Source organism: Treponema brennaborense DSM 12168 (genome assembly GCF_000212415.1).
GTDB classification, from domain to species: domain Bacteria; phylum Spirochaetota; class Spirochaetia; order Treponematales; family Treponemataceae; genus Treponema_F; species Treponema_F brennaborense.
On the sequence record NC_015500.1, the window covers coordinates 2,249,190 to 2,306,860 of the forward strand.

Annotated in this window: 43 protein-coding genes and 1 tRNA gene (2 of these 44 cut by a window edge); 14 read left to right on the top strand and 30 right to left on the bottom strand. The window is 55.3% G+C overall.

What is annotated here, in order from left to right; all coding sequences use genetic code 11:
• Together TREBR_RS09885 and TREBR_RS09890 are read right to left on the bottom strand one after the other, a co-directional pair.
• Positions 1–429 carry the beginning of a TRAP transporter substrate-binding protein gene (locus tag TREBR_RS09885; protein ID WP_013759036.1) on the bottom strand. 636 nt of this gene lie to the left of the window's left edge, so only the first 429 of its 1,065 coding nucleotides appear in the window; the start codon lies at positions 427–429; its stop codon lies off the left edge, out of view.
• 201 nt (positions 430–630) lie between these two features.
• Positions 631–1,584 (bottom strand): TRAP transporter TatT component family protein, encoded by a 954-nt coding sequence (locus tag TREBR_RS09890; protein WP_169310638.1) that lies wholly within the window; start codon positions 1,582–1,584, stop codon positions 631–633.
• A gap of 275 nt (positions 1,585–1,859) precedes the next feature.
• Here TREBR_RS09890 and TREBR_RS09895 point away from each other — a divergent pair, with 275 nt between their 5' ends.
• On the top strand, positions 1,860–3,032 hold the full coding sequence (locus tag TREBR_RS09895; protein WP_013759038.1) for a glycoside hydrolase family 130 protein: 1,173 nt from the start codon (positions 1,860–1,862) through the stop codon (positions 3,030–3,032).
• 53 nt (positions 3,033–3,085) lie between these two features.
• On the opposite strand, the gene TREBR_RS09900 is transcribed toward TREBR_RS09895, so the two are convergent.
• The 7 genes from TREBR_RS09900 to TREBR_RS09930 all read right to left on the bottom strand — a co-directional run bounded on the left by TREBR_RS09900 (position 3,086) and on the right by TREBR_RS09930 (position 12,176).
• Positions 3,086–4,342: an AGE family epimerase/isomerase gene (locus tag TREBR_RS09900; RefSeq protein ID WP_013759039.1), complete on the bottom strand. Its 1,257-nt coding sequence runs from the start codon at positions 4,340–4,342 to the stop codon at positions 3,086–3,088.
• Positions 4,343–4,362: 20 nt separating this feature from the next.
• Positions 4,363–5,355, bottom strand: a complete 993-nt coding sequence (locus TREBR_RS09905) for a glycoside hydrolase family 130 protein (protein ID WP_013759040.1) — start codon at positions 5,353–5,355, stop codon at positions 4,363–4,365.
• Between the two features lie 177 nt (positions 5,356–5,532).
• Positions 5,533–7,713: a cellulase family glycosylhydrolase gene (locus TREBR_RS13795; RefSeq protein ID WP_013759041.1), complete on the bottom strand. Its 2,181-nt coding sequence runs from the start codon at positions 7,711–7,713 to the stop codon at positions 5,533–5,535.
• Positions 7,714–7,853: 140 nt separating this feature from the next.
• On the bottom strand, positions 7,854–8,891 hold the full coding sequence (locus TREBR_RS09915; protein ID WP_013759042.1) for a glycoside hydrolase family 5 protein: 1,038 nt from the start codon (positions 8,889–8,891) through the stop codon (positions 7,854–7,856).
• Positions 8,892–8,936: 45 nt separating this feature from the next.
• A complete protein-coding gene (locus tag TREBR_RS09920; protein ID WP_013759043.1) occupies positions 8,937–9,833 on the bottom strand; it encodes a carbohydrate ABC transporter permease in 897 nt (298 codons plus the stop codon).
• Between the two features lie 2 nt (positions 9,834–9,835).
• Positions 9,836–10,711 (bottom strand): carbohydrate ABC transporter permease, encoded by an 876-nt coding sequence (locus tag TREBR_RS09925; protein WP_013759044.1) that lies wholly within the window; start codon positions 10,709–10,711, stop codon positions 9,836–9,838.
• Between the two features lie 139 nt (positions 10,712–10,850).
• On the bottom strand, positions 10,851–12,176 hold the full coding sequence (locus tag TREBR_RS09930) for an ABC transporter substrate-binding protein (RefSeq protein ID WP_013759045.1): 1,326 nt from the start codon (positions 12,174–12,176) through the stop codon (positions 10,851–10,853).
• A gap of 392 nt (positions 12,177–12,568) precedes the next feature.
• Between TREBR_RS09930 and TREBR_RS14555 the strand changes: the two genes are divergently transcribed.
• The 5 genes from TREBR_RS14555 to TREBR_RS09955 all read left to right on the top strand — a co-directional run bounded on the left by TREBR_RS14555 (position 12,569) and on the right by TREBR_RS09955 (position 17,656).
• On the top strand, positions 12,569–13,189 hold the full coding sequence (locus tag TREBR_RS14555; protein ID WP_013759046.1) for a hypothetical protein: 621 nt from the start codon (positions 12,569–12,571) through the stop codon (positions 13,187–13,189).
• Between the two features lie 23 nt (positions 13,190–13,212).
• Positions 13,213–14,715 (top strand): chitobiase/beta-hexosaminidase C-terminal domain-containing protein, encoded by a 1,503-nt coding sequence (locus TREBR_RS09940; RefSeq protein WP_215904820.1) that lies wholly within the window; start codon positions 13,213–13,215, stop codon positions 14,713–14,715.
• A gap of 80 nt (positions 14,716–14,795) precedes the next feature.
• Positions 14,796–16,217, top strand: a complete 1,422-nt coding sequence (locus TREBR_RS09945; RefSeq protein ID WP_013759048.1) for a hypothetical protein — start codon at positions 14,796–14,798, stop codon at positions 16,215–16,217.
• A 95-nt stretch (positions 16,218–16,312) separates the two neighbouring features.
• The gene (locus TREBR_RS09950) at positions 16,313–17,305 is read left to right on the top strand and encodes a LacI family DNA-binding transcriptional regulator (RefSeq protein WP_013759049.1); all 993 of its coding nucleotides are present in this window, start codon (positions 16,313–16,315) and stop codon (positions 17,303–17,305) included.
• 66 nt (positions 17,306–17,371) lie between these two features.
• Positions 17,372–17,656: a Dabb family protein gene (locus TREBR_RS09955; protein WP_013759050.1), complete on the top strand. Its 285-nt coding sequence runs from the start codon at positions 17,372–17,374 to the stop codon at positions 17,654–17,656.
• Between the two features lie 160 nt (positions 17,657–17,816).
• Here TREBR_RS09955 and gpmI read toward each other — a convergent pair whose 3' ends face one another.
• From gpmI to TREBR_RS09985, 6 genes are all read right to left on the bottom strand, one after another.
• Positions 17,817–19,481 carry a 2,3-bisphosphoglycerate-independent phosphoglycerate mutase gene (gene gpmI, locus TREBR_RS09960; protein ID WP_013759051.1) on the bottom strand — a complete coding sequence of 555 codons (1,665 nt, stop codon included), beginning with the start codon at positions 19,479–19,481 and terminating at the stop codon, positions 17,817–17,819.
• Positions 19,482–19,561: 80 nt separating this feature from the next.
• The gene (locus TREBR_RS09965; protein WP_013759052.1) at positions 19,562–20,269 is read right to left on the bottom strand and encodes a hypothetical protein; all 708 of its coding nucleotides are present in this window, start codon (positions 20,267–20,269) and stop codon (positions 19,562–19,564) included.
• Positions 20,266–20,817: a hypothetical protein gene (locus TREBR_RS09970; RefSeq protein WP_013759053.1), complete on the bottom strand. Its 552-nt coding sequence runs from the start codon at positions 20,815–20,817 to the stop codon at positions 20,266–20,268. Before TREBR_RS09970 ends, TREBR_RS09965 begins: the two co-directional genes overlap by 4 nt.
• 136 nt (positions 20,818–20,953) lie before the next feature.
• Positions 20,954–21,196 carry a TRL-like family protein gene (locus TREBR_RS09975; RefSeq protein WP_052296184.1) on the bottom strand — a complete coding sequence of 81 codons (243 nt, stop codon included), beginning with the start codon at positions 21,194–21,196 and terminating at the stop codon, positions 20,954–20,956.
• A 94-nt stretch (positions 21,197–21,290) separates the two neighbouring features.
• Positions 21,291–22,661: a cell envelope integrity protein CreD gene (gene creD, locus TREBR_RS09980; RefSeq protein ID WP_013759055.1), complete on the bottom strand. Its 1,371-nt coding sequence runs from the start codon at positions 22,659–22,661 to the stop codon at positions 21,291–21,293.
• An 84-nt stretch (positions 22,662–22,745) separates the two neighbouring features.
• Complete coding sequence (locus TREBR_RS09985) at positions 22,746–23,438, bottom strand: Bax inhibitor-1/YccA family protein (RefSeq protein WP_013759056.1); 693 nt, start codon at positions 23,436–23,438, stop codon at positions 22,746–22,748.
• 100 nt (positions 23,439–23,538) lie between these two features.
• Here TREBR_RS09985 and TREBR_RS09990 point away from each other — a divergent pair, with 100 nt between their 5' ends.
• Positions 23,539–26,463: a peptidase M16 family protein gene (locus TREBR_RS09990; protein ID WP_013759057.1), complete on the top strand. Its 2,925-nt coding sequence runs from the start codon at positions 23,539–23,541 to the stop codon at positions 26,461–26,463.
• Here TREBR_RS09990 and TREBR_RS13800 read toward each other — a convergent pair.
• From TREBR_RS13800 to lepB, 3 genes are read right to left on the bottom strand one after another with little or no spacing between them, the layout of a single operon-like run.
• Positions 26,442–28,325 (bottom strand): motility associated factor glycosyltransferase family protein, encoded by a 1,884-nt coding sequence (locus TREBR_RS13800; protein ID WP_013759058.1) that lies wholly within the window; start codon positions 28,323–28,325, stop codon positions 26,442–26,444. The two genes, TREBR_RS09990 and TREBR_RS13800, sit on opposite strands and share 22 nt — an antisense overlap.
• A complete protein-coding gene (locus TREBR_RS10000; protein ID WP_013759059.1) occupies positions 28,306–30,171 on the bottom strand; it encodes a penicillin-binding protein in 1,866 nt (621 codons plus the stop codon). The genes TREBR_RS13800 and TREBR_RS10000 overlap by 20 nt, the downstream gene beginning before the upstream one ends.
• Positions 30,168–30,677, bottom strand: coding sequence for a signal peptidase I (gene lepB, locus TREBR_RS10005; RefSeq protein ID WP_013759060.1), 510 nt, complete (start codon positions 30,675–30,677; stop codon positions 30,168–30,170). Before lepB ends, TREBR_RS10000 begins: the two co-directional genes overlap by 4 nt.
• Positions 30,678–30,724: 47 nt before the next feature.
• Between lepB and TREBR_RS10010 the strand changes: the two genes are divergently transcribed.
• From TREBR_RS10010 to TREBR_RS10020, 3 genes are read left to right on the top strand one after another with little or no spacing between them, the layout of a single operon-like run.
• The gene (locus TREBR_RS10010) at positions 30,725–31,927 is read left to right on the top strand and encodes a M23 family metallopeptidase (protein WP_013759061.1); all 1,203 of its coding nucleotides are present in this window, start codon (positions 30,725–30,727) and stop codon (positions 31,925–31,927) included.
• Positions 31,928–31,939: 12 nt separating this feature from the next.
• On the top strand, positions 31,940–32,185 hold the full coding sequence (locus TREBR_RS10015; protein WP_041610413.1) for a zinc ribbon domain-containing protein: 246 nt from the start codon (positions 31,940–31,942) through the stop codon (positions 32,183–32,185).
• Positions 32,182–34,431, top strand: a complete 2,250-nt coding sequence (locus TREBR_RS10020) for a polysaccharide deacetylase family protein (RefSeq protein ID WP_013759062.1) — start codon at positions 32,182–32,184, stop codon at positions 34,429–34,431. Before TREBR_RS10015 ends, TREBR_RS10020 begins: the two co-directional genes overlap by 4 nt.
• A 125-nt stretch (positions 34,432–34,556) precedes the next feature.
• On the opposite strand, the gene aroC is transcribed toward TREBR_RS10020, so the two are convergent.
• The 3 genes from aroC to TREBR_RS10035 form a co-directional block, all read right to left on the bottom strand.
• The gene (aroC, locus tag TREBR_RS10025; RefSeq protein ID WP_013759063.1) at positions 34,557–35,681 is read right to left on the bottom strand and encodes a chorismate synthase; all 1,125 of its coding nucleotides are present in this window, start codon (positions 35,679–35,681) and stop codon (positions 34,557–34,559) included.
• A gap of 26 nt (positions 35,682–35,707) precedes the next feature.
• Positions 35,708–37,606, bottom strand: a complete 1,899-nt coding sequence (locus tag TREBR_RS10030) for a phosphohexomutase domain-containing protein (protein ID WP_013759064.1) — start codon at positions 37,604–37,606, stop codon at positions 35,708–35,710.
• A 118-nt stretch (positions 37,607–37,724) separates the two neighbouring features.
• Positions 37,725–37,797, bottom strand: a tRNA-Val gene (locus TREBR_RS10035).
• A 102-nt stretch (positions 37,798–37,899) separates the two neighbouring features.
• On the opposite strand from TREBR_RS10035, the gene TREBR_RS10040 reads away from it, so the two are divergent.
• The 4 genes from TREBR_RS10040 to ispF are packed head-to-tail and all read left to right on the top strand — an operon-like array spanning position 37,900 to position 42,817.
• Positions 37,900–39,318: a TP0584 family protein gene (locus tag TREBR_RS10040; RefSeq protein WP_013759065.1), complete on the top strand. Its 1,419-nt coding sequence runs from the start codon at positions 37,900–37,902 to the stop codon at positions 39,316–39,318.
• Entirely contained in the window at positions 39,308–40,900 is a 1,593-nt protein-coding gene (locus TREBR_RS10045) for a peptide ABC transporter substrate-binding protein (RefSeq protein ID WP_013759066.1), read from the top strand. Before TREBR_RS10040 ends, TREBR_RS10045 begins: the two co-directional genes overlap by 11 nt.
• A gap of 59 nt (positions 40,901–40,959) precedes the next feature.
• Positions 40,960–41,595, top strand: a complete 636-nt coding sequence (locus TREBR_RS10050) for a CarD family transcriptional regulator (protein ID WP_041610414.1) — start codon at positions 40,960–40,962, stop codon at positions 41,593–41,595.
• A complete protein-coding gene (gene ispF, locus TREBR_RS10055; protein WP_013759068.1) occupies positions 41,579–42,817 on the top strand; it encodes a 2-C-methyl-D-erythritol 2,4-cyclodiphosphate synthase in 1,239 nt (412 codons plus the stop codon). Before TREBR_RS10050 ends, ispF begins: the two co-directional genes overlap by 17 nt.
• A gap of 78 nt (positions 42,818–42,895) precedes the next feature.
• Here ispF and TREBR_RS10060 read toward each other — a convergent pair whose 3' ends face one another.
• From TREBR_RS10060 to TREBR_RS10100, 9 genes are all read right to left on the bottom strand, one after another.
• Positions 42,896–46,747, bottom strand: a complete 3,852-nt coding sequence (locus TREBR_RS10060) for a SpiroCoCo family coiled-coil protein (RefSeq protein ID WP_013759069.1) — start codon at positions 46,745–46,747, stop codon at positions 42,896–42,898.
• A gap of 51 nt (positions 46,748–46,798) precedes the next feature.
• Positions 46,799–47,470: an HAD family hydrolase gene (locus TREBR_RS10065; RefSeq protein ID WP_013759070.1), complete on the bottom strand. Its 672-nt coding sequence runs from the start codon at positions 47,468–47,470 to the stop codon at positions 46,799–46,801.
• Positions 47,467–48,588 (bottom strand): hypothetical protein, encoded by a 1,122-nt coding sequence (locus TREBR_RS10070; protein ID WP_013759071.1) that lies wholly within the window; start codon positions 48,586–48,588, stop codon positions 47,467–47,469. Before TREBR_RS10070 ends, TREBR_RS10065 begins: the two co-directional genes overlap by 4 nt.
• 3 nt (positions 48,589–48,591) lie before the next feature.
• Positions 48,592–49,005 carry an ExbD/TolR family protein gene (locus TREBR_RS10075; protein ID WP_013759072.1) on the bottom strand — a complete coding sequence of 138 codons (414 nt, stop codon included), beginning with the start codon at positions 49,003–49,005 and terminating at the stop codon, positions 48,592–48,594.
• 1 nt (position 49,006) lies between these two features.
• Entirely contained in the window at positions 49,007–49,630 is a 624-nt protein-coding gene (locus TREBR_RS10080; RefSeq protein WP_013759073.1) for a MotA/TolQ/ExbB proton channel family protein, read from the bottom strand.
• Positions 49,631–49,647: 17 nt separating this feature from the next.
• Complete coding sequence (locus tag TREBR_RS10085) at positions 49,648–51,333, bottom strand: hypothetical protein (protein ID WP_013759074.1); 1,686 nt, start codon at positions 51,331–51,333, stop codon at positions 49,648–49,650.
• Between the two features lie 489 nt (positions 51,334–51,822).
• Complete coding sequence (locus TREBR_RS10090) at positions 51,823–54,963, bottom strand: tetratricopeptide repeat protein (RefSeq protein ID WP_013759075.1); 3,141 nt, start codon at positions 54,961–54,963, stop codon at positions 51,823–51,825.
• A gap of 52 nt (positions 54,964–55,015) precedes the next feature.
• A complete protein-coding gene (locus TREBR_RS10095; protein ID WP_013759076.1) occupies positions 55,016–56,395 on the bottom strand; it encodes a hypothetical protein in 1,380 nt (459 codons plus the stop codon).
• 75 nt (positions 56,396–56,470) lie between these two features.
• A protein-coding gene (locus TREBR_RS10100; RefSeq protein WP_013759077.1) for a 2-hydroxyacyl-CoA dehydratase crosses the window boundary here: on the bottom strand, positions 56,471–57,671 show its 3' portion. Its footprint extends 3,281 nt past the window's final position; 1,201 of the gene's 4,482 nt are visible here — the last part of the coding sequence; its start codon lies off the right edge, out of view — the gene reads right to left on this strand; the stop codon is at positions 56,471–56,473.

A 57,671-nucleotide genomic window follows, 5' to 3' on the forward strand; every position in this document is an offset into this window, starting at 1 on the left:
CTTTTCTATTCTGTCGGAAAACGTTTCCAGAATCAAATCGACTTCATCCTGACTGCGGAACAGGAACGGCATACACAGTGTGAGCATGTTCGATTCGGGAGCGAATTCGGAAAAACCGACTGAAGTAAAAACGGCGCCGTCGAGCGGACTGCGCTGACCGGGGCGGACGGCGCGCATCTTTTGAATAACGCCGCTTTCTCCGCCGAGCGCGCTCGTGCTGAAAAACTGCATGGTTACGGAACCGCCGCTGAGCTTCGACCATTTTTGAGCCAGCAATTTCTGTTCGGTATCCCACGGCGAACGGACGGGAGCGACCGACGCTATTTTAACCGTCGTATTTTGAGCGAAACACATCGCCGCGCAAACGAGGCACAGCAGCGCCGCCGCGTATTTTTTACAATTATTGCCGTTAACGTTCTTGCCATTCATAAAAACTCCCATAAAAAGTCAAGGAGGAACTGTCAATTTCCGGCTTGGCTTTTTACGCAGCTTCGCAGCAAAGTGAAAAGCTGCACTTGATAAGAAAGTTTGCAACGCAAACTTATAAAAGATAAAAATCGACGATATTGCAGACGGTTTTTATCTTACCTTCTCTCAAAAGCTGCCGCCTTCCGCAGGCGGCGCGCACGATTAATTCCAATCGATAAAATAGTCGTCGGTATGGTCCAACAGCCAGGCGGCTTTTTTCTGCGCGATAACGGTGGCGAGCCGCGACGAGGGCTGTTCGTCGGGATCGATGCGCAGCGCGGCGCGCAAAGCGTCTACGAAACCCGCCTTATCCTGCGCGGGAACGCAGAACGACACTGCGTACGTAATATACGGCCCGGGAACTTTGCCGCCGGACAGCCGCATACTCTCCTGCTGGCAAAACGCCGCCCGTTCGGGATCGCCGCCGAAGCCGGCGGGAGCCGCCGCATAATACGCGGCGAGCACGTCCCACAGCGCTCCGCCGTTATAAGATCCGTCGAGTTCCGCCGCCCGTTCGAGCAGCACGACGGCGGAACCGCTCGACGCGAGCAGTTCCGGATCGAGCGGATCCAGTGCGAACGCTCCCAGCCAGCCGGCGCACAGCCAATACACGGCGTTTACGTCCGATTTTTTGAGCCGCGCGGCGGCGGACGCGACGCGGTCGGCATCGGAACTGCGCACCGCAGCGGCAAAGCCCGCGTAAGCCGTGTCGAGCGCGTTCAGCACGTATTCCCTACCGCGCAGATAAAACAGCTTTGCCCGACCGAACTGCTCGGTCTGTTCGCCGAAACGGTCTATAGGCAGCATCTCGGCTTCAGCCTGTACGAAAGCGTTCGCGTACATCACGTACAACGAACCGGTCGTAACCGCAAGCCCTACGTGCCGGGGATTCTGAAAATGCAATACTTCGTACAGTTTGAGCGCCGTCGGAAAAAAATCGGCAACGAGCCGGACGTCCGTTTCTCCGGTCAGCGCGAGCAGCGCAGTATCGGAATCACCGCCGCCGGCCAGCATATCGGATACGGAATTCACCGCAATATTTTTGGTAAGCGAGCAGGAGAAAAAAAGTGCGGCGGAAGAAAAGACGGCGCAACATACTCTGAATAAGCTTCTCATATCGTTCAATAATAGTAAAAAGCGAAAACTTATGCAACCGGCACCGATTTTCAGAATCATCGGCCGTTCCGCGGCAAAAAGTGCCCGCCGTCAGTAATCGAAATTAAACGGCAGCCGACACCCGATCAGGTCTCCGCATATGTTTGTTTTATCGCTTGTTGACAGAATTACGGAGAATCGATACAGTGTAGTCGCTGAACCGCACAAGGAAACCGGTTTCTTATATGATTTTTTATAAAACCGTTATACCGAAAAGATACCAAGGAGCCAAAGAAATGATGCTGTCTTTTGAAGATCGGCTGCAGATGCTGCAAACCGAACACAACGCTATCGTTAAAAGGGAAAACGAACCCGTATATCCAGGAAACGGGATATTCGTAAGATACAAATATCCGATAATCACGGCCGATCACGTTCCGCTGAATTGGAAATACGACCTTGATCCCCGAACGAATCCGTACCTGATGGAACGGATGGGAATCAACGCAGCGTTCAATGCGGGTGCCGTTAAACTGAACGGAAAATACTGTTTGGTAGTGCGCGTCGAAGGAGCCGACCGCAAAAGTTTTTTTGCCGTTGCCGAAAGCGACGACGGTATCAACCGTTTTACGTTCCGGGAAAAGCCGATTCTCCTGCCGCAGACGACTGATCCGGACGTAAACGTGTACGATATGCGTTTGACTCGGCACGAAGACGGCTGGATTTACGGACTGTTCTGCTCGGAACGCAAAGATCCGTCCGTTCCCGCCTCCGACACGTCGAGCGCGACAGCCGCCGCCGGAATCGTACGAACGAAAGATCTGGAACATTGGGAACGGCTGGCAGATTTGAAAACCGCTTCGCTACAGCAGAGAAACGTCGTTCTGCACCCTGAATTCGTAAACGGTAAGTACCTTCTGTATACGCGGCCGCAAGACGGTTTTATTGAAACGGGAAGCGGCGGCGGCATTTGCGCGGGATTTACCGATTCTATGGAGAACGCGTGCGTTACCGATGAAAAAATCATCGACGGCAAGGTTTATCACACCATTAAAGAAGTGAAAAACGGCGCGGGAGCGGTACCTATAAAAACTCCGGCAGGCTGGCTGCACGTTGCACACGGCGTGCGCAACACGGCGGCAGGACTCAGATACGTCGTATACGCTTTTATGACCGCGCTCGACGATCCGGCGGAAGTCATTGCAAGTCCCGGCGGATATCTTATCGCTCCGCAAGGGGAAGAACGAGTCGGAGACGTGTCGAACGTCGTTTTTACGAACGGCGCCGTTGCGGACGACGACGGCAGACTGCTTATTTATTACGCTTCGTCGGACACCCGTATGCACGTAGCGGAGACCACGATAGAACGGATGGTCGATTACTGCAAAAACACTCCCGCCGACCCGCTCACATCGCACGGTTCGGTAGCGCAGCGTATCGCGCTTATCGACAAAAATCTGAAGTTATAAAAAGCGGACTCGTACGGAGCACGAAAGCGCCCCGTACGGTACGGGCGGAACGGTCAGTATCCCCGGCGTATCAGTTCGACGCACATGCGTCCGTTGTGATACGGACACTTCCACGGTTCGGTAATGCCGTGCCGGGACGCTTCACCGTCTTTGCTCACGCTCCAAAACCATTCGCTTCCGGGGCGCTTGTCCACGAGCGTATTTTCTATATATGAATAAATTTGCCGCGCAGCCGAAAGGAAGTTTTCGTCTCCCGATTTACCGTATTCGTTAACGAAACCGACGACGCTTTCGGCCTGTACCCACCAGATACGCTCCGTATCGACGTGAACGCCGAGATTTTTCCCGACCGAAGCGGCGTTCGCCGCAGCGGCTTCTCCGCGCGATTCGTTGTTCAAAGCCTGACCGTCGTACGCAATCGCCAAAATCTTTCGCGCAATGCGCGGCGTACACTCGGCAACGGCGCGAACGGCGGCGCGCACGTCGTCTGCAAACGGAGCGCAGGCGGCCGCGCTTCCCCGTTCGACATCACGCGTCAGCACTTCGGCAGCCCGATCCAAAAGCCACGCCGCTTCGATGTCGTGCCCGTACGAGTGGATGTCTGCGAGCGGCTTCATCCGTGCGTCGAAAAACGTTTCGAGCCGCTCGAATTCAGGGTTGAACACGCGCTCGCACACGATCCGCAGAATCCGCGTCAGTTTTTTGCCGACGAGCGGATGGGAATCGGCGGAGAACAATTCCGTATACGCTTCAAGCACGTGCAGCAGCGTGTTCATCGTTTTTTCAGCCGCAACGCCCTGATCGCAGATAGCGCTTTCTACCGGCGTTTTCCAGTCGGCGCCGAACGCTTCAAGATAGCCGTATTCGTCGGCGCAGTAGGTTTCGATGCACTCGAACAGCGAATAGGCACGGCGCAGCGCCTCGGCGTTGCCGGACGCACGATAGTACGAGGCGAGCGCGTATATGCAGAACGCTTGATTGTACGCGTTTTTCGTCGTATCGGCGGGAACACCGTCGTACGAGACCATCCAATAAACGCCGCCGCGCTCGGTGTCGAAGCATCTTTTTACGATGAACTCGTACGCGTGCCGGGCGTTCGCAAGATTTTCAGCACCGCCGATAGTTAAATAGACGTTGGAATAAAACCATAAAATGCGGCTGTGCAAAATGACGCCTTTATCGGCTTTTTTCTGCACGGCAAGATCGTACGTCTTGAATCCGTAAAATCCGCCGTATTCCGTATCTTTAAGCGCGTTCCAATACGGTAAAATCACCGTTTTCAAATGGTGCTCAGCATCGAATCGTTTCATCAAAACCGTCCTTCGGAATGTCAATTTTCCGTTATATCGTGAGTTTTTATATAGTCTATCGTATCTTGAACGGTTGTGAAAGCCAGACACGTATAGGTGTCGGCCGCCCCGTAATACAGCGCGACGCGTCCCGTAGGCGCGTCGGTCAGCGCCGCGACGGGAAAGACCACGTTCGGAACGAAACCGCGTTCTTCATACGGCGCTTCCGGCGTCAGCAGAAAATTACGGCAGCGATGCAGAACTTTCGACGGATCATGCAAATCCAGAATCGCCGCGCCGATCGAATACACGAAACCCGAACACGTGCCCGTTACCGCGTGATAAAACAGCAGCCAGCCTGCGTCCGTTTCGATAGGAGCGCAGCCGGCACCCGTTTTTACCGACTGCCACCAGTCGCCCGTGGGACCGAACACGTGTTTATGGTTTCCCCAATAGTACAGATCGGGACTTTCACTTAAAAAAACGTCGCCGAACGGTGTGTGTCCGCTGTCGCTCGGCCGGCTCAAAAGCAGATACCGGCCGTTCACTTTACGGGGAAACAGCACGCCGTTCCGGTTGAACGGCAGGAACGGATTATCGAACGATTTGAAATGTTTGAAATCCGTCGTTTCGGCAATACCGAGCGACGCGCCGTGAAAATCCGTGCACCAGATAACGTAATACGTATCGTCTATCCGTACCAGACGCGGATCGTAGGCGTACGCGGGGCTGACATCGTTGCCCGCACCGTCGCTTACGGCGATCGGTCCGGCCGAAAACTGCCAGTGCAGCGCGTCCCGGCTGAATCCGGTGTACAGGTACGGTATGCCGCTGCAAGTTTCCGCACGGAACACGCCGACAAAGCCGCCGTCTTTCCATACGGCGACCGCGCTGTTGAAAATGCGTGAAACGTTTTCCGTCGGGTTGCGGCCGATCACCGGATTCTGCGAATAACGCCACATCGGAAACCGGCAGCCGGCGGGTTTATCTTCCCACGGCATGTTTTCAATTGATTCTCCAATAACTGTAACCATTCCATAACTCCCTATAAAAAAGTCAATGAGGAAATGTCAATTTCCGATTTGACTTTTTACGCTGTTTCGTAACGCAGTGAGAAACAGCAGATAATCGCAGTTTGCAACGCAAACTGGTAAAGATAAAAACCGGCGCCATTTTAAGCCGGGTTTTATCTTACGCTTCCTATTATTTTTTCAGTCTTTTTTATACAAGTTGATATCATCGATATAAACGGGACCGTTGTACGACACGTAGCCCAGCGTGGGACATACGGTTGCCTGCGTGTACTGCGGATTATTGAAAAACTCGAACGTACACGTTTGCCGGTAATAACTTTTGCCGTCGTCGAGAATCACCGTTTCCAAATTCGCCAATTCGCAGTTCTGCGTTCCCAAACCGGTTTTGACCCAGCCGGGATCAAAGGCAACGTAATGCTGCGCGCCGGGTAATTTGTCTTCAGGTTTCGTTTTTCCCGACGGCGTTGAAGCGAGCGTTTTTTCCAGATAAACGGTGAACGAAATTTTTGCCGCCTCGGCAACTTCACTCATCAGCGGAAACTTGATTTTGAGTTCTTCCCATTCGTTCAGACCGGGGTACAAAGCGTCCGCGCGGAGCATACCGCCGTTCAGCGTACTGTGAGAAAGCGAGCGTAATTCGGCTTGATACCCTCCCAAAGACACCGCGTCGCAGATGGAGTCTTTAAAATCGAACGTCTTGAACAGCGAATACGTTACGTTGTTCGCGACGGTTATCGCAACGGCTTCCGTACGTATCTGCGTTCCGTCTTCGAGCGTAAAAACGGCTTGCAAATCCAACGTATCACCGTCGTCGAACGCCGTCGTGTCCAGTTTTATGCGCCAAAGTTGTCCGGCGTTATTGAACTGCATCGTGTTCGGCGCGCTCGCTAACTGACCGTTCACGAACAATTTGGCACTTTTCACGCGGCCGTACGTTCCCGCAAGACGGGCACGGATCGTAACCGTCCCTTTTGCTTCCTGTGCGCGCGCGGGATCAAGCAGATACGCACAGGGATCGTCGAGCAGCGCGGTCTGTTCCACCGATTCCGTACCGGCAAAACGGGCCGCCCATGCCGACAGCAGTTTTGAAACGGAAGATCCGTCGTTCAGAATGCGGAATCCGTCGTAATCGTCGTACAGTCCGTCTTCATCCGCCCCCGTTTCATACACGTTTGAAGCGGTCAGAATCCAGAACATGCTGCCTGCACCTGCGTTTTCATACACGGTACGATTCCACAGATCATACACGGCGAGCCGATTTTGCGTTCCGGCCTTTGAAACGCCGAATTCCTCAAGGACGGCCGGCTTACCGGCTTTTTTGCCCGAATCGATATGATCCTTGATGTACCGGGCGCCCCACCCCTCGGCTGCTTCCGGCGCGATTCCCCAACTTTCAGGATACAGATGGTACGTACCGTAATCGACGTTTTTGAGCGCAAGCAGTGCGTCGAAATCCGTACCTTCAAACCCGTTATACATATGGGTTCCTTCACCCATAAAGACGTCGGGATCAGTGCGAAGAAAGCCGCCTTCATCACCGACGGCGCACAGCTGAAACGGAGCGAGTTTTTTAACGTAAGCGCTCATCTCTTTTACCCAGGCGGTCAGTATTTTGCCGGTTTTATCCGGAGGATTACGAGGTTCGTTCATCAGTTCCCACGTCATGATAGTCGGATCTTCGTTGTACGGGATACCGGTGTACGAGTTCACGCGCGTCATCAGCCGTTCCGCGTATTCCTTATACGCAGCCTTGCAGCCGGCATCGGTATAGAAATCCGTCGCGTTTTCCAGATTGAACCACCGCTGCCAGGTGGACGCCTGCTGCAGGCCGCCGAAATCGGCCCAATAATTGTTAAGGACGACGACCAGTTTTATGCCGCGCTTTCCCGCTTCCGCAACGGCGTAGTCGAGCCGTTCAAAAACGTCGCGCGGATATCCGAATTCGTCGGGCTTTTTATCCGTTTTCCGGTATTTTTCGGGAATACCGTAAACGCCCGGTTTTCCGCCGCGGGCGGGTTCGTTCAATCCGAACGAATTATGATCGCGATTCGCTCCAATCTGAAAGCCCCAAACGCGCAGCACCGGCAATCCCATTTCGCACGCATCGTCGAGTACGTCGGTTATCATTTTATCGGGACTGTAATGCAAATAATAATTATTCGTGCCGACGAACCGGAACGGTTTGCCGCCGAGCATAAACGAACCGTCCTGTACGGTAACGAATCCTTTCTCCGCCGCTCCGGCAGCGGATACGGCCGAATTGCCGGCACAAGCGGCGAACAGCAGCAAAAAAATCGCACAGGTAAAAGCCGCGCAGGCAGACACCGCACGGCAATACGAACGAACAGGCTTTTTCATCATTCCTCCTAATTGTAAAAAACGACACCGGAACCGCTGCAGCACGCTACGCAGGTACGGCGAATCGGCGGCCGATTACCGCCGGTTTTCGCATCGCGCATACCGGACAAAACAGCGCATTGAAACGGGAACGCTTTGCGCTACGTGCGCATACCGGATATGAACAACTCGTACAAATCGCGGTCAACGGTAAAACCGCCTCTTTTTTCCCAACGCGTTCCGCCCCGCCCGTGGCCGCAGATGCCGAAATCGCCGTTGAAATTCCACAGCGCGTATCCCCAGCCGAGTTCACGGAAAACCGAAAACAGATCCGCAAACCAGGCGAGCGCCGCTTCGTTATCAGTCTTCGTATAGCAGCCGCACTCGCCCACGTGCACGCACGCACCGGCGTCGGCGAGCGTTTTCCACGGTGCGTAATGAGCGAGCAGCGTTTCACGGTTCCAGCACGTTCCGTTCCACTCCGTTCCCGGATATACCGGCGGCGTGCAGTCCGCCGTTTCTTCACACCACGGCGCGCGGTAATGAGTCAGCGCCATCGGCTGATAACCGCGAGTACTCAAAATCGCACCGGTATCCGCCAATTCGGGAATCGCCTCGTTACCGCCGTCGATACCGTTCAGCACAACCGGACGTAACGGCGACACCGCGCGCACGGCGGACATCGTCCGGCGCATCAGTTTTTCGTGAACGGCGCGCGTCATGCCGTACCGGCCGATCCGAGGCGGTTCGTTCAGCAGATCGAAACTGAGCTGCTCCGGCCCATACGGCGCGTAGCGGAGCGCAAGATCCGTCCAAAGCTGCACGAAGGCATCTTGAGCGACGCGGTCGCACCACAAATTGTGTTTTTCCGTTTCCGCGCCGTTTATGCAATAACCGGGCGCACGGTGCAGATTCAGCGAACAATGCAGCCCGCGCGAAACGACGGCCTTGACACAGTCGTCGAGCCGAACGAGCATAGATTCGTCCGGTTCGGCGTAACGGAAATCACGTATCCAAAAACGGTAATCTACCGGCAGCCGGATAAAATTACAGCCCATACCGCAGATAAAATCCAACTCGGTTTCCGCAACGCGAACATCGGCCGGACGAGGTGATTTCAAGCCGGCAAGGCTGTACATCCACAGCATGTTGAATCCGTACCGGAGCGCAGGCACGGCGGCGGCATCGATAGGTTTCATTCGTATTTCTCCCAATTTTTTTCCTGATTTCTTCTATAAATACGGTTACTGTTTGACGGAACCGCTGACCATACCGTTGTAGATCTGTTTTTGCAGAACGATAAAAATAATCAGCGTCGGCACGAGCGCGATAACGATTCCCGCGCAAATCAGTTCCCACTGCGATCCGAACGGCCCTTTGAATTTATACAGAACGGTTGAGATAACGGTCAGCGATTTTTTCGGCATGTACAGAAACGGCGTGTAAAAGTCGTTGTACAGCCCGATCGATTTTATGATCAGAACGGTCACGGTCGCCGGTTTCAGCAGCGGCATGATTATCTGAAAATACACGCGAAAATATCCGGCGCCGTCCAGAATCGCCGATTCATCCAGAGATTTTGAAATACTTTCCAAAAATTGCAGGTAAATGTAAATAGCCATAATATCCGTTCCCATGGCGAGGATAATCGGAGTTGCCATGGTATTGTACAAATGCAGCGCGTTTATGATCTGAAACCGCGCCACTTGCGCCGTCGTACCGGGAATCAGTACGATCCACAAAAACAAGTGCCTGATCAGTTCTTTTCCGCGAAAATCGAAGCGATGCAATACGTACGAAGCCATCGTTCCCGTCATAATCGATCCGGCGCTGGCAAGGACGATCATGACGAACGTATTCCAGAACGCCAGCCCCATGTTTCCCTTTTGCCACACGGTGATAAAATTGTCGAGCGCCCATCTTTGAGGCAACTCGAACGCGCCGGTTGAATTGAACTCGGCACCCGTTTTAAAAGCACCGAAAAAAACGACCAGAATCGGCAGAATGATTATCAGCGCGGTAAAAACAAGCAGCGTATACTTCAGGCAGGTGAATAAAGTTCCCATCACACCGGAATGCCGGAAAAAACGCCGAAACTCATTTTTCTGTTCCGAACGGGTTTTCTGCAACGCGTTATCCATAGTTAGTCCTCCAGTTTGAAAAATTTTTCCTGAATCGCCGTTACGACGAGAACGATACCCGTTAAAATCATGGCCATGGCCGACGCCAAACCGATTTTACTGTACTTGAACGCCGTATCGACCGTCCGAATAACGAACGTTTCGCTGCCGTTGCCGCCGCCGGTCATAATGTACGGTGTTTCAAACGCACTGAGCGAACCGGTGATGGACAAAATGACCATCAGTTTTACGATCGGAATAATCGTTTTCAAAATGATGTGCCGGAACACGTCCCACCAATTCGCGCCGTCCAATTCGGCGGCTTCGTATATCTCCGTGGGAATGGATTGAATCGCTCCCAGAAACATGATCATGTTGTAGCCCATGTACCGCCACACCGACGTGAACGCAACGGACCAGTTTACCAATTTAGGATCGCTCAACCACAGCGTATCGCCTTTAAAGCCCAAAAATCGCAGCAGCGTATTCAGCGTTCCCGTATCCCGATAGAAATACAGGAAAATGAGACCGATGGCTACGCCGTTTATCAAGTTCGGAAAGAAAAATATGCCTTTAAAAAACGATTTTCCTTTGCATTCAAACGAAAGAACCGTCGCAAAAAATAAGGCCGCCGCAATCTGCACGATAGACGCGGCAAGATAATACAAGCTGACCTTAAACACCCGATAATTTTCCGGACGGGTCAGCGCGTCGATATAATTTTGCAATCCGATATATTTTTTCTCCCCCATGCCGTCCCATCGCAGGAAGCTGTATTCGATCATGCTCAAAAACGGTAAATAGCCGAAAACGACTATAAGAGCGACCGGCACCAGCAGAAAAAGGAACGCGACCGTCTTTTGCTGTTTTTTATACGTCAAATCAGAAAATCGTTTCATTATCTTTTCTCCATATCTTTTCTCCATAAAAAAAAGGCGGCCGCTACCCGGCGTACTCCGCACTCCGAACGCAGCGGGCATTCGGAAGAAACGCTTCGCACGGCACACCTTCTTCAAATATCCGCCAAAACGGTACGTCTTACGGAGTTACGTTCAAAGTTTTACGCGCTTTTGCCCAGCGCGCGTTCCAATCGTTCATGATATCGTCGAACGTTTCTTTGGTAGTTCCCATGGCGGCGTCCACGATGCGGACTTTCTGCGGATCTTGCCACAAACCTATTTCGGATTCGGAATCCAATTTATCCAGCAGACCTTCTTCACCTTCATGCGCGGGAAGCTGAGTTTTGAAAACGACGCCGACTTCCTTGAAACTGTCCAGCACGGCCGGAAATTCGCTGCCTTTGAGCGCGGGAATGGCGACGTTATCTTTTGCGTACGACGACCGATTTGCAAACCACAAAGCCCACGCTTTTGCGGCGGCTTTGTTTTCACTGTATTTGTTCACACCGATAGCGTAATCCAACGAAGGTTCGGCATACACGACACCGTCGTGACTGACCGGGTACGGCATATAGCCGACGACGGCATCCGGATCGTAGCCGGACTTTGCCGCGATGTCGCGGAACTGACTGATAGCCCACGAGCCCAGATTCATCACGCCGATTTTGCCGTCTACGAAATCCTGCTTCGATTTTTCCCAATCGGACGTAAGCAGATCCTGTTCGCACAAACCGCGTTTTACCACTTCGTACATCACTTTGTATAATTCGTAATGCGGCATTCCCTTACTGAACGGAGCGTCCATATGGATCATTTTATTGCCCCAATCGGGATCGCCCGCATACGCAAGCCGGCCGCCCTCCCACTGCGTCAAAGTCCATTTCGACGGATAATTCATGAAAAACGGTATCGCCGCCGTGTTTTTCTTTATTTTGGCAAGACAAGCGTAAAATTCATCCGAAGTCGTGGGAAATTCGGTAATTCCGGCTTTTTTGAACACCTGCTTGTTATACAGCAAACCGCCGGCGTTCGCGTTGATCGGCACCCCGTACACGATACCGTCGAAATAATACTGCTGTGCGGATTCAAGAAAATCGTATTTCTGATTCAAATCCGCAAAACTGCCCATCGGTTCGTAAAATTTTCCGAGATCGCTGTTGAAAGGCGGTGCGGTTACCACCATCAGCACGTCGCCGTACGACTTCGTAGACATGCGGGTGCGAACCGTGCCGGCGTAATCGTGTACCGCTTCAAATTCAACGTGTACGTTCGGATATACGGCGGCGAACTGAGCCTTGTATTCTTCAAACTTGTCTTCCATATCTGTGCGGTGGTGCAAAACGATGATGTCGCCCGAAACCTCACCGGTAGCGGCGCCGACCGCGGACGACTCTTTCGAGCCGGTTGCATACAAGGTACCGAATACAGCGATACAAACTGCCAAAAGCGCAATCGATTTTTTCATGATATCCTCCTAATGAAAACGACGGAACGGAATACCGCCCGTTTGACACGGAAACCGGTTTCTTAAAACATAATTCATTATGCACGGGGAGAAAGCATCTGTCAAGCTTTTTTTCCATTCATCGGGTGATTTTCCGATCCGCTTTCCGCCGCATATAGATTCCGTTTCCGCAGCTGCCATACGATGCAATTATTATTTATTATATTACAATCACTTAAATAAATCATACATATAAAGAAACACAACGCATACCCGTTTGCAGTCGACGCTGAATGAATCGACAAAACACATACGTGCGAAAATAAATGATTTTTTTCTTGACAAACCGGAAAAACTGTGTTTTCCTTAACAAAAAGAAAACGGTTTCTTTTAAACATAACAGGAGGATTAACGTGAATCAAAAGTTACGGATTCTTTCCGCCGTATTGCTTTCAGCAGCGGCTGCGCTCACCGTGTTTTCATGCGCAGCGACGAAAGCGATCGCCGCCGATACCGGCGCGGAAGAATTATTGGAAGGTTTCAACGGAAGCACCGCGTGGAAAGCCGTAGGAAAAAACTGGGGAGACGGAGACTGTTCCACGTCGGCACTCGTTACGGATGAATGGCACACGGAAGGAACGGGAGCACTGAAAGGTTCGTTTGCAAAAACGGGGGAAACGGGCGGAGCGGCGACGTATTTTACGGAAGCGCCGGCCGTCGCCGATTTCAGTCCGTACGAATCGGTGCTGTTCGACGTATACAATCCGCTGGAAGTTCCCGTTCAGGTTTCGTTCGCCGTAACGACCGGCGGCGGTTGGGAATGGTATGAAAGCAACGTGTTCGAGGTTGCACCCGGTGAAGCACGCAATCTGCAAGCGGACTTCTATACCGGAACGCTCAAATGCGCGCTGACCGGCTGGCAGTTTACGGCGAATCTTGGCGACAGCGACGACGTACGCCGCGTCGCCGTCAAGTTCCAACTGCCCGCCGATACGGAAGGGTTTCTCTACATCGACAATATCCGCCTGAAATAACGGCGAAATCAAAGAGGTTTACCATGATGAAAAAAAGAATCGTACTCACCTGCGCGGCGTTTTTTGCCGCGGCAACAGTGGCGCTGACCGGCTGTCCGCAGTCGTCGGGCGGCGGAACCCCGGCGCAAAGCAGCGGCGGCACCTACGAAGACGGCGCAAAAGACGACGACGGCAACGTTACGTCCGATTTGAAAAGCGCCGAACTGAAAACGGACGACGCGGACAATCTTAAATACGTGTTCGACGGAGACTTCAAATACGAAGCAAAAGACGCTGCTTCCGACTGGAAAAACGTTACGGCCGACGTTCTGTCAGTAGCCGCGGCGGGAACCGACAAAGTACTGAAAATCGCCTACGACCTGACGGGAACGGGTGAAAAGAAACTGGACGTGTCGCTCATACTCGGCGGAAAAAACATCGCGAACTCAGTTTGGAAAACCAAACTCTACATTCCCGAATCGTACACGGCCGCCGGAGAAGCCGTCTATCCGGTCGTTCAATTGTTTGCAAAATACGGAACGGCCTGGGCCAGCACGACTGAAGTAAAACTGAACACCACAACGATCAGCAGCGGCTGGCACACGATTACCGTAGACATCGGAAACGCCGCAGTCAAAATCGACGACCGCGCGCTGAGTGCGGCGGATCTTTCAACGGGAGAAACCGCCGACGTCAGCACGTGGAAAGCAAATCTGAGCGCGGCGCAATCCGTCGGATTCCGCTTCTATGCGAACGGAATTTCCGCCGCAATGGAAGGACCGTTCTATATCGATTACGTGCATGTCACCGATATCGCCGCGGCAATCCCCGCCGCACCGTCAATCGCATACGACGCCGGTACCGGCACCGTAACCATAACCGGTGAAGCAGGCTGCACGTTCAGGTACACTACGGACGGTTCCGAACCCACGGTAAATTCGGCGGAATACACCGCACCGTTTGCCGCAGCGGCAAGTACGACCGTCAAAGCGATCGCCGTAAACGGTGCGGGCGCGGTGTCCGCAGCAGCGACGAAAATATGTTCGGCAAAAAAATATACCTTCGACGCGGAAACCGCCGAAGGCTTCACCGGCGGTGAAGACGGAACGATAGAAGCCGCGGCGTTCGAGTCGCAAAAGACGCTCAAACTCACCGTAAACGCCGGCGGCGCAAAAGTTACGGCATCCGCCGCGCCCGATTCCGCAGATATGACCGGAAAAAAACTTGAAGCGAGAATCTGGATTCCCGCCGCCCACGCAAAATCTCAGAACAACGCGGCAGATCCCGAGGTAAAAACCCCCGGCGTTAAACTCTATGCAAAATCGGGTGATTGGGCCTGGGGCGACAAATGGATCAATGAACTGCAATGGCTGTCCGACGACGGCGACGAATGGGTCACTGTCAGCGCGACGTTCACCGAGCTTACCGGTGCGGACGGCTGCGATATAACCGCCGTTAAAGAATTCGGCATATCGTACGAAGTAAACGGCAGCGCCGCGTGCGAACCGCTCTACGTCGACTGGATCGACATTATCGACGCGAACTGATACTCCGAGGCAGAGTATTGCCGGAGCCGGCGGCGCAAAATCCCGCCGGCTCGTTTTTTCAACGAAAACAGGAACACCACATGAATTACTCTTTCAAAAAGAAAATCGGAACGGTCGGCGCGGCGCTGCTCGTTTTGGGAACCGCGTCGTTCGCCCAGCAGACGATCGACGCCAAAACGACGGCAAATTTTGAAATGCGCGCGCATACGAGCGCGGGATACGACTTTGAAACGAATCGAAGCGGACTGGAAACGCAAATCGATCAAGTGCAAGTCTGGTTTGAAATTTTTCCGTACGACACGTACGGCGTTACGCCGCAAGCAAAAAAAGGCCTGAACGTCAGCATCCGGGCCGAAGGGCTTAAATATGCGTTCAAATGGTTCGACATGTACCGGAAACCGACCGACGACACCGCCGAATCGGTTTCCTCCGCAGGAAGATATTCCGAATCGAGAATGGATACGTTTGAATGCGAGCGCATCGTAGCAGAAGTCGGGTACCGGGATTTTTACCTGAGCATCGCGGATACGGACAATCCCGTCTGGTTTTCCAGCGCATCGCTGCAAAGCATTTTTGACGAGCTGGCAAAAAAATCCGGAGACGAAAACCTGCTCGGCATTCCGTTTACCGGCATCACGAAAGACAGCGTAAAATCGGCGGCGGCCAACTTCGACATTTCGGGTATCCTGAGCGCCGGCTACCGGACGGATTTGCTTTCCGCAGCGGTCAAGGCCGCCTCAAAAGGAACCTGGCTCGACAACGAACGCAACGCCTGGATATTCGGCGGTTCGATAACGGCGAAACCGTTAAAAGACCTTTCGGCGTCCGCCGATTTTTTAACGACCGTCAATTATACGTTCAAAGAAAGTACCCGCGAATACGTCGACGTTACGCAATTCGGCCTGAAATCGGATTACGCATTCCATCTGACGGACGAATACGTTATCAAACCGTACGCCGGCTTCGACGGAATGTACAAACAAAACGAATTCAGTTGGGAAGCGGGCGCGGGCTTTACGTTTTACTGGCGGGGTGCCGAATACGCGGTTCCTTACGACATATTGAACATATGGAATCTGAAAATTCCGGTCGGATTTTCCGCCGCGCTCAACGTAAACGACGCAAATCAAGTGAATCTTATCTGTTCCCTGTTTGAAGATTCCGCGCCGGGAGGCCTGATACCGAATTTAGGCGGATTCGCGGAATTTGAACTGAGAAACGCAGCCTCATCCGACGGCAAAGACGCGCGCGCGGGAATCGCCGTCCAAATCGAATACCGCGTTACAAAAAAAATCAGACCGTATCTGTTCGCCAAATACGTGCAAGGATACGGAAGCGGAAAACTGACGGGTACCGACGATCTGAACACGCGCGCGGGCGTACTGTTCGTCCCCGCACCTCGGTTCAGCGTCGACCTCAGGTACGAGCGCTCGGACAAAACCGGAAAAAATCCCGTATACGACGACGGCGCGATAACGGCCCGCTTCGCAATCAAATTATAAAAACAGCCGCGTTCCGTGCGGTTAAAACGGCAGCCGCACAGGACGCAAAATGCGGTATACAAACCGTGCCGGTTTTGGTAATATGATCAAAGAATATGAAACTTACGATAAACGAAATTGCCGAAATGGCGCAGGTTGCAAAAAGTACGGTCTCCAAAGCGCTGAACGGACAAAAAGGCGTCAGTGAAGAAAATCGGAAACGTATTTTGAACATCGTGCGCCAAGTAAATTTCCAACCGAATTCGGCCGCACGGGCGCTCGCACAAAATAAAACCGGAACGATCGGCTTCGTATTGCCGCACGAAGCGGCTTTTTCACTGTCGGGCGTTTATTGGGCCGGCATCGTAACCGCCGTAGCGGCGGAAGTTTCAAAACGCGGCTGCAATCTGATGGTAATCACGCCGTCGGAAGACGCCGAAAATCCGTTCGCATCGCTGGAATCGATCATCAGACGGCGCATCGTCGACGGTCTCATTATCGGAGCGGAACAGCTCGACACAAAAAGCATGATGTCAATCCTCATGGAAGACATTCCTTTCGTTTTTATCGGCCGGAACGCCGTGCTGCAGCATTACTGCGTAGACGTCAACAATACCGAAGGCGCAGCCGCCGTCGTGTCGCAGCTGATCAATCACGGATATAAACACATCGCGTGCATCACCGGCCCCGCCGACTACCTGTACACGCAAGACCGTATCACGGGATTCACCGACGCGATGAACGCGGCGAACCTCGACGGCACCAGAATAGTACACACGTCGTACCTTGAAGAAGACACCAGAAAAAACACGGCCAAACTGATGGAACGCTACCCCGACACGGATGCGCTTTTTATCACGGCGGGCGGAGAATTCGTGCTCACCATTCTTGAAACGCTGCGGTTGTCGGGCATCAGTCTCCGCGGCTTCGGCTTCGGCGTGTTCGACGACAGCCGTATCTTCGATTTTCTTGATTTTCCGATCATAACCGCAAAGCAGCCCATAAAACGGCTGGGCAGCACCGCGGCACAACTGTTGTTCGACCTGATAGAAGGAACTCCGCCGGCGCAAACGGTATGTTGGCTGCCGGTCGACATCGTTCTCAGATAACGCCGGAACACCGCGCGCGCCAAATCCGCATTTGCACGACCGACCGCCGTATGCTATACTGAGCGCATGACAACACACATCGTACTTTGGAAACTCGCCGATCCGGCGAAAAAAGCGGAACAGGCAGCCGAAATGAAAAGACGGCTTGAAAACTTGGTCGGCCAAGTGCCGGGACTCGTTTCGGCAAAAGTCGCGCAGGGCTTTAACGGCTACGACGTCGCGCTCGTCAGCACGCACGAAAGCCGCGAAGCGCTCGCACTGTATCAGGAGCATCCGGCACACGTTGCGGTAAAGCAATACGTGCATACAGTCGTTTCCGACCGCGCTTCGTGTGATTTCGACGCCGAATGAAAAAACCGGCGGCGTCCGTTATACGGTTCACTCACGGGAGTCGTCCGTATAGTTCGGAAACCGTCGGTTTAGACGCTGAAAGCTGAAAACCGGCGGTTTTCGGGTACGCGTTCGGCGCATCCGGAAACCGCCGGCTCATCACCGTAAAACGGCAAAAATACTAGAAATTGAGCAGAGACTTGTCGTAATCGGCCGGCGCTTCAAATCCGAGCAGATTCATGCACGTAGCTGCAAGCGAACTGATGCCCAACCCTTCATTTAAATCTTTGCGGTAATCGCCCTTGTATTCGGGATCGTAAATGATGCCGGGAACCGGGTTCAGCGAATGCGACGTTTTGGCTTTGGGCGAACCGTCTTCTTTGCGTGAAACGTCGCCGGTTTTCTTGTTGTGTTCGTACATATCGTCGCTGTTGCCGTGATCGGCGGTAAGCACCAGTACGCCGCCGGCCGCGTCGATAGCCTTTTTCAGGCGGCCGAGCTGCAGATCCATCGCTTCCATCGAGCACACGACCGCGTTAAACACGCCGGTGTGACCGACCATATCGCCGTTCGGATAATTGAGGCGGATAAAATCGTATTTGCCGCTGCCGATTGCCTGAATGACGCGGTCGGTAATTTCGGCACATTTCATCCACGGGCGCTGCTCGAACGGTACGACGTCGCTTCTGATTTCTTCGTAATCTTCAAGTTTTTCGTCAAACTTGCCCAGCTTGTTGCCGTTGAAAAAGTACGTAACGTGTCCGTATTTCTGCGTTTCGCTGATAGCCAGCGTTCTCACGCCCGACGCGCACAAATATTCGCCCATCGTGCGGTCGATTGCGGGCGGACTTACCAAATACTGCTTGGGAATATGCAAATCTCCGTCGTATTCCATCATGCCCGCATATTCCACGGCGGGAACGCGTTTGCGGTCGAAATGCTCGAACGCGGCGGAAGCGGGCGTTTCAAACGCAGCAGTCATTTCCAGCGCGCGGTCGCCGCGGAAGTTGAAATAGATAACGCTGTCGCCGTCTTCAATCGTTCCCACCGGTTTGCCGTCGGCTCCGGCAATCACGAATTCTTTCATATCCTGATCGATGATACCGGGAATTTCCTTCCGGTACGTTTCGATCGCTTCCTGTGCAGATTTAAAGGTACGGCCTTCACCCAAAACGTGCACGTTCCAGCCGCGGTCAACCATCGACCAGTCCGCATTGTAGCGGTCCATCGTAATGTACATACGGCCGCCGCCGGAAGCAATCCGGTAATCGGCGCCGGCTTTATTGCATTCGGCTAAAAACTGTTCAAACGGAAGCACGTAATCGAGCGCGCTCGTTTCGCCCACGTCGCGGCCGTCGAGCAGCGCGTGAATGCGGATCTTTTTAACGCCTTCCTTCTGAGCCTCGGTTATCATCGCTTTCAGGTGATCGATATGCGAATGCACGTTGCCGTCGGAAAACAATCCGATAAAATGCAGCGTGCTGTTTTTCGCCTTTACGTTCGCAACCAGTTTTTTCCAAGTATCGCCCTTAAACATGGCGCCGCTTGCAATCGAATTGGAAACGAGCTTCGCACCCTGAGAAAAAACGCGGCCGCAACCGATCGCGTTGTGACCGACTTCGCTGTTGCCCATATCGTCGTCGGAGGGGAGCCCGACTGCGGTACCGTGCGCTTTCAATTTCGTATGCGGCGACGCGTCCGTCAGCGTGTTCAGCCAATCCATCCGGGAAGCCTGAACGGCGTCCCCATCCTTGTATTTACCGTAACCCACACCGTCCATAATAACCAGAACGACCGGCCCTCTGCGGCCTTTCCATGCGGGATTCTTTTTCAATGCTTCTACCATACGAATAACTCCTGTTGCATTAAATATACTCGTTTACGCACAGAGTTTCAATATCGGTGATTCACGGGTACGCGCCGCGCTCAGTTGCCGATAAGCGGCTGCCCGTCCGATACCTGCCCGTCCGCCGCCCGCCGGAATTCGGTCTCCACCGGCTCCAGCTTCGTATCGGCACGCAAATACAGCGTATCACCGTCAACCCGCCATGAAACGGTTTGTACGGCGCTCCCCATCTGCGGATTCATCGCCACGTATTCGGCATAGGGCACCGACGTCCCGTCCGGCAGCTGAACCGAAACGCTCTCATATTGCAGCAGCCGTTCGGACGCGGCATACGAACCGGTAACCGCAACCGTCCGATCAAAAAAAGCGCGCAAATCCGTTTCCGGGATCGACGATTCGCCGGCCGACGATTCGTTATCTGCCGATTCGCCGGCCGTCGGTACAAAAGACACGAACTCCTGCCGCATTTCCGTGCGGAACGTCCGGTCGGGAAAAAACGACTGCACCGTGACCGCCTTAAAACGCGCGACTCCGGCAACACGGCCGCTCCCGTCGGACTGCGAACCGGCCTCATGCAGTTCGGTTTCCGCAATCAACGTCCGATTCCAATCGCCGTACAGCGCCACGCAATTCGCCGGATCATGCGCCACCGCCACGGCGGCTTTTTTCGCAGTGCACCCCGCCGTACACAAAACGGTGTAAAAAACGACGCACACGGCGGCACCCCAAAAGCCTACATCCCAAAAGGCACACCGCAGCGCCCGAATGCCCGAAAATTGTCTTATCATAACAGCAGCAACCTCAAACTGTCGAACCGCCGATTCAATTCCGGCGAATCAAGCGTAATCTCCGTTCCGTCTGAAAACGCCAACCGGATCTGTAAAAGCTGCCGGCTGTGCAGCAGCGCCGTAAAATCGTCTTTTCCGAGTTCCGACGTATACCTGACCACAACGGACGAGCTTCCTTTCAGACTTCTGAAAATAAGCGCCCGGTTCATCGTTTCATACGCCGCTTCGCCGGAAACGAACTGAACGGAAACCGTATCAGCCGCCGCGACGGCCGACTTCGGAACCGTCACCGAATAATTGACCACCGGATTTCCGGTCAAACTTCTGTCCACCGTCGGAACCGTCATATCCAACGAAACACCGGACACGGCGCAGCGCCGGCACGCCACGGAAAACGGCCGCGCAAAAAGCAGCTGAGATCCGTCCGGCCCCGGCGTCGTATACAGCGGATCAACGGTCGCACACGCCGCCGTTAAAAAAGAAAAAACGACCGCACAGATGAAAATAGCGGCGCTTCCCGCTCCGTATTTCACCGGTTTATTTCCCATACATCACCTGTAAACAAAAAAACCGGCCGAACGCGGCACGCCTTCGCGCACCCTCCGGCCGGCATTCCGGGCCGCCGCGCATAAAACGCGGCGATACGCGCTCAAATCATCCGAGCGCGGTTCCCGTTCGTCAAAATTATTCGCCGGTTACGATAGTCGTAACGTTTGCCCAGAAACCCAAGTACAGCGTTACTTTCTGATCAACAGTCGAAATCTTCGTAATTCCTGCATTCTGCGCGGCAGCTTTGATACTGCAATCCGCGCCTCCCATCGGAATCACCGTAAACAAAAATCCGCCGCTCGCTTCACCGACTTTGGAACCGACCGCGTTAGAAGTCGCAGCAACCGGCTGAACCGTCGTGCAACCCGCAAGAGCCATGAGCACTGCCAAAACGCACACTACAGTGATTTTTTTTGAGGAGGGGGAAAGCCTTCCCCCTGGCCCGCACTTCGTTGCGGGCACACCCCCTTCTCTAACGGAAAAGCTCCGGATTATCGGAAGAAGCGTACCAATCAACTTTATGGGTCAGAATCATCAGCAGCACTACGATGCAGAACAGCCCCAAACTGCCTATCAAAAGCGCGTAATCTTCAGTCTGCAGCGTTCCGAACAGGAACACGTACGAAACCAGCTGAACGCCGGCAAACAGCGCGCCCCATTTTACCTTTTTGAAAATCGACGCCGCGTAAAACAGCGTCAGCAGACACACGGCCGCCGAACTTATCCAATACGTCGACGCAAACGGCACGTGCTCGGAAACGGACAGCAGCAGCAGATAAAAAACGACGTCCGCCGTGCCGATCAGACAATACTGCACCGGATGAATCCTGACGCCGGTAAACAACTCGAAAATGAAAATCGTCAGAAACGGAATCAACAGAAACAGCACGGCGTATTTTACGCTCCGCATCGTTTTCTGATAATTGTCGACCGGCGTTACGAAACCCGCCCGGACGCTTTCCGCGGAAGAAACCGGATGCGGCGCGTCCGAAAGCCACCGTTCGGGAAACACCGTCGAAAGCCCGGCTATACGCCACTCGGCGGAAAATCCGCCGTCAGAAACATGCCGCTCGGTCGGCAGCCATCCGCCGGAAAAACCGGGCGTCGGCCAATCGGAAGTAACCGTAAACCGATTGTCCGCCGCCATCGGCACCGCACTCAAACTGCCGCCGCCTTGAACCGAAGCGTCGCACGTAAAAGCAAACCCGGAACGCGCCGCATCGTCCGGCAGCCGGTAAAACACCGTGTGAGAAAACGGCGAAACGCCTTCCGGCGCAATCAGCGCGGTTTCCAAATCCGTACCGTTCGCCGTAACAACCGGAAGAGAAGTCAGATTTTTCTTATTGGAAACGCCCAGCAGCAGCAGCGCCTGATCCCACAAAATATCCGATTCACTGACGTTCCGGTATCCGTACGCAGCCGGCGCGAACGATCCTTCGGACACGGCCGAACAGGAAAAAACGGGAACCTCAAAAATGCCGCGCGTCAGGTATTCGGGAGAAACGTCGGCACGCAGCGCCCACGATTCGGGAACGGCGATCATGTAGCGAATCTTTTCAGTGCGCTCGACCGAGCCGTCGGAAAGTTTTTTTTCAGTCGTTACCGTATACGGCAGCGCCGTAACGAATCCTTCAAGCACCGGTTCGCCGCCTTTCGGCAGCAGAATGGACTCGACCGCTTCGTTGCGATAATACTCCCGATCCCGAATCAGCGATTTTACCAAATTGAGCGGAATCAGGAACAGCAGCACTAAAAATAAAATGATAAACGGCTTTGCGCCCATTTTGGACGCCGCCTGCAGCAGTTTGCTTTTTCCGGCAGTATCAGCCGACTTCATATTCATACGAAACTCCCGTAAAAATAATTGCCGGAACCGGTTTGCTCCGAAACCGGTTCAAGACAAGACGGTTCCGCGGAAAGCAGACTGTCAGTTTTTACTTTTACCGAACAGACGCAGCAGCGCCAGAAAAACGTTTACGAAATCGAGATACAATTCCAGCGCGCCGATAATCGCGACTTTGGCGAACAGTTCGCTCTCGTCCGCTTGAGCGGAAATACGGTACAATTTCTGCGTATCGTACGCAGTCAGACCGGTAAACACGCCGACCGTTACCAAAGACAGAATCCAGTCCAGCCCGGATGAACGCGTGAACACATTGACGACGGACGCTATCAGAATACCGAACACGGCCATCATCAAATAGCGCCCGGCGGAACGCAAGTCGCTTTTCGTCACGCGGCCGTAGACGCTCATGCAGGCGAACATTCCGGCAGTTATCAGGAAGACCCGCACGATCGATGCGCCGGAATATACCAGCACAACGGATGAAAGCGTTATGCCGTTGAGCACCGAATAAGCTACGAACGCCGCAGCCGCCGCTCCCGCACTCATTTTACCGATACGGGCGGAAAGCCAGAACACCAACGCCAATTCGCCCAAAACCAAAATCGGGAAAACGAAGGCGTTGCCGAAAATGAAAGACAGCAGCACGGTATTCGTCGCCGTCACGTACGCACACGCCGCGCTGATAGCGAGCGCAAGCACCATCCAGCTGTACACGCCGGTCATAAATTTTTTCCGGGCCGATTCGTTCGTCCGGATTGTTACGGAATCATTCATAATATTACAGTAATATACATACGGTCTAAAGTCAAGCAAACACCCGGCAGGTCCAATTGCGGAGTTTACGCAGCACGCGACTTATAGTATACTGCCGGGTATGGGTACCCGTCTTGTAAAAACCGCCGCGCTGATTGCCGCTGCGGCAGCTGCGCTGTGGCCGGTTTCTGCCGGCGATACCGCTCCCGCACTGCGTGCGTCTTTTGAAACCGCCGTACGCGAAGTCCGATTGCAGAACGGACTGACGCTCTATACTATTGAAGATTCCGGCGACGCATTGGTACGCATCGAATACGCCGTGCGCGCCGGATACGCCGATCAGAGCGAACCGACGGCGGGATACGTTCCGTTATACGCGAGCCTTTTTGCAGAAGCAGGGAACGATTCACGCACGTACGCAGCGCAGATACGCTCCGCATGTACCCAAACGGCGGCGCGGTACGCCGTTACCGTAACACCGCCGCACGTCCGGCCGGCGCTGGAATATCTTGCGGAATGCGCCTTTGATCCCGTCTTTACGGACGAATCGATCGCACGCGCCGCGGCGGAACTTTCACGGCAACTGGCCGGCTTCGAGCGCAGTCCCGAAGGTTTTATCAGCACAATCGTAAACCGAACGGTTTTCAAAGGGCAGCCGTACCGCTACGCGGCGGGGATTCCCGCCGGCGTGTTTGACGGAAAAACGCCCGCTCAAATCCGTTCGGTATTGGACGATATTTCCCGAACACTGTACGCACCCGCGAACGGCGCGCTGTTCATTTCGGGCGCGATCACTGCCGAAGAAGCCGAACGACTCGCAGCCGAAACGTTCGGCCGGTACGGCGTTTTTCCGGCGGACGGTGCGCCCCGTTCTCCTGCGGAAGCCGAACGGCGCACCCGCGAACGGCGCGGAACACTGCCCCCGGCGGCAGCGTCTTCCCCGGCGGCAGCGTCTTCCCCAACGACGGGCGCCGGCGAAGACGCTCGGACGAAACGGTTCGTTCTCGTAGACGGCTCCTTTTCAAAAGACATACAGCAGATCGTCCTCCAGTACGCCGCCGATCCGGCCTCGCACGATGAGGCGTTCCGTGCCGCGCAGAAAGTACTCGCGGCGGAAGACTCCGATCTGATCCGGCGCCTTCTCTCCGACGGAACGCTGGGAATCGGTTCACCGGATTACGTAAGCATCGCTGCCGACAGCTCGTACGATACCAGCCGCCTGATCGTACAGGTGCTCGCCGGTCCGCACGAATCGCCGGCCAAACAGGCGCTCGCACTGGCGCGCTACGTACAGAACGCGTACGACAATCTGACCGCGGAACCGGAACGGCTCGCCGCCGCGTTCCGCGCAGTACGGACGGAAGACCGCGCGCAGTACGCAGACGCGGCAGCGTATCTGAGCGCGCTCGCCGAACGATTCGGTGCAGCCGCCGGTACCGGCTCCGAAGCGAATCAGCCGGAAGACGCGCAGAACGAACCGGGCGAACCGTTTATCTTCGTACTGGCGCATCCGTCCGTTTACGCAGCCTACAAAAAATCGTTCGCCGCGGAAGGATTCGCCGCCGTTTCGCGCGCCGACTTACGCAAACTTACCCGCACACCGCGAACGTCATCGCAAGATGCACCGCAGTCCGAGGCGCAAAACACTCCGGCCGACGCGCATCCTGAAATCACCGGCGAATCCGCAAACACCCCTGCGCGCAGATTTGCCGCGGCGCAGCGGGCGCAGACCGCCGAACTGACGCTCTCTAACGGCGTCCCGCTCATCGTAAAACGGGCGCCGAACAGCAGCCGGATTTCATTCGTTCTTGAAATTACCGGCGGAGAACTCGATTCCGGCGCGGCGTACGCGGGACTCGAATCGATACTGATCCAAGCCGTCGCCCGGAACATCACGGAAGCGGCGGCCGTCGCCGTTACGGACGGCGCCATCGCGCGGATGCCCGCCGTTTCCGCCGAAACCGGCCCTGAAACGAGTTACATTCGCATAACGTGCGATACCGCCGACTTCGAGCCGTGCCTTAAAGCGACGGCCGGCGCGCTCATATTCGGAGACATTCCGCCGGCTGCAGCCGACGAAGTGGTCTACGCGCAGGAATACCGTGCCCGCCGGGAAGCGGCCGACACGGCGGTGCAAATGCAAAACGCCGCGCTGCAGCTGATTTACGCGGACACCGCTTACGCAGCGCTGTTCCAAGCCGAATCCGACGGTACGGCGCGGATTCCGTACGCAACGATTGCCGCCGCTTATCCGCGACTGCTCGACGCGAGCCGCTACCGGCTTATCGCGGTGGGCGGAGAACCTGAGGGAACGGCGGGAATCGCCGATTTGTGCGAAACGTATTTCGGCGTATTTTCACCGTTTCCCGCCCGGACGCACGGCGAAACGATTACCGAAGCGGTCAGCAAAAAAGAAACGCCTCCCGCGGAACCGCAGTTTCCGCTCACGGAACGGTACGTCCGGCTGCGCAGAATATTTTCTACGGACAAATCTGCGGGAGAGGCCCCGCACGAACCGCCCGTACTCGTTCCGACCGCCGAATTCAACGATCCGGTGCAGTATTACGCACCCGCACCGAGCGGGCTTTTCGGGCAGACCGTGTACAACGCGCTCCTGTACGAACTGGAACGGCGGCTGAACGACGACGTTGCGGCGGGAAAGATTCCTGCGGAAAGCGTCCGCGTACACGCCGCGTCGCCCCGCGCTCCGTACGGTGCCATGCAGTTCACCGGAATTCCGCGCACGTTCGACATCGACGCGGCACTCTACGGCGCGGCGCGCGCACTCTACGACAGCCTGCAAACGCCGGAATCGGCGGACCGGATACGTAACGGGTGGATACGGAACGAATTGGCGCAAACGGGAACCAACGAAGGAACCGCGCGCCTCATTGCGGAAAGTCTGCTGAACACGGGAACATCCTGCGCGTACGCCGACGCGTACGTCGGCATCGAAAGCGCGGATCAAAATGATTTTGCGACCGTTATGGAACGCTGGCTGCTCACCGAACCGCCGGTAAGGCTCTATTCGGCAAGCAGACGCTGATAGCCGCGCACCGCTTCCCGTACCAGCCGGTATATGACGCGCGACTTTTCCAACGATTCGCGCATCGGTTCCGCCGGCAGAGCCGAATCCGCAAAAACGCGCTCAAGCCGCTCTTCCGTCGGAAACACGAGTGAGGCCGCTTCCGTGATTGAACTCGAAACGATTTTTTTATCCAGCTCGGAAAGAGATGCGGAAACGTCCGCATATCGCGCGGTAAATTCCGCTTCGCTGCGGCAGTCAAGCGCCGAACGGCACAGACGCTCGCCCGATTCGGCAAGCGCGTGCATATCGGCAAGATCAGCCTTCAATCCGCCGAGCGCCGCCGCAAAACGCGCGGCGCGTTCCGGCCGTTTTTTTTCAAACTCGGCCCGCGCCGCTTTCTCAGAGTCGAAAAACCGGCGGCGTTCGTCAGCCGCATCCCGGCGCGCCAGCAGCCGTTCAAGCGGAAACGCTTCTATTCCCGGTATGCGCAGGCTGTCCGGCGTAAGAGAATACGTTTTCAGTTCGGGATGCGCCGCCGCGCTGCTTTCAAACCACCAGGCGTACAGCGACATCCGGTTGTCCGTCAGCAGTTCGCCGCCTGCGTAACTCCGCGCGGTACGGGTTTCAGCCGCAAAAAGCGCGGCGGCAGCGGTACGCTCCGCCGGTTCCAATCTGTTTGAAACGGCATGAGCGCGCTCTTCAAACGTACTGCCGCGCGCGTGCGTTTTTTTATCGGGAAACCCCAAATCCAACCCTGCAATGAAAATCTCGCGGCAACCGCACGCCCGGGCAAAGTCCCAAGCGCTGGTTGCAACAGAACCGCCGGCGCCGAGTTTTCCTTTTTCGCCACAGCGCGCTTCAAAATAGGCGCCCACCGGATACATCGACGAACACAAAACCGTTTCACGGCAATCGAACCTGAACACGGACGGATACGCGGCCGACTCGGTGATCAATACGCCGTGCGGCGCGCGCAGCCGATCCAAATGGCGCGCGTTCCAATACTGCGGATCGACCAATACGATAAAATCGGGTTCCACGCCCGAACGCAGACACGCGCGGAGCGCCGTATCCACGCAGATAAGCAGACAGCGTTCTTTTATTTCGGCAAGATACGGCAGCACGCCGTCGAGCGAAGGCCCCGCCGCGAGCACGCAGGCGCTCAAGTTTGAAGCCGTTCCCTCGTACCGCCGGATACCGTCGAGTTCCGCCAGTTTCGGTAAATTCCTGCAACTGTTCCGCCGCCACAGTGAAGCGAACTTTTCGAGCGTCTTCGTATTGATCGCCCGTTTGCTGCGGTTGCGCGCGATCAGCGTGTCCAATCCGTCGAAATACCGTTTCCCCTCTTCCGACCCGGTCTTTCCTTTTATGAAAACGCACGAATCCGAACCGACCCGTTCAAGCAGCGCGATAACGCTCTGATGCGCGGCGGAGACGCACAGGGCGCAGTCGGAATGAGCGAACACCGCACGCCAATCGACGCACGAAAGCGCCGCGGCAAAACACCCCGCGTCCGGTTCCACCAGAATCAGTTTTGCCGACGGATACGATCGTGCCGCAGCAAGCGGCGCGTACCCGAGTCCGAATCCCAAAAACACGAACGCACCGACGCGCGGCGCTTCCTCTTTGAACGAAAGCGCCAGCTGCTCGGCCTCACGCCCCGGATCGTACGCGGAGTGAAGCCGTCCTTCGGAAGAAACGGCCGTCGGCTGCCCGTTCTTGGCCGGGCGCACGGTCCAGCCGCACGGATACGAAGCGGAACCGTCGGAAGCGGTTTTCACACCGTCGGCAGCCCGCCGCAATTCGTCCGCAATCAGCGCATATAATTGAGGAAAACGTTTTTCAAACAACGTACGGTTATTATTCCAGAAAGAATTCAATCGCCATATTCTCCGTTACGGCAGTTCCGGCGGGCGGATTCTGCCTGACTACGTATCCGTCGCCGACGATTCTCACCCGCAAGTCCGTCCGGTTCAGCAGCCCCGTCAAAAACCGTTTGGGAACGCCGCTAAAATCGGGCATAACCGAACCGATCTCGGCGTTTTTGCCGGCCGGAATGGAAACGAGCCCCGAATGTGCGAGCGTCGCCGCCCCTGCGCGCGACATCCCCAAATGGTCGATGATAACGTCCGCAGCTTCGGCAACGACGGGAGCCACGATGCGCCCGGCGTACGTTTCCCCCTGCGCTTTTGTAACGACCACGTATAAAATGATCTGCGGATTTTCCACCGGAAACACGGCGACGCAGTTTGAAAGGAAATCCGTGTCGCTGTAACCGCCGTTTTCAAGATCGGCCATTTGGGCGGTACCCGTTTTTACGCCGATGGAAATATCTCCCAGCGCGGCGCGGTAACCGGTACCGCTTTTCGCCGTCGACTGCATACAACTCAGCAGATAGGCGGCCGTTCCCGGTTTATAGATCCGCTCACCGTACTGCGGCACGTGAACGTATTCTTCCGCACCGCCGCGATCGGTAATGCGGGACACGACGGTCAGTTTGACCGGCACGCCGCCGTTCGCCAGCGCCGTCGCTCCTTCAACCATCTGCAACGCCGAAACGCTTATTTCCTGCCCGATGGAAATGGTCGGCTTCGAGCGCGCCGACCACAGCCGGTCGTTCGTCGTTTTTACCAAACCGGCCGTTTCGCCGGGCAGCTCAATGCCCGTTTTTGAACCGAAGCCGAGCTGCCGCAGCTTTGCAAGAAAAAATTCGGAATTGATTTTGTCGCTCATCTGGGCGAGCGCGTCGTTGCACGAAAACTGCAGCGCTTCACGAGCCGTTACCGAACCGTGATGCCCCAGACACGTGATGCTCACCCGTTCGCCGTTCGCCGATTTTACTTCATATTTGCCGTCGCAGTAAAACCGTTCGTCTTCGGAAATCACGCCCGCGTCGATAAACGTGGCGACGGAAAAAATCTTGAAAACCGAGCCGGGCTCGTACGCGACGACCGCCGGCCGATCCTGACGTTCCGACGCCGAAGCGAACCTGTATTCGTTCAAATTGACCGACGGTAAACTGATGTACGAAAGGATTTCGCCGGTTTCCGCTTCGGCGGCAATCATCATAACGCTTTCGGCCTGCGTCGACTCCATGGCGCGCCGCGCGATCTTTTCAAGTTTGTACTGCAAATTGGCGTCTATCGTCAGATACACGTTCCGTCCCGGCGCCAACGTACCCGAACCGGCTTCTTCACGAGGAGAAAGTACGTTCTGCATCGAATATTCGACTCCCGCAAGCCCTTCTCCGTCGTCACCCATAAAACCGATAAGCTGCGATGCGAGCGCGTTTTCGGGATACGCGCGGCCGGGAATCCGGTCGAATCGGAGTCCCGACAGTTTCCGCTCCTGAATGACCTTTTTTACCGCTTCGTATTCGTTTTCGTCCATACGCTTTTTCAGGTAAAACACTTTGGTCGCGGACTGCACGGCGTCCTGTATGTAATCGGCCGGCAAATTCAGCACAGGAGAGAGCACTTCGGCCGTTTTTTCCGCATCGGATACCGCGGACGGCGTTACCGAAAGATGATAAAAATTCGTCTGCACTGCAAGCGGTTTTCCGTTCCGATCCACGATCGAACCGCGCACCAGCTCCTGTGCGGGAGCCGCTGCCGGAGAAACAGGAGAAAACGCAAGTCGTCCGTAGCAAATCACTACGTACAATACGAATAACACTACGATAACGCCGCACACCCGCAGACGGTGGCGGGAAAAGATTTCATTCATCGGCAAATGACCTTACCTATTATATTGTGAACCGAGACGAACCCGTAATTCCGCGAATCGACGGACTGTGCGTAATTATCGCCGATCGCGAGAATCGTCCCGGAGGGAACCTCCGAGCTATGCTTGATCCGCTGATACTGTGCTTCCGTCAGCGGAATCGTTTTATCCGCAACGGTAAGACTATATCCCGAATCCGTCGAAAAATCCAGAGGTTCGCCGGACGTCGCAACGCATCTTTTGACGACCGCCTTATCGTTATAGAAATACAACACGACCTCGCCTTTGCGCGGCGTCCTCCACTGCGCAAGCAGTTCGTCGCCGAACGGTTTTACCAATCCGTACGCCAGCTTCGACACGACGATAACCGCCCCGTCAGGCACCGCAGGCTCCATCGACGTACCGGAAACGTTCAATATATCTACGACGAACAATTTCAGCACGATACCGGCGATAACGCCGCAGACAACGAACAATAACGGCGAACTGTTTTTTTTTGATTTTTTCATACGGGAATATTCTAATATGCCGTTCCGTTTATGTCGATAGTTACCATATGGAAATCATCAGTTACCTTGATAACCGGCAAGTCTCGCACCGCAGCCCGTCCCGCCCCTTCGGCAGTTTCAATCGGACGACTAAACAAACCGCGTACGGCTGCCGGCCGTTCTCACCGTCGTATGCGGAAACGGGAACAAGCTGTGATGCCGCCGTATTCGTCCGCATCGGCTGCACCGCCGCACGCACGCTGAAACGGATCAGCCGGTACGCCCGCCCGCTCCTGTTCATCGGAGCGCTGAGCGCGTGCGGCTTTGCCATCACGGCGGCGTTTTACGAACTGAACGCATACGTACAAAGTTTCGCCCGCCCGGTTCACCTCGCCTATTTGTCTCCGAACGAAATCGAAGTGCTCGACAACGCAATGGAACGGTTTGCGCTCGTCTCTTCGGATGAAATAGATACCGCGGGCAACCTGCTCAACGGAGGCAAGGCGATTTCAATCGCAGACATCAATCTGAGCCAGCCGGTAACGTACACTTCCTACACCGTTAAAAGCGGAGACACCATTTCGGGAATCACCCGTAAATTCGGACTCACCAATATTTCAACCCTGATAGCCGCCAACGATATCCACAACGTCAGGCTGCTCCGTTCCGGACAGAAACTGCGCATTCCGTCTATCGACGGTCTGATTTATACCGTCAAAGCGAATGAAACGATCGAAGGCGTTTCGCTGCGCAACAACATTGCCGTTGAAGATATTCTCGACGTCAACGATTTGTCGAGCGCGGCACTGCAAGTAGGTCAGCAGCTGTTCATTCCCGGAGCGCGGCTCGACACGACGACGCTCAAAAAAGCAATGGGAGAATTATTCATTTACCCGCTGAACGGAAACTGGCGGCTTACATCGAAATTCGGTTTCCGCCCCGATCCGTTTACCGGCGTCAAATCGACTCATACCGGAATCGATATGGCGATCGCACAGGGTACGCCCATAAAAGCCGCCATGAGCGGAAAAATTATCGCAGCCGGCTATACCAACGTGTACGGAAACTATGTTATAATAGATCATGAAAACGGATACCAAACGTTGTACGGTCATATGCAGAAGCCGTCGCCTCTCAAAAAAGGGCAGCGCGTCGGACAGGGAACCCAGATCGGTTTGGTAGGTAACACCGGATATTCGACCGGCGCGCATCTGCACTTCACCGTTTACAAAAACGGCAAGCTGATAGACCCGTTGACCGTACTCAAATAAACAGGAGTCGCCATGCAGTCAGTATGCGTATGCCATGGATGCGGACGCACGATCGATACGGAATTTTTATATTGTCCGTGGTGCGGCGCAGCACGTATCAGAAACGCCGAACCGGAAGCGCTCGAACCGGTGTTTACCCGCCTTGAACAACTGCAACAACGCGGACGCGTCAAAAAACTCAAGCAGCTTGACGATATTCTTGCGGAACTTGAAAAAGACCTGACGACGCTCGTCCTGAGCGTGGAGATGCATAAATGACGAAACGGATCCCGACGCGATGCGGTCTGCGGTACGCGACGCTTTTTCTGCTGTGCGCGGCTCTTTTTCCGCTGTATGCGGAAGTTACCTTTTCAGCTCCCGATCTGAACGTCCGCAACGACATCCTGTTCGCGGCAAAACACCGCGAACCGGGTGAAACATCGTACGGCAGTTTGTTTACGGCAAATCTCGCCGAACCGGATGCCGATCCCCGGCTGATCACGTGTTTTCCCGAACGACTTTCCGTTATTGAAAAAGGCGCCCTCCTGCGCATCAGAAACCGGTACGGTGTTTTCCACTATTCCGATGCCGGTCACTCGCTTTCCCGCGTCGCAGGATCCGGAACGGGAGAACCGGTGCCGTCAAAACCGGTGCAGCTCGACGCGGAATCCGTCAGCCCCGACGGCAAATGGATTTGTTCCGTAAAAAAGAGCGGTATCGCAACGGGAACGCTCACGCTGAAAACTGCGTCCGGCTACAGCGAAACGGAATTGGCGCAAAACGTCGAACTGAATTACGACGAGATTCCCGTGAGCTGGTCGCCCGACAGTTCGCTCCTTATATATGAAAAAAACGGCGCGTTGTATTTTACCGATCCCGCCGCCGCGTTCAAAACGAGCCAGATTCCCGAATATTTGCGCAGACTCGGAACGGGCACCGTGCATTCGATTGCCTGGGCTTCCGCAAAAAACCTCGTATACATATCGAACGATCTCGTCTATAAAATTCCCGTTTTCGAATTGTATACGCGTTCACTCTACGCCGATTTCGTCGGCACCGGAACCATCATCGGCAGACTGCCGGTTCCGTTTACCGGCCGCGACCGGTTCAGCGTCAGCGATAACTGCGGCGAACTGGTACTTATCAGAAACGGACGGGCCGTTTATTACGTCGCGCTGCCGCAATCGGCCGATTTTACGCACATATATTTTGCCCAGACGTTCACTCCCGCGGCGGGAGAATCGATTCAATATTCCGTGTTTTGGACGGCGGACAGGCAGCCCGTCGTCTGGTTTGAACACGACACGGCGGGGGAAAAAACGAGCCGGGCGTTCAAATTGATAAAAAATGAAACCGACACGCAGGCGGCGATGAGCGCGCTGCCTCTGCCTGAAAACGTCAGCGCTCCGCTCGTTTCGCCCGACGGAAAGCGGTTCGTCTGCGCTTCGGATCGGAACGCGTACGCGTACCTCGTTCACAATTGGGAACAAACCGGCACGCTGTCCGGCGAGCGGATCGTATCGTACGTGTGGGCCGACCCGACGACGCTGTTCGTCGGCGGTGAAGAATCCGTGCGAAAATGGAAAGTTGCCGGAGAAAACGGCAGAATCGCCGAAACGCTGTTTTTGTCGGCAGCCGAATCGTACGCGTGGAATCCCGAAACGAACGCACCGTCCGCGCAGATAGCGGCGGGCATCTTCGATTACGACGGTGATTCCGGCACGTGGAGCAAATCGGCACAGGAAACGTTGCCGCCCCAATCTGTCAAAAACGGCGTGTACCGCGTGTTTTTGGGAACAAGTCCGAACGCGGATTTTACGAACGCCGTGTACGTCCGGTCTTTGACCGGCCCCGCCGTTACCGCGATTCTGTACGCTCCGGCCGGCAAAAAAAACGCGCCCCGTCCCAAAGTAGCGCTCACGTTCGACGCGCTCGACAATGCCGACGGCCTGACGCCGATCCTGCAAGCACTTGCAAAATACGGATTACCGGCTACTTTTTTCATAAACGGTGAATTTCTTCGCCGGTATCCCGCTGAATCGAAACTGATCGCGCAAAAAGGACACGAATGCGCTTCCATGTTCCATTCGGCAGCCGATCTGACGGCGGCGGCGCATTTTATCGTAGACGAACCGTTCGTGCGGCGCGGACTTGCCCGCAGTGAAGACGAATTTTTCGCCTCAACGGGATACGAACTGGCGCTGCTGTGGCACGCGCCGTTTTATAAAGCGAACGACCTGATAATTCAGGCGGGAAACAAAGCCGGTTACAAGTACGTCGACCGCACTTTGGCACCGGCCGACGGCGTTACGCTTGAAGAAGCGGTTTTTTATAAAAAGAATTATCTTTCCGCCTCGAAGCTTATCGAACAGCTGATTCCGCAGCTCGGCGACGGCGCGATTCTGCCCGTATCCGTCGGAATGGGCAGCGGAACGCGCGGCGATTATCTGTACGATAAAACGGATTTGCTTATCAGTGCAATTCTTGCGGCGGGCTACGATATAGTACCCGTCAGCGGATTGTAAAAATCAGGCAAGAGCGCGCCGGGTAAAATCCGGCGAAAAATCCACTGCAGGCGAAAATCAGCGTTCACGTACAAAGAGCAGGCGAACAGATCCGGCATGAGCGAAAAATCCGCCGCAGACGGAAATCAGCGTTCCCCCGCCGCGCACTGCCGTAAGTACATATCGGCCAGCGTCAGGTACGTCATGGCTTCTATCACGGGAACGATCCGCGGGCATAAACACACGTCGTGGCGGCCTTCGATCAGCAGTTCCGCGTTTTCATATCCCGCTTCCGCGGCGGAAACGGTTTTCTGCGTTTTGAATATACTGGGAACCGGCTTTACCGCCGCACGGAACACGATGTCCGCGCCCGACGATATCCCGCCCAAGACGCCGCCCGCGTTGTTCGTTTCAAACTGCGGCGGTACCGAACGGCCGCAGCCGGCATCGGAAACGACCCGCATCGGATCGTTCATCCGGCTGCCGGTCAGATCGGCGGCGGCGAATCCCGCACCGAATTCGATTCCCTTTACCGCGCCGATTGAAACGACGGCTTTCGCAAGTTCCGCGTCCAGTTTATCGAACACCGGTTCTCCCCATCCCGCCGGAACGCCTGAAATCCGGCATTCGACGACGCCGCCGCAGCTGTCGCCCTGAGCGCGCAGCCGTTCGACTTGGGCAGCCATACGCTGCGCCGCGTCCATATCCGCCGCACGCATGGAATTGCGCTCTATAACGGACGAATCGAACGTTTCACCCGAAACGCCCGCCGCGCGCAGCGTATACGCCGTGACGGAAAACGATGCGCCCAACCGAGAAGCGAGCAGCGCTTTCGCGACGGCGCCGGCGGCCACCCGCGCGGCGGTTTCACGTCCCGAAGACCGCCCGCCGCCCCGATAGTCGCGAACACCGTACTTCACCTCATACGTATAATCGGCGTGGCCCGGACGGAACGTACGTTTAAGCGAGTCGTAATCTTTTGAATGCTGCGACGTGTTGCGTATCAGCACCGCTATCGGCGTGCCAGTGGTCGTACCGTTGAACACGCCGCTCAGTATTTCACAGCGGTCGGCCTCCGTCCGGGCCGTTACCGCCGCGTTGAGCTCGCCGCCGTGTTTTCCGGGGCGGCGGCGGTCGAGTTCCGCCTGTACGGCCGATTCGTCGAGTGCAATCCCCGCCGGACAGCCGTCGACGACCGCACCGAGTGCGGCTCCGTGACTTTCACCGAACGTCGTAATTTTAAAAACCGTTCCGAAAGAACTGCCCGCCATATGAACCTCCGCCGTAATCGAAGCAATTATTCGCAGTCAGCGAGAGAAAGCAATTCCGTTTCCCACGCAAGCAGTTCGCGTTCCGGCGCGGCGTCCGCACCTTTCACATCGCATAAAACGCGGAACACCGGCTCCGTGCCGCTGCCGCGCATCCACATGAACGCGCGGGAAGTTCCGGCCTGGTCTTTGAATATGATTTTGAGTCCGCCCTTGCCGGAAAGACGGTAATCGCACAGATTCCGCGTTTCCTTCGTTCCGTTATTGCAGACCGCCTCGTATGAAACGAAACCGTACCGGCTTGCAAGCACGTCTTTTTTTTCATTCCAGCTGCGCTCGAACGCTTTTTGAAAACGCGCTTTCAGCAGGCCGTGATCCTGCGTCTTGATGTGAAGCAGCGCGCGTTTTTCGGAAACGCCGGTCGTCGTATAAACCGGCAGCGTCGCGATGATATCGGCAAGCGTAAAATCGGATTTGTACGCCGATTCCTGCCCGGAACGGCTGCACCACAGATGAAACAGCCCCTTGCAAACCGAACCGTCGGCCGCCTTCACGTCGCGCAGAACGAGCAGTTTTATCAAAGCGAAAACGGTGTTCACCGGATCGCGGACGGCAGCCGGATGCGTTATGTTGCCGCCGTTCGAGCCTTCGCCCAGAATCGGAACCGTATAGCCTGAAGCGCGCAGCTCACGCGCAAGATTGACGACGTTCGCTTCACCTACTTCGGCGCGGACGGTTTTCGCACCGAACGCGGACGCAATTTCTTCTATTCTAAGCGACGTCGGATCGTTAATAGCTACGGCTGTTTTTCCGGCGCCGCCGGTGCGGTAATCCAGATACGCAAGCTCCGCCAAAACGGAAAGCGCGAACACTTCCTGCGCGTTCAGTACTTCCGCCGCCCCGGCCGCATCGTTCCAATAGACGATATTACCGCGGTCGCCGTCGCAGTCGGGCATGTAACCGAGCGTAACCGCCGGATCATTTTTTTTCAAACGGGCCATTTCAGCCGCGCAATGCACCAGATTTTCGGGTTCGGGGATGATAGCGTGCGCGATGTTCCGAGGTTCCGCGTTGATGGCGGAAAATCCCAGACCGCAGCCGGACAAAAAAGTCTTATCGATGGAAACGGTACGGGCGGAGCCGTTCATATCGCACACGACGGTGAGCGGATGTTCGCGAACACTCGCCGCCACGTTCCGGAAGAAAACGCGCTGAGCGTCTTCCGTTTCTTCTCCGGTAACGACCCGGCAGGTAAAAGCCCGATAAGCTTCAACGGCGGCGGCTTTATGCGCGGCGCACGCGGCGTAGGTCTTTTCAAGCGCGGCCGGTGCACACGAAGCGACCAAATCAGCCGCAATGCGGATTGCGTCGGAGCGCGCGCAGCGTTCCCTGAACGCAGCGGTCAATTTAGCGGTTTCGCTTCCGGGAAGGACGCCGCCGTCGTTCAGTCCGAATTTAACGCCGTTATGTCCTACCGGATTATGACTGGCGGAAACGTACGCAAAGCCGTCAACGCAGCGGCTGTACGCCATGATTTCCGGCGCGGCGGTAATGAACAGGTACTGCACGGAAATACCGCGCGCAAGCAGCACCCGGAGCATTATGTCGGCGACGGCGGTTCCCGTGGGTCGCGCGTCGATCCCGACCGCGACGGTACAGCCGGCACCGCATTTTCCGATAATATATTCGGCGAACGTATCGGCTATCAAAACGGAAAGCGCGGTGTTCGCCGCGCCTATCGCTCCGGTGCAGTCTTCTTCATCACCCGATTCGGCAAAAATTTTCCGCCAGCCTGATGCGGATAAAATCATCGTTGAAAGTTCGCGCTCAAAATCCGCACGAACCGGAAGTCCGCCGCTTCGGGCGGAAAGCGGAATTTCCGCAGGATCGCCCAAAGCGAATCCCGTAGCCGCATCATACTGCATCATACGTAACTCCTCTAATATGGGTAAATAAATTCACAGCGAGTGCCCGCCGTCGAGAGAAACAATTTGTTCTTAAAATGTACAAACATAGTAATGAATACGGCGGGAACGGTCAACAGATTGGACGATGACGGGCTCGAACCGCCGACATTCTGGTTGTGACCCAGACGCTCTCCCAACTGAGCTAATCGTCCGCAATATGAATGAGTATATTCTAAGCGGCTTTAAAAGTCAAGTTTTACGCAACGGAACTTTCAATACTTGCGTAAAATACGATTATACACGATAATAGAGACATGGCAGAAACGACAGATTTTGACAAGTCGCTGTTCAAAGCGCTGGAAGACAGGGTTGCATGGTTTGATACTCACATTTTACCGCCCATGCTCGACGAATACCGGATTCTGCATTCCTGCACGAATAATTTGATAAACGTACTCATTCAAAAAGGGATAATTGCCGCCGATCCGTATAAATTGGAGAAAAAAATATCGGATATCGAAGTACCGGCTGAATCCGATTTTATCGAAACCGATAAATACATGGCGATCGGAATCAGACTGTCCGACTACGAAAGCAGTATAGACTTTTTATGCAATTATTTTAAGTTTTCGGTAATAACGCTCACCGTCGAACGTATTAAAAAACTGGTCGCGCTGAACAATTATTTTCAATGGAACGCGATGGCTCCCTCGAATCCGCAGCCGAACACGAAGGGACTGGCAGAAATCATCAATCAAATCCGCCAAGGCACGGACACGCTGGCCATCAGCGTCGTAAACAACTGCGTTACGACGGCGGCAAAAGTGATTTCAAAAGTCAGCGCAATTCTCAAAGAAACGACGGAACTGCAAAAAGAATTATACAAGGCGGAAGTCCGGAAAACGGTTTTTTCGCATCCGTCGTACTCGGCAGAAAAAGCCGCTGAATCGAATCAGAGCGCTCTGACTCAGATAAAGAAACTGTATCCGGCGGTCATGGGCAAACGGCCTTTTTACCCCGAGCTGATCGACGAAATCATAGCCGAAGACAACGGCGCGCAGCGCGACGCAAAACGGAAAGCTCTGCTGGACAAATTGAAAGTCAACGAACAGACTCCCGAAAAGAAAGCCATTCAAGTGAACACGAAAGAAATGCTGATGGAAGCGGTCAGAACGCTGTCCGCAATGGCGCCGCTTTTGACCGTTCTGCTTGAAAAAATCAACGAAAACAGCGACATTCTGCAAGGTGAGCATCAGTCCGTATGGGAAAAGTTCAAAAAAGTGTGCCGGAAAGCGTTCAACATTCAGGAAAAACCTATCGAATACGTTATCACGCTGACCGATTCCGTTACCCAAACGACGCGCAAAGAGCGCGTCAATTTCCAGAAATTCACCGGCGATATTTCCAAACGGATCAACTTTTACGCATCGCTCGCGTCGCACAGAACCCCCGGCTATCAGAAAACCGAATCGGAGCCGGAACCCGAAATTCTGAATTTTCTGACGGCGCAACTTTCCGAATGCCAGCAATTGCTCTCGGTACTGTACGCGTTCGATAATTTTTTCAAAACGGCGCCGCAGGAAATCAACAAACCCCGCATCAAGGGGCTCAAAATGGAACTGACCGCCATCAAGAATACGATGGTAAAAACGAATCAGCGCAGAGCCGAATATTCCGCGTTTGTGGAAGAACAGCAGCAAATGCGTAAATTGGGAATCAAGGATGTCTATTAATTTCACACGGAAAATCATTCCGCTCATATGCGCCGTCACGCTGTGCGCCGCAGCCGCTGTCGCTGCCGAGCAGGAATCAAGCGAATCGACCGAGTCGGAACGAAACTCGATAACCGTCATCGATCTGAAACACGAATATGATCTGAATCCGCACACCGCGAATTACAGTTCCGAAGCGCAAATTCTCACCGGATTGTACGAAGGGCTGTTTTCATACGATCCGTACACACTCGAACCGGTACCCGCGCTCGCCGAATCTTATAAACTGTCCCGCAACAAACTGCGCTGGACGTTCACCCTCAGGGAAAACGCAGCGTTCAGCGACGGAACGCCGATCACCGCCCAAACGGTCAAAGATTCGTGGATCACGCTGCTCGCTCCGGAAACGCACGCGCCGTTCGCCTCCCTGCTCGATTGTATCGAGGGTGCGTACGAATACCGCACCGGCGCGGCGGCCGCCGGCAGCGTCGCGATCACCGTTCACGACGAACGAACCCTGTCCGTTGCGCTCACCGCACCCGCGGAACACCTGAACCGGATTCTGTGCCACCACGCGTTCGCCGCCGTCAGTCCGGAACCGGGCATATACAGCGGCGCGTTCGTACTCGACTCGTACGCGGACGATACGCTCGAACTGGTTAAAAATCCGCAGTATTGGGATGCGGAAAACGTTAAACTCGACGCAATCACCGTCCGCCAGTCGGACGATACGACGGAAAACACGTACGCGTTCAATATCGGCAAAGCGGACTGGATAGCCTCCAACGCGGACATCGCGTCGGTAATAGATAAAACCGCGATCCGGCTGAGCGCGGAATTTGCGACGGAATACCTGTTCTTTAAAGCCGACCGCTTTCCGTGGAATCAGGCTGCGTTCAGAAACGCGCTGCTTACGGCCGTTCCGTGGGAACAGCTGCGCGCGCAGGCGCTGGTTCCGGCGGAAACGTTCATCTATCCGGTTTCCGGCTACGAAATGCCGGCGGGCCTGAACGACTATTTTCCGGACGAAGCGAAACTCATGCTCACCCGGGCAAAGGCCGAAGCGGGCCTGCAGGAGGCGGACGGCGTTTCCGTTACGCTCGCCGTCTCCGATTCGCCGTATATGCTTTCAATGGCGGAACTGCTCAAAACGGCGTGGGAACGCATAGGCGTAACCGTCGACGTGCGTAAAACCCCCGCAAACCGGTATCTGCAAAGCATTTCCGGTTGGAACGCCGATCTGTTCGTTTACACCTGGATCGGAGACTTTGCGGATCCGCTCGCGTTTTTGGAACTGTTCAGGACGGGCTCGACGATGGGCGAATCGGCCTGGTCGAACGCCGAATACGACACGCTGCTCGATTCAGCCTCAAAAAAAACGGATTACGAGCGGTTCGCACTGCTTTCCCGTGCCGAAGACGTGTTGCTGTCCGACGGCGTCGTCATACCGATTTCGCATCCCGTCGCTCTGAACGTTATCGATACGGCCGCGATAGGCGGCTGGTATACGAACGCGCTCGACATCCATCCGTTGAAATACCTGTTCAAGCAGACGACGGAACCGTACGTTCCGAATCTGGTACGCGCGGATACACTGCGGTAAGTGCGCTCCGTCGGAAAATACTTTGACCATAATCGGAATTTATGGTATACTATATGACTATGAGTGATACGAAAATGACATTTGAAGTGAATCAGAAAATCGTCTACCCCTCCCAAGGCGTAGGGAAAATTACCGAAATCACTGAAAAAAAATTCAAAGACAACGTGCTGCCCTACTACGTGATTTACCTCGAGGTTTCCGATATGACCGTTATGGTTCCGGTCAACCGCGTTGAAGAATTGGGAATCCGCGCCATCGTGTCTCAGCAGGAAGCGCTGCAGGCCATCGAAATGATGGGTGAGGAAGTCGAACCCGTTACGTCGGATTGGAAACTCCGCTATCAGATGAACCTTGATTTGCTCAAAAAAGGAAGCGTTTCCGATATCGCGACTATTGTCCGCTGTTTGTATCACCGCAGCAAAGTAAAGGAACTGCCGATTCTTGAACGCAAATTATACGATTCGGCTAAAAAACTGCTTGAAGACGAAATTTCATTCGCGCTCGAAAAAACACCGAAAGAGGTGGAGACGCTGCTGCTTGCAAAACTGGAACCGCTCGGTTTGCTGCGCGATTCCAAGCATTCGGCGAATGCGGATAACTTCGATGACGACGATGAGGAATTCATCGACGACAATGAAGAAGACATCATAGAGGAAGAAGAAGACGAAGAGCCGGACGGTGAAGACGAAGAATGACGCCGTGCGTATCGCGCTTATCATCGCCGCGGCGGGTTCTTCCGCCAGAATGGGCGGAACGGTAAAAAAAGAGCTGCTGCCGCTGCCGGGAACGGACGCGACGGTGATTTCTTCCGCAACGGAAGCGTTTTTGAGCGCATTGCCCGTCCGTACCGTACTCGTAACGGTACCGCCCCGCGGCGGAATCGAGATGACCGAACGGATGCGGAACGCGCTGTTCGCTTCCCCCCGAATCACCGATATATTCAGCCGAAAACCCGACACACCAGAATTGATTTTTACCGAAGGCGGCGAGAGCCGGCAGGAATCGGTATTTCACGCATTGAAAAAACTCGCTGCCGGCGCGGAAACGCCGGATATCGTGCTCATTCACGACGGAGCGCGGCCGTTCGTTACGCCGGATATCGTAACCGGCGTATACCGCGGCGTGCTTGAACACGGAGCCGCCGTCTGCGCGGTGCCCGCCGTCGACACGCAAAAAGAAACGGACGGAACCGGTAAAATAACCGCTCACCTTGATCGCTCCCGCATCGCGGCCGTGCAAACGCCGCAGGGTTTCCGCTTTGCGCAGCTGTTGGCGGCACACGAAAAAGCCGCGGCGGACGGCGGCGTCTATACGGATGATACTGAAATCTGGGATAAATACGTTTCGCCCGTGTACATCGTTCCCGGTTCGCCCGAAAACAGGAAAATCACGTACGCGTCTGATCTCCCCTGCAAAAAAGAACCGTTCCCGACGATACGAACCGGACTCGGCTACGATTTGCACCGATTGACGGAAGGAAGAAAACTCATCATCGGCGGGGTCGTCGTTCCCTTTTCAAAAGGAGAAGCGGGTCATTCCGACGGAGACGTGTTACTTCACGCAATAACGGACGCACTGCTCGGTGCGGCGGGACTCGGCGATATCGGCGAACTTTTTCCGCCATCCGATCCCGAATGGAAAGACGCCGATTCGGCCGGACTGCTGAAGGCGGCGTGGGATACGGTACGACGCGCGGGCTGGCGGCTGGGCAACATGGATTGCGTCGTCGCGCTCGAACAGCCGAAACTCCTGCCGTACCGCACTGCGATACGCGCTTCCGTAGCCGGCATATTGGGCACGGATACGGATTCCGTATTCGTAAAAGCAAAGACGGGAGAAAAATTACCGCCGATAGGGACCGGCGAGGCAATAGAAGCGTGGGTTACGTGTCTGCTGTGCAAAATAAACGGCGTCTGAGCGGACCTTTCGCAAACAGACGGCGCGCCCGCAAACCGCGGGATTTCCGCAAACAGGCAGCGCGGCCGCCCCGCTGCACTATCGCGGCATTTCAAGAATCAATTCAACTTCCGCTTCCGTAAGCTTCAAGCCGCGCGCAATTTCCTTGACCGTCCAATTCTGATGGGCAAGCTGAATGACCTGCTCGCGGACGCTGATAGGCGGCGCTCCGGCGGCACCCGATTCGCGCGCGGTGTCTTTGCGCAGCAGCGCGCCGAGCAGTTTTACCTGTTCGTCCGCCGTTTTCGCAATTTCCTGCAGTCGCTTTTCACTGTTTACGATGCCTTCGCGCGCGTTCATGACTTCGCCGATATGTTTTTCCGTTTCGGAAATGACGTTGTCCAACGCGTCGAGTTTTTCAACCGCATCGGAAATCCGCCCGCTGTTGTCTACCAGCCGATCCACGTCGCGGCGCACACCGTCGATTTTTTCGGGTATCTGCACGACCTGACCGTTGCACGCTTCAAGCCGTTTTTCCAGCTGTTCCAGATTGGTGAACGCTTTATCCACGTCGAGTATCGTCCGGTCAAGCACGTCGTTTTTCTTTTCAAGACGATCGTACCGCACCGAAATGTTTGAAAGCGTATCCTGAAACCGCCGGACTTCAATCTGCAGATTCTGCAAATCGTCGTTCGTCGTCTGAAGTTCCGAAATTTTCTGATCCATGGAAGATGAAAGCTGCATGAGCCGGTTGAAATCCGACTCGAGCATTTCGATGTGCTTTTTTTCGCTCGAAAATTTCAGCAGTTTCTGATTAACTTCGTCTTCCATTTTGCGCATTCTCTGGAATTCCTGATCGAGGACGGAAATTTCTTTTTTGAAATTTTCAAGATTGCCGATATCGGCGCGCAGCCCGGCGATTTCTTCTTCAAGTTTCGATTTCAGATCTTCCGCCTTATCGAAAAGCGGAAGTTGGGCGGTAAACTGCTTCAAACGCTTGTCGATATCGTCCATCGACATGTTCAGCGTATTGGCGTCGGCCTGCATTTTCAAAACCATCTGAGACTGCGCGGCTTCGTTTTTATCGCGTATTTCCTGAACGAGCGTTTTAAGCGCCCGCAGTTTCTGTTCGGCGTCGCTGTTCTGCTCCCGGATACGGCGCTGCGTGTCTTCAAGCAGCGCGTCGTACGTTTTCTGGAAATCTTCCATGACGCCGGCGGCGCGGGTTTCGCAATCGGCGAGCGTCTGATTCGTCTCGGTTTTGAGCGATTCGAGTTTTTGCGCAATGCCGGAACGTTCTTCGGCTATTTTTTCACCGTAATCGGCAATATCGGATTCAAACGACAGCTTTACCTGCTCGATCATGTCGGCCGACTGCTGCTTCAAGCTGTCCAATTTTCCGCCGAACAGCGTCCGGCTTTCGTCAAACTGGGCGCGCAGCCGCTCCTGCCAGGCAGCGAGTTCCGACACCAGCCCGTCGATCGCGTCGCCGCTTTTATCCTGCGCGGCGGCAACCGTGCCGTTCAATCCGTCGAGCCGGTCGTTGATATCTTTTTCCGCACGGGAAAGCTGTTCGTTTACCGCCGTCGTGTACGCTTCAAGATCTTTTTTCAGCTGCAAATCGACGGCGGCTTTCGCGTTTTGCAAGCCGTCGCGGTACTGATCCACAAACTCGTGCAAACCGCGCTCGACGGCGGCGATCCGCTCCTGCACCGCACGCTCGGACTGTTTGGCGGAATCTTCAAACCGGGAAACCTGTTCGCGCGTTTTTTCATGGAGAACGGACAGACGGTCTTTCAGATCTTCTCCGTATTTCAGTTCAAGCGAACGCCGTTCGTTTTCATAATCCGACTGCATCACCGAAAGTTTGCCGTCAAAATCATCTTTCCAGCGATCCAAATCGGAAGTGAGCGTTTCGCCGCGCTTTCCCAGATCAGCCAAGAATTCCGTTTCAAAATCCTGTAATTTTGCGGAAACGTTGTCGTAAGCGCGCGCCTTCAGTTCTTCCAAATCGGCTTCAATCGTCTTGATCTGCCGGGCGATGTCGTCGGAATTCTTGCGGACGGCCAATTCAAATTCAGCCTGCCGCTGCTGCTGTTCACCGTTGAACGTCTGGAATTCGTTCAGAACGCGTTTTTGGGCTTCAAGCATCGCCTGACGTAAATCGGCTTCAAGCGTATCCACGTCGGCGCCGGCCGTATCGAGCCGTTCGAAACGGTACTGCATGTCTTCTTTATAATCTTCAAGCTGTTTATCCAGATTTGCCAAAAACGCGGTTTGGCGCGCGTCGTACGAACCGGCTATTTTCTTCATCGAATCGGCAACGGATACGTCGAATTCCGCCAGCTTGTCTTTCATGGCGGCGGCAAAATCTTCAAACCGGCGGACGGTCTCTTCGTTCTTTGCCGAAAGCCGCTGTTCAGATTGCTGCGCGGCTTCGTCGGCGACCCGCCAGGTGTCTTCTATTTTTGCGATAACGGCGCCGACCGACTCGGCGGTGCGGCGAACGTCGTCCTGCATTCCGGCAAGCGCTTTCTGCGTTTCTTCCGCGGAGGCGGCGCGGTAGGCTTCCGCCGATTCCTGCACGGCGGCGATTTTAGTGTTCAGTGAATTTTTCAGTTCTTCAAGCCGGGATTCCGCGCGTTCGGCATAACGGGACGCCATTTGCTGAGCGGATTCGTCGGCATCGGAGGCCGCCTGCTCGAACAGTGCCGTCATCCGCTGCGCAAGTTCATCCGTTTTCCGCGCAAGATCGTTCTGCAACCCGTCCAAAGAGAGCTGCATACCGTTTCCGGTTTCCGTCAATTCACGACTGCGCGCGTCTGCCTCAGCCAACGAGGTTTGAAGAGCAGAAACCGTCGTGTCGACGAGCGACTGTATTCCCGACAAACGGCTGTCGAGATATTTTTCGGTTTCTTCCATGTTTTTGGCGGATTCGATTTCAAAACTGTCCAGCAGCCGGCGCGCGTCGGTTTCAGCTTCGGCACGGGCCTGCGTAAAAGAATCCCGATACGTATTTTCCAACTCGGAAACGCGCTGACGCACGGACAGCTCAAGCGCGTCCAGTTTGCCCTCGGCATCCTGCAATTCGGAGGCAAGGCGGTCGGCCGTCTTTTCGGTCTGAGCAGAAACCGATTCCAGTTCTTCCCGAAGCGACGCCGACGCAGCGGCGATCTCTTCCTGTAATCCGGCGGTTTTTTCGTTCAGCGCGATGCCGCATTCGGCAAACCGGGCGGCGGAACGATCCATAAAACCTTTGAGTGCGTCGTTTTCAAGACTTTCGGCTTTTCTGACGGCTTCTGCGTGCGCGTTTTGAACGCGAGTATCAATAGAAGCAAGCAATTCGTCGTTTTTGGAAACGGCCTGCCGAACGGAATCTTCCAGTTCCGCTACCTGTACTTTGAAACGGCTCAGCAAATCGGTTCCGATCTGCTTCAGCCGTTCGTCGTTCGACGCGGCAAATTCGGCCGTCAGAGACGGAATCTTTTCTTCCAAAGCAGCCGCGGTTTTCATATAGTCGTGTACTTTCTTTTCCAATTTGCCGACCGCGTCCGACTCTTTTCCGACGCGCAGCATGTTTTCTTCCAGATTCGCCGTCATTTCCATTACCTGCTGCAGCAGCGAATCGTACGAGGACAGTTTTTTATCTATTTCATCGATTGCAGCGAGACGACCGGAAAGGTTTTCACTGATCAGCTGAAAATCTTCTATTTGCTTTTCAAGCCGTTTGACCGTCGCGATCGCCTGACTTTGCCGGACGTCGATATCGACCGCGGCGGCGTTCAGTTTTTGCAGCTGTTCGCCGAAACGGGCGTCGAGATCGCCCTTTATTTTATCAGTATATTTTTTTACTTTTTCAAGCGATCGGCCGTTTCTGTCCAAATATCTGAACATCAATATCAGAGCGACGGATACGCCGATAGAAAAAATCGTTCCGAAAATATTAAACATTGTTTCCACCACAAAAAATACGCTGCAAATGCAACTTTTATTTCAGTATATTTACTGTAACACAATTTTTTGTAAATGACGATAGCTCTTGAACGAAATATCCGCATCTTGCAACGGTTTATTTAAAATTATCCGCCACAAAGGCATCAAATACGCCGTTTTCATTCCGGCTGCGGAAGCGCCGCGAACGTCGGCAGAAACGCTGTTTCCGACGTACAAAATTTCGTTTTCGGCGACACCGAGTTTCGACGCCAATACGCCGAACGTATATTTGGACGGTTTGAGCGCACCGAGTTCTTCGGAACCGCACACGACGTCGAACATATCGAGCGTACCCCAAATGGAACCTTTTTGCGCCGGCGGAAAATCGGAGAGTACCGCCAATTTATATCCCGCCCGGCGGAATTTTTCAATCGTTTCTTTCATATGTGCAAACGGTTTTATCCGTTTAAAATACGGAGCCAGACCGCAATACACGTTTTTTTCTATCATCGTTTTTGCAGATTCGGGACTCGTATGCATTTTCAGCGCGAGCAGCCGCGCCTGATATTCGTAAAAATCGGCCAGCGGTGCTGTACGGTGCAGTATTTTTCTGACGGAATTATAGGTAAGAAAAAAACGCAGCCGTTTCAGCGTGTACGGAATGATACGGAAATATAACTGCCAATTCGGATACAGCGTTCCGTCGATGTCAAACGCAACAGCCCTGATGGAATCTTTCATCTTTTTATTATATTATATTTAAAGCTAACCTGTCCAGAACTTGCCGCTTCCTGAAACCGCCATTTTGCGATTTGTGCTTTAATTTCGTCTTCCACCAGTTGATGCAGAAGCGAAGACGGCGTGATGCGGATGGAACCGGGGCTCACCGCGCCCGACGGCTGAATGGAAAAACTGATGGAAACTTCACGCGACGCGTCGATATACCGTTCGTTGGCGGCGGAAATCGTAATGACCGGTTTTTCGGGTTCCAAAAGCGTACGCAGGGAACCGTCCGTAAGCGCGATCCGTATCCGGCCGCTGCCGCTTTCCGCACCGGAACCGTTCCCGGCGGAGGTACCGCTGCCGGCGGCGGCTTCGGAGGCCGTGTCGGCGGTAACCGCGTAATCGACCGCACCCGACGCCGAGCGCGAACCGTACCGGGAAGCGGTAACGATACGCTCCAGCGCGTTTTGCGTCCCCTCGGAAACGGAGGAATCCTCGCGCCGGCGCGAATCGGCGGTATTCTGAACCGCGGCGCCCTGATCCCGGCCGGCCTCCGCGGCGCGGCCTGAAAGCGGATCGATTCGCGCAGTTTGCGCGGTGTTAACGGCTGCCGTTCCGCCGCCGGAAACTTCGGAAACCGAGGCGCCGTCCGCAAACAATTCATCCCAGTTCACCGCATCCGCCGTCGTCTTCGGACGGGCGGCGGCAGATTCGGCCATAAGCTCTTCGACGCTCTTTACCAATTCCTGCCGCGCAGGCTGTACTGCGGAGGCGGATGCGGCAGAGGAAGTTGCAGCGGATTGAGTCGTAGGAGAAGAAGGCCGAGCCGCAGGTTCTGTCCGCGCGGCGGCAGATTCGGATACGGACTGCACGGCGGCGGGAGACGTTGCAGAAGCCGCCGTTTCCGCAGCGGCAGGGCGTTCCGTCTTCGCCGGCGGCGTCTCAGGCAGAGACGTTTCAGCCGGAAGCGAAGGTGCAGCCGGAAGCGGTGCAAGCGTGATCCGCACCGTTTCATATTCGGGCTCGGTTCGCGGTGCCGGATGAATAAGAACCGCACACATCACGAAAATGAACCACACTATCACGGTACCGATAAAACCCATTTTTCGTGATTCAAGGAGAAAACCGGCTGTCATACGCTACCTTTGAGTCGTCCGCAGATTGACTGCGGAAAAACCGTTTTTCCGCAGGATATCGAAGAGTTTTACGATCGTGCCGTTCGTAACCGCGTCGTCGGCTTCAAGCTGGATCGGATACGAAGCTCGTTCGGTACCCGCCGTATCGAACGAGGCGAGCACGGCGTCGAGCTCCGCCGCCGTCACGGCGGTTTCGTTGAACCACAAGGCGCCGCCGGCTTCAGCCGTGATGGTAATTCCACCCGTTTCGCCGCCTTTCGCGGTGGACGACTGCGGCAGGTTCACGCTGATTCCCGGCAGCACGGCGAACGTCGTGGATACCAGAAAAAACAATATGAGCTGAAACACGACGTCTATCATCGGAATGAGATCTATCTGCGACGTTCTGACGCGGCTGCGGCCGCGGCTGCTTTTCATATTACGGCTCCTTGGGGAACGTCCGTCCGCACAGCTGCAGGATAACGCCGGTGGAAGCGGCTTCTATATCGGTAATACGCCGGTTCACCCGTGAAATGAAATAGTTATGGAAAATAACGGACGGAATCGAAACGACCAACCCCGCCGCGGTGGTTACCAGCGCTTCGGCGATTGCACCGGCCAGACTCGCCGGATCACCCATCGAGCCGCCCGCGCCCAAAAGACCGAACGCCTGAATATTTCCCGTTACGGTGCCTAAAAGTCCCAGTAACGTCGAAATATTCGCAATAGTTCCCAGCGGCGTCAAAAAATGTTCGAGTTCGGGAATAACGGTGTCGGTTTCAACGGACACCGCTTCCCTGATATGATCTTCGGGCCACGTCCGGCATTCGACGGCTTTTTTGACCACGCGGGCGGCGGGCGTATCCGCATTGACGCAATACGAGACGGCGTCTTCGTATCGATGTGCGGCGATCAGACGCGAAACCTCCGACACAAGCGGCGTATCCCGCTTTTTAATCGAGAAAAAATAATACAACCGTTCAAAAATGATAAACGTAGCCGAAACCGCGCATAATCCGATCGGGATCATCAGCAATCCGCCGCTGCGCAATATGTCAAACATAAAACCTCCTGTCGGCATTAAAAGAAAAACCGTACGGCAAACGACGCGGTGCCGCTGCGGCTGACGAACGGCGCTTCGTATACGCGCGTTTTGCCGGTACACAATTTTACCGCATCAGTTACTTTAAACACAAGACGTACCGCATCGGTTACCTGATACGACGCGCGTATCCCGACGTCGGGTACAAAATCGGCCCCGGCCGAAAGAGCTTCGGAGACGGAAACGTGCGCAGTCCAGGCACCGCTGCCGCTCGTGTATCCGGCGGCAGCTTCAATCGCGTGTGCGTCCGTTCCGGCAGGAACGTCAAGCCATTCGGCGTTCCACGCGGCGGAAATTAGCACGGGCCCCGTTCCGGCAGAAACGTTCAGTACCGTTGCCAATGCAGTCCGATCCGCGGCAGCTGCGGAAAACAGTCCGGAATTCAGATACCGCGGCGAATCGTAGCGGCTTTCTATCATGCCGTTGCCGAACGCCGTTTTTCTGAATTCAGCGGAACCTTCAAGCAAAAAAACGGATCCGGCGGGAACCGAAGCGGCAGCGGACGCAAACCAGTCCGTTTGTTCGCGATTCAGCGACAGCAGTTCCGGCGCAAAACACGTAAAAGGAGCGACCGCTTCGAGTCCGGTAAAATCGATTGCGCGCGAATCGAGTCCGCCGTGCACCCGCACGGATGCCGGCAATTCGGAAAACGGCACGCCGAATTCGGCGGACACACCCGCGGAAAACGGTGCCACGAGCGATGTTCCGTCCGCGCCGCTGCCGCCGGGAATACCGACGACGCCGGCGTTCGCCCATACGGAAAGCGAAGGTCCCGCCCAGATTCCGGAAAGCGTCAGTTCTCCGCGGTTTACCGGACGAACGCCGCTGCCCGCGTAAAGGGCAAAATCCCAATTTCCGCTTACAGCCGCGCGTATCGAATCGCCCTCCCACCGGGCGGCAATTTCCGGCCGTGCCGAAACGAAAGACGCCGCGGTTTTCTCGGCGGATTGCCCCGCGGATCCGGCGGAACCGCCGTACCGGTTAAACCATTCGGCGTGCACGGACGAGTCGAATCGGAATCCCTTTGCGAACGGGACGCCGACTTCAACAGAAGCCAGAGCGGTCTGCCGCGTTATATCGCTGAACAGATCGCTTTGTCCTTGCAGCCCGGCCGACGTCAGCCGATACGATCCGGCGGCAGTCCAAACGGCGCTCCCGGCTGAAAACGTTTTGGAACTGGAAAGCAGCGTCGCCGTATCCGAAAATCCGTCTCCGGGTGATTTGAACGCATAACCGTCCATGGATTCATGCATAAAACGGATCTCGAACGGATGTTCGGAATCGGCACGATATACCGAAAAATCTCCGGTAAAAAACGCCGGCATTCCGAATCCGACAAAACCTTCCATATATACGTCCCGTTCGGCATCGCTGCCGGAAACGGAACCGCTGCCGGAGTCGGCTTCGGGAACCGAAACGGCGGCGGCCGGCAAAACGGGAAACACGCCGGTCTGAGCAGCGTCGGCCGGCAATGCTGCGGAAAAGTCGGGAACGGAACCCGGATCCGCGCTCAACGCGCCGCCTGAAATAACGGTCGTTACTTCAGGAAGCACGACCGTATCGGCCGCGGCACCCGATTGCTGAGCAGCGGTCGGCGTCAGTGCGCATAAAAAAACGAAAGCTGCGGCTGCGCCGTACGCGCGCCGTCCGGCAGATTTTTTCATCAGTCACTCCTATAAAAAGTTATCGAGGAAACGTCAGTTTCCGAAATGACTTTTTACGCACGGCCGCAGCAAAGCGGCGGACGTGCAGTTGATATGCGAGTTTGCTTGAAAACTCGCACTGAAAGGGGCGGCGCCACTCATGCCGCTCCTTTCAGCCACTCCTATAAAAAGTTATCGAGGAAACGTCAGTTTCCGAAATGACTTTTTACGCACGGCCGCAGCAAAGCGGCGGACGTGCAGTTGATATGCGAGTTTGCTTGAAAACTCGCACTGAAAGGGGCGGCGCCATTCATGCCGCTCCTTTCAGTCACTCCTATAAAAAGTTATTGAGGAAACGTCAGTTTCCGAAATGACTTTTTACGCACGACCGCAGCAAAGCGGCGGACGTGCAGTTGATATGCGAGTTTGCTTGAAAACTCGCACTGAAAGGGGCGGCGCCATTCATGCCGCTCCTTTCAGCCACTCCTATAAAAAGTTATCGAGGAAACGTCAGTTTCCGAACGCGGCTGCCCGCGCCGCCCACACGGAGTCGGGAAACGTCTCACGTAAAACTTCCACCGTGCGGCGCGCATCCGCATAACGGCGCGCGCTGTCGAACGATTCCGCCGCACCGTACAAAGATCGGGCGGAAAGCTCGCCGTCCAGCAGCGTGTAATACTCCGCAGCTGACAGAAAATACTGCGCCGCCTCCGCGTAGTTTCCGCCGGCCCGATTCCACGTACCGAGCAGATACGCGCAGCGCGCGGCGATGTCCCGTTCCGCGAACGAATCGGCTCCCGACGAAGGCTTCTTTACCGCAGTATAAATCTTTTCAAGCAGTGCCGCACCATCCGGCGCCGTTGCAGGGGCAGCGAGATACAATTCGCCGAGTTCAACTCCGGCTTTCCGGCCCGCCGCGGTGGACGTTTTTCCGGCCGCTTCAAACTCGACCAGTTTTACCGCCGTCCGTTCCGCCGCGCCCGAAACGAGCAGTTCAAGTTCCGCAATGTGCCGGGACAGTTCCGATTTTTCCACCTGATCCCCGTAACGCTGCAAAACCGCTCGGGCACAACGCAGAGCCGCCGCGTACTCTCCTTTTTCCCGATACAGCGGAATCAGCGCGGACAGCGAACCGTATGCGAACGTGCTCGCCGGAAAAGAAGAAAGCAGCGATTCGTACAGCAGTATCGCCTGATCGGGCTGTCCGATACGGGCAAAACAGTCCGCTCCGAAATAGGATGCGGCGTCGGCGTATTTTCCGCGCGGATACGTTCGCCGGTACGATGCAAACCTGCCGGCAGCCGTTTCATACGCTTCGGCCGTATAATACGATTCGCCGCGGCGATACGAAGCATCTTCGGCAAGCGATTCGGTCGGAAACGACCGTTCCACATCGGCGAACAGCGCGTCCGCCTCGTCGTATTGCTTCCGTTTCACCAAAAGCAGCGCGCTCCGGTACCGGCAATTCATACCGAACGGGCTTTGCCGGGAGAGATACGGTTTCATCAAATCGAGCGCCGCTTCGTACGCACCGGCGTCGTCGTACACACCGGCCGCGAACAGTACGGCCGATTCCCGCTCCGCGCCGGCCTCGGAGCGTTTTACGATAGATTCGGCAAGTCCGACCGCTTTTCCGATCCAGGCCGTATCAGACGCACCGACGTGCTGATGCATCTGTACCGCGCACACGGCGGCGATCCGATCTGCCGTCAGACTGAGCGCGTGGGACGGATTCCATGCCGAAAAAGCCGTCAGCGACGCGTACGCCTGCTCGGCGCGGCCCAGCAGATACCGGGCGTATCCTTGATAAAACAGCGCGTACGGCAGCGGATCGGACGCTTCCGCCAAATATACGGAAAAAAGCGTGTCCGCGGTCTGCCAGTCCCGGCGGTTAATCGAAGCGAGCGCCGCGATATACGGCGCTTCCGCGTCATCCGAAACTCCGGCCGCGAGTTCGTACGCACGCGCGTTCATTCCGGCACGCAGCGCGGCCTTCGCGTAATCGAGCGTGCCCGCCCCGCCCAGCAAATCCGCTGCGGAAAGTTTTTCATACACGGTGAACGCGCGGTCGGTCTGACCGCTTGAAAAAAGCGCGTTCGCGTACAGCCGATACGAGGCTTCGGCGACAATGTTTTCGGCAGCATTGTTTTCGGCGACAATAGTTTCGGCAGCGGGGTTGGCCGCGAACGCATACGTTTCAAGCAGCCGCACCGCTTCGGCGCCGTTTCCGCTTTGCATTTCGGCGAGCGCGTACCAGTACGCGGTGTCGGTGCGAAGCGGATCGTTCAAAGATTGTTCCGCACTGGAGAGAACCGCGGAACCGTGAGCGCGAGCCGCTTTCCAGTTTCCGGAGAGGCACGCATACCGGCACAGCTGCGCCGAAATCATCGGATCCGCCGACACACCGGAATCGGCTTCAAGCGACGCCGTAAACGCGGACAACTCCGCGTAAGCGGCAGCAGCGGCTTCAGACAAGGCGGCTTCAGACAAGACCGCTCCGTTACGTTTGCTTTCCGAGCGGGCCGCTTCGGAAACGCCTGCCGCCGTTCTGAAACGGATTTCCGTAAGATACAGGGCGTTGACCGTCTGGAGGAAACGGATATCCGGCGACGGCGAAACGGCTTCAAGATACTGTTTTGAAAGCGTAAAATCGGCTTCCGCATCCCGGTAGTTTTTCCGTCCGAATCCGTCGGTTCCGAGCCGGGTTCTGAATTCAGCCAAAAACTGCGGATACTCGTGCAGACGAACGCCTGCATCCGTCAGCAGCGCCGCGCGTTCGGATCCGTCGGCACTCAGCGGCAGTTCCCACGCGCGCTGCAGTGCGATAACCGCCTGAGACGGAACGCCCGTTCGGACGACGCCGGCGTATACGGAGTACGCGTTTGAAAAATCTTTTTTAACGGTAAACGCTTCCGCGGCCTGCAGGGCGAGCGTCCCGTATACGTCGGCGCTCACGCTCTGCAGCGAAAGCTGTCCGAATGCCCGAATCAGCGCGTCGTACGATCCGCACGCACGGTAAGCGGCGAACAGCATCACCGTCGTTTCGGAAAAAACGCCGGACGGAAGCGAAGCGCGCCATAAATATTCCAGTACGGGAACGGCCTGAGCTGCATACGCGGCGTTTCCCGTTTTCAGGCAGGAACGCGCGCCGTACCGCAGAGAAGCAAAAAACGGGGAATCCTCGGCGTACACGGACTCCTTCGCTTCCGGCGCCAAAAGCGCCGCGGAACGGGAAAACTCCTGCGCCGCCCGGTCGAACGCGTTGCGGCTGTACGAAACGCGGCCGAGCCAGTAGAGCGCGGTTCCTTTCAAAAAACGATCTTTTTTATTCGTTTCAGAAAAAACGGCGGCAGCTTCCGTGAGCATCGGTTCGGCTTCTGAAATCCGTCCTAAACGGAACAGACTTTCCCCCGCATAAACGCGAACCTCCGGCAGCAGAATCGACCGCGGATACCGCGTTTCAAATTCCTTCGCGGCGCGCACGACGCCGGGATAAAACGATCCCCTATAAGCGGCGTACAGTTCCGCGTACGCTTCCGACTCGCCTGCGGGAGCCGCCGCCGGAACTGCGGATAAAAACGGAACGAACACGGCGCTGAACAGCAGCGCGCACAATCCGAACCGGAGAAACGTATTTCGATTTCGGCACATAGACTCCATTCCCATATCGATTAAAACAGCACAGTATCCGGCTCGTTACGGATCACTGCGGAAAGAAACGTTCCGAAGCATTGACGCGAACCAAATGGACGTAGGTTTCAGGATATTTGCGGATAAACGAATCGAGCGTCATCTCGACACCGTTTTCAAACACCGCGGCGCTGAACGCACCGTTACGGTCAAAATACGGAAAAATGGCCGCACATTCGGTAAAAAACCGGACTTCCGGCAGCTCGCCCCGCCCCGCGTCCGTCTGCAGCACGGCTCCCAAAAAGAAGCGGCCCGGTTCTTCCGCGGCGAATACGTATAAAAGCGGCTTGAGCGCTTCAATCCGGTAGCCGGTATCCGCAACGTATCCGAGTGCATTCACCGGCCCCGACGCGCCGATTTCCGCCGAAAACGGCTCCGAAATCACGTCTGCACCGGACGAATCGAAATAGTACGTCTTGCCGGTATACACGGAAAGCGCCGCCGCCGCGAGATTCCGCGTCCAGTCGAGTGAAAACGATAAATTATATTCGGAAGAAAGCACGTCGGACAAACTGCCGCTGCGGTATTCGACGGTAGCGGTTTTCAGCGGCTCGATTTTCGTATAACTGCCTGCGAGCGGAACGACCAGACCGTCCACGATCCATTTTAAAAATCCTGCCGACGAAACGGAAAGTTTTCCGGCTTCGGTTTCGGAAGCGGGCACGGTACGCGTTTTTCCGGAAGAAATGAACACGGGTTCGCCGTTTTCATCGTACGCGGCGTCGTCGGCAGGTGCGATTCGTTCCAAATTTTCACGGATAACGGCGATCATCTGCAAAACCGGATGATACAAACCGGGAACGATGTCCGCATACGACCACGGCAGCGTTTTTTCCGTCAGCGTGTAAATTTCCATAAACGAAGCCGAATATAATTGCTCGAACGGAATTCCCACCGGAACACCGCGCGCAGCGTACGCGCCGAACACGACGAAATCCGCGACCACTTTGTGCGCGAACGGGCGGAACTGGACGTACACGCCGGAATCAGCCGCAAAGTAAAACCTGACGCGCAGCGGCTCACCCGTTTTACGGCTGCGGATAAGCACCCAGCTGCCGGGAGCGTCGGCCGGATATATGTCGATAGACGAAGCGTGCACGCCTTTTTCGGTATACACGTCGACCGCAAGTTTCCGCTGCGGCGCGACGATAACGAACTGTTCGGTTTCGGTTTCTTCGGTTCTGACCTGAAAAACGGTACCGACGTCGTTGGGTACCAGCACGGGGCTTTTTTCCCGCACCTGCGAAACGGGTGCGTCGCACCATTCGCTGCGGACGGTTCGCCTGATTTCCGACGAATCGGGAATCCCCAACCGGTTGTACAGCGCGGCGCAGGGAACCGCCGAACCTAAAAGGAGCGCTGTTACGACACACAGCGACACACGTCTATACATACGACCTCCGTCCGTAAAACAAACCGGGCGCGCCGCACGTTCCGAAGAGAAACGGACGGCGCTCGGCGGCTGCGTTTACCGCGCTTCGTCGGGATTTCTGCCGACCGGCGCGTTTGACAAAAGCAGTTTCAGCCGGTTAAGCTGATTGACTTCACTCGCGCCCGGATCGTAATCGATAGCGGCAATATTCGCACCGGGGAACCGCGCACGCAATTCTTTTATCATGCCCTTTCCCGTAACGTGATTCGGCAGACACGCGAACGGCTGCACGCACGCGATGCTGGGCACGCCTTCTTCTATCAGTTCAACCATTTCCGCAGTCAGAAACCAGCCTTCCCCGGTGATATTGCCGAGCTGTACGATATCGTCGACGCCTTTCATCAAATCGTAAATGGAAGACGGCGGATCGAAGCGTCTGCTCGCCCCGAGTTCTTTTTTGATGTACCGGCGATACAGTTCCAGAAACCACACCAAAAGCCGCGCGTTCCGTTCGGTTTTCTTGGGAAACGCGAGCTCCTTGTGGCGGAAAATACCGTTTGAAAACGTATAGAACAGAAAATCGGCCAAATCCGGCACCACGCATTCGGCACCTTCCCGCTCGATCGTACTGAAAATATCGTTGTTTGCCGTCGGGTGGAATTTGACCAGAATTTCTCCGACGACGCCCACGCGCGGTTTTTTGACCGGCAGAATCGGCAGTTCGTCGAATTCCCGCACGATTCCCCTGATGAGCGCACGGTATTTGCGAACGGAGAGCGACTGCAGCTGCACTTGAGCACGACCGTTCCATTTTTCGTACAGCGCGTTCGCGGAACCGGGAACAGCCTCGTACGGGCGCACGCGGTACAGAACGCGCATCAGCACGTCGCCGGTCATCAGCGCCATCATCGCGCGATGCAGGAGCGCCGGCGTAATTTTAAAGCCGGGATTCGACTCCAAGCCGAGCGCGCTCAGCGAAATAACCGGAATATGCGCCCATCCCGCGTCGGCAAGCGCACGGCGGATAAAACCGATATAGTTGGTAGCGCGGCATCCGCCGCCGGTCTGCGTAATCAGCAGGCTCACGCGGTCCAAATCGTATTTACCCGATTTGAGCGCCGCGATCATCTGACCGGCAACCAGAATGGACGGATAGCAGGCGTCGTTGTTTACGTACTGCAGACCGGTTTCAACGGCGAGCGTGTCGACCTCGGGCAGAATGACGAAATTGAAGCCCGAATATTCAAAAGCTTTCTGAATCAATTTAAAATGAATCGGCGACATCTGCGGCGCAAGA

Coding starts and splice junctions, on each gene's coding strand:
- TREBR_RS09890 (WP_169310638.1), bottom strand. CDS start 1,584: ATGAGAAGCTTATTCAGAGTATGTTGCGCCGTCTTTTCTTCCGCCGCA.
- TREBR_RS09895 (WP_013759038.1), top strand. CDS start 1,860: ATGATGCTGTCTTTTGAAGATCGGCTGCAGATGCTGCAAACCGAACAC.
- TREBR_RS09900 (WP_013759039.1), bottom strand. CDS start 4,342: ATGAAACGATTCGATGCTGAGCACCATTTGAAAACGGTGATTTTACCG.
- TREBR_RS09905 (WP_013759040.1), bottom strand. CDS start 5,355: ATGGTTACAGTTATTGGAGAATCAATTGAAAACATGCCGTGGGAAGAT.
- TREBR_RS13795 (WP_013759041.1), bottom strand. CDS start 7,713: ATGAAAAAGCCTGTTCGTTCGTATTGCCGTGCGGTGTCTGCCTGCGCG.
- TREBR_RS09915 (WP_013759042.1), bottom strand. CDS start 8,891: ATGAAACCTATCGATGCCGCCGCCGTGCCTGCGCTCCGGTACGGATTC.
- TREBR_RS09920 (WP_013759043.1), bottom strand. CDS start 9,833: ATGGATAACGCGTTGCAGAAAACCCGTTCGGAACAGAAAAATGAGTTT.
- TREBR_RS09925 (WP_013759044.1), bottom strand. CDS start 10,711: ATGAAACGATTTTCTGATTTGACGTATAAAAAACAGCAAAAGACGGTC.
- TREBR_RS09930 (WP_013759045.1), bottom strand. CDS start 12,176: ATGAAAAAATCGATTGCGCTTTTGGCAGTTTGTATCGCTGTATTCGGT.
- TREBR_RS09940 (WP_215904820.1), top strand. CDS start 13,213: ATGATGAAAAAAAGAATCGTACTCACCTGCGCGGCGTTTTTTGCCGCG.
- TREBR_RS09945 (WP_013759048.1), top strand. CDS start 14,796: ATGAATTACTCTTTCAAAAAGAAAATCGGAACGGTCGGCGCGGCGCTG.
- TREBR_RS09950 (WP_013759049.1), top strand. CDS start 16,313: ATGAAACTTACGATAAACGAAATTGCCGAAATGGCGCAGGTTGCAAAA.
- TREBR_RS09955 (WP_013759050.1), top strand. CDS start 17,372: ATGACAACACACATCGTACTTTGGAAACTCGCCGATCCGGCGAAAAAA.
- gpmI (WP_013759051.1), bottom strand. CDS start 19,481: ATGGTAGAAGCATTGAAAAAGAATCCCGCATGGAAAGGCCGCAGAGGG.
- TREBR_RS09965 (WP_013759052.1), bottom strand. CDS start 20,269: ATGATAAGACAATTTTCGGGCATTCGGGCGCTGCGGTGTGCCTTTTGG.
- TREBR_RS09970 (WP_013759053.1), bottom strand. CDS start 20,817: ATGGGAAATAAACCGGTGAAATACGGAGCGGGAAGCGCCGCTATTTTC.
- TREBR_RS09975 (WP_052296184.1), bottom strand. CDS start 21,196: ATGGCTCTTGCGGGTTGCACGACGGTTCAGCCGGTTGCTGCGACTTCT.
- creD (WP_013759055.1), bottom strand. CDS start 22,661: ATGAATATGAAGTCGGCTGATACTGCCGGAAAAAGCAAACTGCTGCAG.
- TREBR_RS09985 (WP_013759056.1), bottom strand. CDS start 23,438: ATGAATGATTCCGTAACAATCCGGACGAACGAATCGGCCCGGAAAAAA.
- TREBR_RS09990 (WP_013759057.1), top strand. CDS start 23,539: ATGGGTACCCGTCTTGTAAAAACCGCCGCGCTGATTGCCGCTGCGGCA.
- TREBR_RS10000 (WP_013759059.1), bottom strand. CDS start 30,171: ATGAATGAAATCTTTTCCCGCCACCGTCTGCGGGTGTGCGGCGTTATC.
- lepB (WP_013759060.1), bottom strand. CDS start 30,677: ATGAAAAAATCAAAAAAAAACAGTTCGCCGTTATTGTTCGTTGTCTGC.
- TREBR_RS10010 (WP_013759061.1), top strand. CDS start 30,725: ATGGAAATCATCAGTTACCTTGATAACCGGCAAGTCTCGCACCGCAGC.
- TREBR_RS10015 (WP_041610413.1), top strand. CDS start 31,940: ATGCAGTCAGTATGCGTATGCCATGGATGCGGACGCACGATCGATACG.
- TREBR_RS10020 (WP_013759062.1), top strand. CDS start 32,182: ATGACGAAACGGATCCCGACGCGATGCGGTCTGCGGTACGCGACGCTT.
- aroC (WP_013759063.1), bottom strand. CDS start 35,681: ATGGCGGGCAGTTCTTTCGGAACGGTTTTTAAAATTACGACGTTCGGT.
- TREBR_RS10030 (WP_013759064.1), bottom strand. CDS start 37,606: ATGATGCAGTATGATGCGGCTACGGGATTCGCTTTGGGCGATCCTGCG.
- TREBR_RS10040 (WP_013759065.1), top strand. CDS start 37,900: ATGGCAGAAACGACAGATTTTGACAAGTCGCTGTTCAAAGCGCTGGAA.
- TREBR_RS10045 (WP_013759066.1), top strand. CDS start 39,308: ATGTCTATTAATTTCACACGGAAAATCATTCCGCTCATATGCGCCGTC.
- TREBR_RS10050 (WP_041610414.1), top strand. CDS start 40,960: ATGAGTGATACGAAAATGACATTTGAAGTGAATCAGAAAATCGTCTAC.
- TREBR_RS10060 (WP_013759069.1), bottom strand. CDS start 46,747: ATGTTTAATATTTTCGGAACGATTTTTTCTATCGGCGTATCCGTCGCT.
- TREBR_RS10065 (WP_013759070.1), bottom strand. CDS start 47,470: ATGAAAGATTCCATCAGGGCTGTTGCGTTTGACATCGACGGAACGCTG.
- TREBR_RS10070 (WP_013759071.1), bottom strand. CDS start 48,588: ATGACAGCCGGTTTTCTCCTTGAATCACGAAAAATGGGTTTTATCGGT.
- TREBR_RS10075 (WP_013759072.1), bottom strand. CDS start 49,005: ATGAAAAGCAGCCGCGGCCGCAGCCGCGTCAGAACGTCGCAGATAGAT.
- TREBR_RS10080 (WP_013759073.1), bottom strand. CDS start 49,630: ATGTTTGACATATTGCGCAGCGGCGGATTGCTGATGATCCCGATCGGA.
- TREBR_RS10085 (WP_013759074.1), bottom strand. CDS start 51,333: ATGAAAAAATCTGCCGGACGGCGCGCGTACGGCGCAGCCGCAGCTTTC.
- TREBR_RS10090 (WP_013759075.1), bottom strand. CDS start 54,963: ATGTGCCGAAATCGAAATACGTTTCTCCGGTTCGGATTGTGCGCGCTG.
- TREBR_RS10095 (WP_013759076.1), bottom strand. CDS start 56,395: ATGTATAGACGTGTGTCGCTGTGTGTCGTAACAGCGCTCCTTTTAGGT.